Raw genomic sequence first — 57,671 nt, forward strand, 5'->3', positions numbered from 1 at the left:
ATTAGGCACGCCGCCAGCGTTCATCCTGAGCCAGGATCAAACTCTCCAATAAAGTTAGTTTGTCTAGCATCTAAAAATAAAAATTGACGTTTCACGTTGTTTGTTTCGTTTAGTTTTCAAAGTTCAACATCGCGTTTCAGCGACTTTCATAATATATCATAGTATATTATTTTCGTCAACAAGTTTTTTTCGATAACTTGTATCTCTCATTTGCTGACTTTTCCTATTATATACACTTTCCTATTGCTATGCAAGTATTATTATAAAAAAATAAGAGGGGGAGAAATCCCCACTCTTACTCTTCAGAAGAATCCTCTTCATTAGATTCTTCTTCTTCATCTTTTTGCGCTTTTGCTACTGTCGCTACCTCTTGCTCATCTTCTAATCGAATTAGACGAACACCTTGTGTATTACGTCCCATTTGAGAGATTTGATCAACCGGCATACGAATAATAACGCCTGCTGCTGTAATTAACATAATGTCTTCTTCGCCTGTTACAGACTTAACCGCTACTAACTTACCGTTTTTATCTGTAATATTACAAGTCTTCAGACCTTTACCACCACGACTTTGCAGGCGGTATTCATCAATCGGTGTACGCTTTCCATAACCATTTTTCGTTACAATTAGAACATTTACATCCTCTTCGACAATTTCCATACCTACAACTTGATCTTCATCACCTAATGTAATTGCTTTTACACCAGCCGCATTACGTCCCATTGAACGCACATCTTGCTCATTGAAACGAATTAACATACCGTTACTTGTCCCAACGATAATATCCTTATCACCAGATGTTAAGCGTACAGAGATTAATTCATCCTCTTCACGAAGAGAAATTGCAATTAAACCATTTGTACGTATATTGGCAAATGATGAAAGTGGTGTTCTCTTAGAGATACCTTGTTTCGTTGTAAAGAATAAGAACTGGTCGTCACCAAATTCACGAATTGGAATAATAGCGTTGATCCACTCACCCTTATCTACCCCTAATAGATTAATAATCGGTATACCTTTTGCTGTACGACTATACTCTGGAATTTCATATCCTTTTGTACGGTATACTTTACCCTTGTTTGTGAAGAATAAAATATGATCATGAGTAGACGTTGTTAATAAATGTTCAACAAAGTCATCATCATTCGTACCCATTCCTTGTACACCACGTCCCCCACGGTTCTGTGTTTTGTACGTAGAAGCCGGTAACCTCTTAATATAACCATTATGAGTAAGTGTAATTGCGATATTTTGTTCTGGGATTAAATCTTCATCCTCTATAGCTTCCATACCGCCAATTGTAATTTCTGTTCTTCTCTTATCATTAAAACGCTCTTTTACTTCAGCTAATTCCTCGCGAATAATTTCAAGAACTTTTTCTTCGTCTGCTAAAATTGCTTTTAACTCTGCAATTATCTTCATTAAATCTTGATATTCTTGTTCGATTTTTTCGCGTTCTAATCCAGTTAAACGTTGCAAACGCATATCTAAAATCGCTTGCGCTTGTTTCTCACTTAAGCCGAAACGTTCCATTAAACCTTGTTTTGCAATATCAGCTGTTTTTGAACTACGGATTAAAGTAATAACTTCATCAAGATGATCTAAAGCAATTCGTAAGCCTTCTAAAATATGAGCACGCGCTTCTGCTTTCTCTAATTCATAAGCAGTACGTCTACGAATCACTACCTTTTGATGCTCTAAATAATAATATAGATTTTGTTTTAAATTTAAGACTTGTGGCTCTCCATTTACAAGAGACAACATATTAATACCGAAGCTTGTTTGGAGTGCTGTATGTTTATATAGATTATTTAATAGTACATTGGCATTGGCATCACGACGTACTTCCATAACAATACGCATACCATTTCGATCTGATTCATCACGTAAATCTGTAATACCTTCAATTTTCTTATCACGAACTAGTTCTGCGATCTTTTCAATTAATCGCGCCTTATTAACTTGATAAGGTAGTTCTGTTACGATAATAGTTTGTTTACCATTTGCTTTCTCTTCAATTTCAACTTTAGCACGAAGTATAATAGAACCGCGACCTGTTTCGTAAGCTCTTCGAATTCCACTTCGCCCTAAGATTAAACCTGAAGTTGGGAAGTCTGGCCCAGGAATATATTCCATTAATTCCGCGATAGTGATATCAGGGTTATGACTTAATGCCAACACACCATCAATTACTTCTCCAAGTTGATGCGGTGGAATGTTTGTTGCCATACCAACCGCAATACCCGTCGTACCATTGACTAATAAGTTAGGGAAACGCGCTGGTAATACAACTGGCTCTCTTTCAGAACCATCGTAGTTATCTTGATAATCAATTGTATTCTTTGTAATATCGCGTATTAATTCCATAGAAATCTTGGACATTCTTGCTTCTGTATAACGCATTGCTGCCGCTGAATCTCCATCAACAGAACCGAAATTACCATGTCCATCAACAAGCATGTAACGTTGACTAAAATCTTGTGCCATACGTACCATTGTTTCATAAACAGCTGAATCACCGTGCGGGTGATACTTACCAATTACTTCGCCGACAATACGCGCCGACTTCTTATATGCTTTATCAGCTGTAATTCCTAAATCATTCATCGCATATAAAACCCTACGATGAACTGGTTTTAATCCATCACGAACATCTGGTAATGCACGAGACACGATAACACTCATTGCGTAATCTAAAAATGAGGTACGCATTTCATGACTAATATTAATTTCTCGAATTCGTGCTTGTTGTTGATTGTCTGACATCAACGAGCACCTCCTCTTACATTTCCGTTACACATACATTGATTTATATGTAGAAGACAGGAATACTTAGATTCCTGTCATTACTCACTTAAATATCAAGGTTTTTCACGTATTTTGCATTTTCTTGGATAAAGTTACGACGCGGCTCTACTTTATCACCCATCAAAATTTCAAATGTTTCATCCGCTTCAATTGCATCTTGAAGGGAAACTTGAAGTAACGAACGTACTTCTGGGTCCATTGTCGTCTCCCACAGCTGAGTTGGATTCATTTCCCCTAGACCTTTATAACGCTGAATCCCAGGCTTAGGTTGAGCTGGTAATTCAGCTAGTATTTTTTCAAGTTCTTTATTGTTATAAGCATATTGAATTTTTTTACCTTGTTGTACTTTAAACAACGGTGGCTGTGCGATATATATATATCCACACTCAATGATTTGACGCATATAACGATAGAAGAACGTTAATAATAGGGTACGAATATGTGCACCATCAACATCGGCATCTGTCATAATAATAACTTTATGATAGCGAGCTTTTTCAATAGCAAAATCCCCACCAATATTTGTACCAATTGCTGTAATAATTGTACGAACTTCATCATTTGATAAAATCTTATCTAAACGTGCCTTTTCAACGTTAATAATTTTACCCTTCAGTGGTAAAATCGCTTGAAAATGACGATCGCGTCCTTGTTTTGCAGATCCGCCCGCAGAGTCACCCTCCACGATATAAATTTCGCTAATTGCTGGATCTTTAGAAGAACAATCAGCTAGCTTCCCTGGTAAACTTGAAACTTCTAGAGCACTCTTTCGGCGCGTTAGTTCACGAGCCTTTTTAGCCGCTACACGTGCACGCGCTGCCATAGTCCCTTTATCTATAATTTTACGTGCAACATTGGGGTTTTCTAGTAAGAACTTTTCAAACGCCTCTGAGAATACAGACTCTGTAATCGTTCTCGCTTCACTATTTCCAAGTTTCGTCTTTGTTTGTCCTTCAAATTGTGGATTTGGATGCTTAATTGACACGATTGCTGTTAAGCCTTCACGAACATCTTCACCAGTTAAATTACTATCCGCATCTTTTAAAATATTATTTTTACGACCATAATCGTTAATTACACGCGTTAGAGCAGTCTTAAAACCTACCTCATGTGTACCGCCTTCATACGTATGAATATTATTTGTAAATGAATAAATATGATTTGTATAGCCTTCGTTATATTGAAGAGCAACCTCAACCTGAATCCCATCTTTTGAACCGTCAACATATACAGGTTCTTCATGAATCGGTTGTTTTGAACGATTTAAATGTTCAACATATGATTTAATTCCACCTTCATAATGGAATTCTTTCTTTTGCTTATGTTCACGCTTATCTTCAATTGTTAATTTAATATTACGATTTAAAAACGCCAACTCACGCATACGAGTCGCTAATGTATCAAATTCGTATTCTGTCGTCTCTGTAAAAATTTCTGAATCTGGCTTAAAGCGTGTGATCGTTCCTGTACGATCAGTTTCACCTATTACTTTTAAATCCGCAGCCGGGACCCCGCGTTCATATTTTTGATAGTGTATTTTTCCATCTCGATGTACAAATACCTCTAATTCTGTTGATAAAGCATTTACAACAGATGCACCTACACCATGCAAACCACCAGAAACTTTATAACCACCACCGCCAAATTTACCACCGGCATGTAGTACCGTCATAATAACTTCTACAGCAGGACGTCCCATTTTTTCTTGTATACCAACAGGGATACCACGACCATCATCTGTTACAACAATACTATTATCTTCTTCAATACTGACATTAATTTCATCACAATATCCTGCTAAAGCTTCATCAATACTGTTATCAACAATTTCCCACACGAGGTGATGAAGACCTTTTCCACTTGTAGAACCAATATACATACCAGGACGCTTTCGAACTGCCTCCAGTCCTTCTAACACCTGAATCTGACTTTCATCATATGCATTTTCCTGCATTTGCTTTTGTTCCATTGACACAAAGATCACCTACTTTTCCATTTAAACAGAAATTATTTTCTGTCTATTTCACAATCTACCGTGCCGTTCGTTACATGAATTGTTTTCGCTTCTTTCAATGTTTCGTGTTCAATTCCCTCGACACTCGTCGTTGTCACAAAGGTTTGTACTTTTCCTTGAATTGTATTTAGCAGATGCGATTGACGATAATCATCTAATTCTGATAACACATCATCTAGTAAAAGAATTGGATATTCCTTAACCTCTGAGTATATCAATTCAATTTCAGCCAATTTTAGGGATAGTGCGGTTGTTCGTTGTTGTCCTTGTGAACCAAAGACTTGAACATTTTTACTATTAACGAAGAATTGTAAATCATCACGATGAGGACCAAGTAAAGTTGTACCCCGAAAAATTTCACGTTGTTTCACAGATTGAAAACTTTCATAGTATACTTCTTTTATTTTCGACAAATCCATTGATTCTGATACATCTACACTTGGTTTATAAACGATTTCTAACTCCTCTAATCCCCTGCTAATTCCGCGATGAATTGGAGCAGCCCATTCTTGTAGTAAATGCAAAAACTCAAAACGTTTTCGCAAAATTTTTGCACCATGCTCAATAAGTTGAAGTGTAAATACATCCAACATCGTTTCCTCATTTTTACTATTCCCTTGCATCTTCTTAAGTAAATGATTTCGTTGCGTGAGTACCTTTTGATATTGACTTAATTCATACAAATAGACCGGAGCTATTTGTCCAAGTTCCATATCCAAAAAGCGTCTTCGTACTTGAGGGCTTCCTTTTACAAGATTTAAATCTTCTGGGGCAAACATAACAACATTCATTTCACCAATATACTGGCTCAATTTTTGTTGTTCTAACTGATTTAACTTTGCCTTTTTACCTTTTTTTGAAATATTTAATTCTAAGGATACTGAACTATTTCGCCTTTGTAATCTACCTTTTATATTACCATAATCCTCATCCCAACGAATGAGTTCACGATCGTTCGAAGTTCTATGAGATTTCGCCATCGCCAATACATAAATAGCTTCCATCAAATTCGTTTTCCCTTGCGCATTTTCACCAATAATTACATTGACTTTATCCTCAAAGGAAAGCTCTAAATGCTCATAATTGCGATAGTTTTTTAATTGTATTTCTGTAATAAACAAAGGGATCCCCCTTTATGCCTGAACTTGGAAAGTTCCGCTTCCCGGAATTTCAACAATATCATTTGCATATAACTTTCGGCCTCTTCTATTTTCAAGTTCTTGATTCACGTATACTTCATATTCTTGTAAGAACCATTTCACAGCGCCACCTGTATCAATTACATCAGCTAACTTTAAAAATTGTCCTAGTGTAATGTATTCTGTTGAAATCTTAATAAGTTTCATAAAATCGCTCACTTTCTGAAAGTGTTCATTCTTTCATTGTACTAAATAAACTAGCATTAGGAAAGTAATACCCCACAAATCAAATAAGGGTCACTAGTACCTTTACACTAGCAACCCTTAATCCTTACTTAGTAAGTACGGACTGGTAAAATTAATTGGATAATGGAATCATCATTTACTGTGCGAATTAAAAACGGTCTCATCGCTCCAGTAAAACTAACTTTAATTTCTGTACTATCTAAAGCCTTTAATGCGTCCATCATATATTTTGCACTAAAAGATATTTTTAATTCTTCTCCATCTACATTTTCACATTGAACCTCTTCTACTACTTTTCCGATTTCTGGTGCATTCGAAGAAATCTCTAACATCTGTTGTTCTAATGTCGATAATTTAACAACGTTGTTACGACCATCTCTTGCTAACAGCGACGCACGATCAATCGCTTGTAAAAATTCCTTTGTATTTACAAATATATCAGTTTTACTTTCAGCTGGAATTAAACGCGTTGTATCTGGATAATTTCCTTCTAATAATCTTGAGAAGAATAATAAATGTTTTGTACGGAATAATACTTGATACTCCGTAATAACGATATCTACCATTTCTTCAGATTCATCTAGAATTTTACTTAATTCACTTAAGCTCTTACCAGGAATAACGACATTCGCTTGAAATTCATCGGCAATATTATACCCTTCGATTTTTGCTTTACGAAGTGCTAGTCTGTGACTATCTGTTGCAATACAAGTTAGCTCGCTGTTATATACCTTCCAGTTTACACCTGTCAAGATCGGTCTTGTTTCAGAACTTGAAACTGCAAATACTGTTTGACGAATCATGTGCTTTAGTAAATCTGTTGGAATCTTAAATACATGATGTTCTTCGATTTGTGGTAATAACGGATATTCAGCAGCATCTAAACCATTTAAGTTGAACTCTGATTTTCCAGATTTTATTTTTGTCATAAAATGATTTTCCACAGAAATTTCGACAGTTTCTTTAGGTAATTTTTTTACGATCTCACTAAAATATTTTGCTTGTAAAATAATACTTCCTGATTGTTTAATTTCCACAATTTCTTTTCCAGCATCTTCGACTGGGATAAATGATTCGATAGAGATGTCTGCATCACTACCTGTTAAAGTAACTCCTTCTTCAGTTGCTACAACTTTAATCCCTGTAAGAATTGGAATTGTTGTACGAGAAGAAACTGCCTTCATTACATCTTGTACACTTCTTACAAGATAGTCTTTTTGTATTGTAAAACGCATAACGAAAAACCTCCGGTAAGTATAAGATTTTATTTATTTAATAAAGATAAAAAAGTAGTAGTAATAGTACTAGGGCTTGTGGATATGTGGATAACCCTGTTTAAAGATGTAAAAACAGTCTATCTACATGTGGATAGACTGTGCGTAAAATAAGCTAAGTTATTCACACTATTCAGCTACTACTATTTTAAAATATCCTTAACTTCTTCAACGTGTTTTTGTAATTGAGTATCCGTTTTTAATAGCTTCGAAATTTTTTCGTGAGCATGGATTACTGTTGTATGATCGCGGCCACCAAATTCTTCACCTATTTTTGGCAAAGATGAGTCCGTAAGTTCACGTGATAAATACATCGCAATTTGGCGAGGGAATGCAACGGATTTTGTCCGTTTTTTTGCTTTGAAATCTTCTAATTTTACTTGATAGACGCCCCCAACAGCCTTTTGAATATCAGAAATAGAAATAATTCTAGGTATAGAGTTTGGAATAATATTTTTAAGCGCTTCAGCCGCTAAATCAGCATTCATATCTTTATTAATTAAAGATGAATAAGCTACAACTCGAATAAGTGCACCCTCTAGTTCACGAATATTTGAATCGATTTGATTTGCGATATAAAGCATAACTTCATTTGGTATATCAAGACCTTCTGCTTTTGCTTTTTTACGTAAAATTGCGATTCTAGTTTCTAAATCTGGTGGCGTAATGTCCGTAATTAACCCCCATTCAAAGCGAGAACGAAGGCGATCTTCTAAAGTTGGGATTTCTTTTGGTGGTCTATCGCTTGAAATCACAATTTGTTTACTTTCTTCATGTAACGCATTAAATGTATGGAAAAACTCTTCCTGTGTTTGTTCTTTTCCCGCAAGAAATTGAATATCATCTATCAATAAGACATCTACATTACGATATTTATTACGAAAATCGACAGCTTTATTATCACGAATTGAATTAATAAATTCATTTGTAAATTTTTCAGATGATAAATATACAACTTTTGCATTTGGGTTGTGTTCAATTACATAATGCCCAATTGCGTGCATTAAATGTGTTTTTCCAAGTCCAACGCCCCCGTAAATAAAGAGCGGATTATAGGCTTTAGCTGGTGCTTCAGCTACAGCTAAAGAAGCAGCATGTGCAAAACGATTACCAGAGCCAATAACAAATGTATCAAATGTATATTTTGGGTTTAACATACTCTGTGGTAAGTGATTAGACTCATCATGTGCGTGTTTTTGCTTAACAGAAGGGAGATCTATATCCTCTTCTGCCTGACTTTGGGGAATGATAAAACGAATAGCTAGTTTTGCCCCTGTTAAATCATAAAGTGTTTCGGAGATTAGTTCCGAATAGTGAGATTCTAGCCAGTCACGAGCGAATTCATTTGGAGCTGTAATAGTTAATACATCTTTTTTTAAGTTATGAGCAGTCGTTGATTTTAACCATGTTTCATAACTTGGCTTGCTTACCTTTTTTTCTAATTCTTTTAAGGCACTATTCCATAAATCAGAGATATTTTCCAAAGGTGTCCCTCCTTTACAAAGATGGTAAAAGAATAAGGTTGCGCAACAATTGTACAACCTGTAAATATTTCTAATGCATATTTATACGAAACGTATTTTAAAATATAAAAACGTCGTTAGTATCCGAGATAGAGTTTTCGACAAAATAACAAATGTGGACAACTATTTACCCACATGTGATTTAAACTATCCACATGTTATACACAAATTGTGGATAAAATAAAGATGTGGAAAACTTATTCAAAGTGAAAACACAACTATAATATCAAAAAAAAGCAGCTATAGCAATGAATTTAAGAAAGTTATCCACAAAATCAATACCTTGTGGAATAAACTTGTCCACAACACGATATACTGTGTAAAAGCAAAAAAAGGGTTTGTGGATATAAAAAAGAGAAAAAATATTTATCCACAAGGAAATATAGGGACTGTGAAAAAGTATGTGAATAGGTTGAAAATGAATATTTGATGAAAATTTCGAGAACCATTGACATTTTCCTATTTGATTTACTATAATTTATTAGACTGTCTTTAACAGATATTCCTCAGGGAGGTGTCATATAATGAAAAGAACTTACCAACCAAATAAACGTAAGCGCAGCAAAGTACATGGTTTCCGCAGCCGTATGAGCACAGCAAACGGACGTAGAGTGCTTGCAGCTCGTCGTCGTAAAGGAAGAAAAGTATTATCTGCGTAGACCACTGAACGTTCAGTGGTCTTTTTTTCTAATAATAATGAGTTTCCGCTGATGAAATACAGGAGTGTCAAATGATATGAAGAAAAAAAATCGTATAAAAAAGAATGATGAATTCCAGGCTGTTTTCCAAAAAGGACAATCAAATGCCAATCGCCAGTTTGTTGTATACAAATTAGATAAAGAAAAACAGCCGCATTTTCGCATTGGTCTTTCTGTTAGTAAGAAAATAGGAAATGCAGTAGTGCGTAATCGAATTAAGCGTATGATTCGCCAATCGATTATAGAATTAAAAGATGAGATAGATTCTGGAAAAGATTTTGTTATAATAGCAAGGAAGCCTTGTGCAGAGATGACATATGAAGAGTTAAAGAAAAGCTTAATTCATGTCTTTAAACGCTCTGGTATGAAAAGAATAAAAAAGTAGCGTAAGGAAATGAATTACACTATATACATACCGAAACAAGGAGGAGCAGGCTTTGAAAAAGAAAATAGGTTTATTAGCCATGGTTATTATGTTAATGGCAATCGCTACCGGTTGTAGTGAAACAAATCAGCCGATTACACCGAAAAGCACTGGGATTTGGAATGAATATTTCGTATACCCGCTTTCTCAGTTAATCACGTATTTTGCAGAATTATTTGGTAGTAATTACGGTTTAGCAATCGTTGTTACAACTCTTATCATTCGTTTTGCATTATTACCATTAATGATTAAACAAACGAAGAGTACGAAAGCAATGCAGGCGTTACAACCAGAAATGGTGAAATTAAAAGAGAAATATAGTTCTAAAGATCAAGCAACACAGCAAAAACTACAACAAGAAATGATGCAGTTATATCAAAAGAATGGTGTAAACCCATTAGCAGGATGTTTACCAATATTTGTTCAGATGCCTATTTTATTCGCGTTTTATCATGCGATTATGAGAACAACAGCAATTAGTGAACATACATTTTTATGGTTCGATTTAGGACAGGCGGATCCGTTCTATATCCTTCCAATTGTTGCAGCTATTACGACGTTTATTCAGCAAAAGCTTGCAATGGCAGGAACGGCTGGACAAAATCCGCAAATGGCAATGATGATTTGGCTTATGCCAATTATGATTTTAGTCTTTGCAATTAACTTCCCAGCAGCACTATCATTGTACTGGGTAGTTGGTAATATCTTTGGTATCGCTCAAATGTATATGATCAAAGGGCCTGATATTAAGGCTAGTAAGGCAGGAGGATCAAGCAAGTGAGTATGATTACTGCTAAAGGACAAACAGTCGAGCTGGCAGTACAAGATGCTTTAAGACAATTAAATGCTTCGAAAGATCGAGTAGATATAAATATTATCGATGAGGGTAAGAGGGGGTTCCTAGGTTTATTTGGGAATCGCCCCGCTGTTGTAGAAGTTGTATTGAAAAAAGATCCAATCCAAGAATGTGAAGAATATTTAAAAAATGTTATTCAAAATATGGGTGTGGAAGTTGAGATTAGAAAAATTGTAAAAGGACGCGAAGTTGAATTTACAATTTCTGGTGAAAATATTGGTGTTTTAATTGGTAAAAGAGGGAATACATTGAATTCTTTACAGTATTTAACAAAACTTGTTGCGAACCGTAATACAAAGCAATATATTGGTATTACACTGGATGCTGAAAACTATCGTAGTAAAAGAAAAAATACGTTAGAATCTCTTTCCTATCGATTAGCAAAACAAGTAGTGAGTACGAAAAAAAGAGTTGTTCTAGAACCAATGCCTTCTTTCGAACGAAAAATTATTCACCAAGCATTATCTAATCATCAAAATATCATTACAACTTCTGAAGGAAAAGAACCACATCGGTATGTTGTAATATCTTCCAAGTGACCGGTTACTCAATTGAGTGCCGGTTTTTTTGAGGAGAAAATAAATGTGGATAACTAAAAAACACTAAACTTATCCACTGTGAATAAGTTTAGTGTTTTTTACATAAGGACATAATAAAATGAGTTATTATTCTTTTGTAGATAGGTTCGTTATGGTATCCTAATAATTTAGTGACGGAAAAAATTCATGTTGAAATAGAGATAAATAAGCAAGTGAGGTGAAAGGACATGGAATTTGATACAATTGCCGCAATTTCCACAGCACTTGGGGAAGGTGCAATTGCCATTGTTCGAGTAAGTGGGGATGATGCGATTGAGAAAGTCGATCGTATTTTTAAAGGGAAGGATTTAACACAGGTTTCTTCTCATACAATTCATTATGGTCATATTGTCGATTTAGATACAAATCAAGTTATTGAAGAAGTTATGGTGTCCATTATGCGTGCACCAAGGACTTTTACGCGTGAAAATATAGTAGAAATTAACTGTCATGGTGGACTTGTTTCGGTAAATAAAGTATTACAGCTTATTTTAGCGCAAGGAGTACGACTGGCAGAGCCTGGTGAATTTACAAAACGTGCTTTTTTAAATGGACGTATTGATTTGTCACAAGCAGAAGCTGTTATGGACTTAATCCGTGCGAAAACAGATCGTGCTATGAATGTAGCGATTAACCAAATGGAAGGACGATTATCTAAATTAATCGGCCACCTGCGTCAAGAAATATTAGAAACATTAGCTCATATTGAAGTGAATATAGATTACCCAGAATATGATGATGTAGAAGAGATGACGCATAATATTTTAATTGAGAAAGCTACACATGTCCGTGCTGAAATTGCAAAGATATTAGAAACATCGAAGCAAGGAAAGATTTTACGTGAAGGCATTTCTACCGCGATTATCGGTAGACCTAACGTTGGGAAATCATCGCTATTAAATAGTCTTGTTCAAGAGAAAAAGGCAATTGTAACTGATATTGCAGGAACAACTCGTGATGTTATTGAAGAGTACGTTAATGTGCGTGGTGTACCACTTAAACTTATAGATACAGCCGGAATTCGTGAAACGGAAGATATTGTTGAACGAATTGGTGTAGAGCGTTCGAAGGAAATGATGAGCCAAGCAGACTTAGTGTTAATTGTAGTGAACTATAGCGAGGCTTTAACAAATGAAGATGAGGATCTATTCCGTGCCGTACAAGGAAAAGATTTCATTGTCATTGTAAATAAGACAGATTTACCGCAAGGAATTGATATGGAACGTGTTACAGATTTAGCGGTAGGCAATCGTGTTATTACAACATCTTTAATTGAGGAGCAAGGAATAGATGAGCTTGAAAAGGCAATAGCTGATTTATTCTTTGAAGGAACAATTGATTCTGCGGATATGACATACGTGTCTAATGCGAGACATATCGGATTATTAACACAAGCAGGAAGAACAATTAACGATGCAATTGAAGCGATAGAAAATGGTGTTCCGATTGATATGGTTCAAATTGATTTAACAAGAGCTTGGGAAATACTTGGTGAAATTACTGGTGATACTGTCCATGAAAGTTTAATTGACCAATTGTTCTCTCAATTTTGTTTAGGAAAATAAAGTAAAACTTTAATCAGAGATGATTTAGTAAGATAGAGGTTATTAGGAGGAATAAACAATGGGATACAATGCCGGTTCATATGATGTCATAGTAATCGGTGCAGGTCATGCAGGATGTGAAGCTGGTCTTGCGGCAGCACGAATGGGCTCAAAAACATTAATGTTAACAATTAACTTAGATATGGTAGCGTTCATGCCATGTAACCCTTCTGTTGGTGGACCAGCAAAAGGGATTGTTGTTCGTGAAATTGATGCATTAGGCGGAGAAATGGGACGCAATATTGATAAAACACATATTCAAATGCGTATGTTAAATACGGGTAAAGGACCAGCTGTACGCGCGCTTCGTGCACAAGCTGATAAATTCTCTTACCAGCATGAATTAAAGAAAACAATTGAAGAAACACCAAACTTAACGTTGTTTCAAGGTCTGGTAGAGCGTTTAATTATTGAAGATGGTGTATGTAAAGGGGTAATTACGCAAGCTGGTGCTGAATATACAGCGAAAACAGTTGTAATTACAACGGGAACATTTTTACGCGGTGAGATTATTATGGGAGATTTAAAATATTCAAGTGGTCCGAATAATCAGCAACCATCTATTACATTATCTGAACACTTAGAGGAACTTGGTTTTGATCTTGTTAGATTTAAAACAGGTACACCTCCGCGTGTAAACAGTAATACGATTGATTATAGTAAAACAGAAATTCAACCAGGTGATGATAAGCCACGTGCTTTCTCTTTTGAAACGACAAAATTTATTATGGATCAAATTCCATGTTGGTTAACGTATACAAGTACAGAAACCCATCGTTTAATAGATGAAAACTTACATCGCTCAGCTATGTATTCTGGTATGATTAAAGGAACAGGGCCTAGATATTGCCCTTCAATTGAAGACAAGGTAGTAAGATTTAATGATAAACCACGTCATCAAATTTTCTTAGAGCCAGAAGGACGTAATACACAAGAAGTATATGTACAAGGCTTATCGACGAGCTTACCAGAAGATGTACAGCGTGCAATGCTTAGAACAATTCCTGGCCTGGAAAATGTTGAAATGATGCGTACGGGTTATGCAATTGAATATGATGCGATCGTACCAACTCAACTATGGCCAACACTTGAAACGAAAAAAATTAAAAATTTATATACAGCAGGACAAATTAACGGGACTTCTGGTTACGAAGAAGCAGCAGGACAAGGGCTTATGGCTGGGATTAATGCAGCGTGTCGTTCTTTAGGTAAAAAAGAAGTTATTTTAGGTCGTGCTGATGCTTATATTGGTGTCTTAATTGATGACCTTGTAACGAAAGGTACAAATGAACCATATCGTTTATTAACGTCTCGTGCAGAATATCGCCTATTATTACGCCATGATAATGCTGACCTTCGTTTAACTGAAGTTGGTCGTGAAATTGGCTTAATTAAAGAAGATCGCTATGAGCGATTTACAAATAAAAAGTTACAAATTGAACAGGAGAAGGAACGGTTAGAGAGTATTTTTATTAAACCGCGCCCTGAAGTTCAAGAATTAATTCGTAGTATTGGCGGAAGTGAATTGAAAGATGGAATACGTGCAAGTGACTTATTACGTCGTCCAGAGGTGACATATGAGCATATTCATCTTTTAGTACCAAGTGAAGTAGCATTAAGCGATGAAATTACGGAACAAGTTGAAATTCAGACCAAGTACGAAGGATACATTGAAAAATCTTTACAGCAAGTAGACCGTATGAAGAAAATGGAAAACAAAAAAATTCCTGTGGATATTGATTATGATGCGATTTCTAGCCTTGCCTCAGAAGCGAGACAGAAATTGAAAGATGTTCGTCCGCTTTCAATGGGGCAAGCTTCACGTATTTCTGGCGTAAATCCAGCTGATGTTTCCATTTTGCTTATTTACATTGAACAAGGAAAAATTGCACGAGTATCGAACCAATAACATAGTAAGGAGATATTGCTAGATGAACATAGAACAATTTCAATCTATGCTAGAAGAGAAGGGTATTTCCCTCTCTTCTAGACAGTTAGAGCAGTTCGGAATCTATTTTGAAACATTAGTAGAGTGGAATGAAAAAATGAACTTAACGGCTATTACGGAGAAAGAAGAAGTATACTTAAAACACTTTTTTGATTCTGTTACAGCGGCTTTTTATTATGATTTTTCGAAACCATTTTCTATTTGTGATGTTGGAGCAGGAGCTGGATTCCCAAGTATCCCTTTAAAAATCTGTTTCCCGCACTTAAAAGTAACAATTGTAGATTCATTACAAAAACGTATTAATTTTTTAAATCACTTAGCGCAAAAGTTAGAATTAAGTGATGTTGCATTTTGTCATGATCGTGCTGAAACATTTGGAAAAAAAGAAGGTGTACGTGAAGCATACGATATTGTAATGGCACGTGCAGTTGCACGTCTTTCTGTATTAAGTGAGCTATGTTTACCACTTGTAAAAGTAGGGGGAACATTCATTGCAATGAAAGGTGCAGCGGCTAACGAAGAAATCGAAAATGGCAAATATGCTTTAGAGGTACTTGGCGGAGAATTGAAAGAAATGTCTACGTTCCAATTACCGTTTGAAGAAAGTGAACGTAATATTTTATTAATCGAGAAAAAGCGCAAGACACCAAAGAAATATCCACGCAAACCGGGAACGCCCAATAAATTACCTATTGAAAAATAAATCTTATTAGACGTAAGATTAAATTATATAAATGAAAACGTAAATGTTTCATAGGAAACATTTTATGTAGAACAGTCAATAGGCCTAAAAGGTGGTGGAATATGTATGAAAAATACGTTTTCTCGTTTATTTGGCTTTGGAGATAAAGAGAGCGAATTCGAATTACAAGACGAAAGCCATGAAGAAATAGCTAAAAAGGTATATGAAGAAATACAGGAAATTCCGATAGTAAACATTACCCCTAACCGTTATCAACCACGAACAGTTTTTGACGATGCACGTATTGAGGAGCTAGCATTAACGATTCGTACACATGGGCTTATCCAGCCGATTGTTGTGAGACAGTATGAGGATGATAAGTACGAGATTATTGCCGGGGAAAGGCGTTTCCGCGCAGCAACAAAGTTAGGGTGGGAAAAAGTTCCTGCAATAATAAAGAATTTAAATGATACTGAGACAGCTTCTGTAGCGTTAATTGAAAATTTGCAGCGTGAGGAATTAACAGCAATTGAGGAAGCTGTGGCATATCAAAAGCTGATTGAGTTACATAATTTAACACAAGAAGCATTGGCACAACGACTTGGAAAAGGACAATCGACAGTCGCAAATAAATTGCGATTATTAAAATTGCCTGAAGAAATCAAAAGTGCATTATTAGAAAAAAGTATTACAGAACGGCATGCTCGCGCCCTTATTCCTTTGAAAAATGAGGAATTACAACTGAAGGTTTTACAAGAGATTGTGGAGAAGCAATTGAATGTAAAGCAAACAGAAGAACGAATTGCAAAGTTACTAGAAGAAGTAAAACCAAAGCGCAAAGCGAAGCAAAAAGCAGTAAGTCGAGATGCGAGAATTGCTATGAACACAATTAGACAATCATTACAAATGGTTGCTAATAGTGGTTTGAATGTTAATTCTGCGGAAGAAGAGTTTGATGAATACTATCAAATTACGATTAAAATTCCGAAGAAAAAATAATTACGTGCTAGAGACCTTATCCTATTGGAGAGGTCTCTTTTACTATATTTTCTTGTTAAAGCAAGAAGGAGTTTAGAAATAAATTTTGAAGTTTAATAAGGACGTAAAAGAAAAACTTTTATTTCATGTTACAATAAACGTAATTGTTTCTAGAATAAGAAAGAAAGGTTGAAAGTAGGTGACATCATGGGAAAAATCATTGCTATTGCTAATCAAAAAGGCGGTGTTGGAAAAACAACAACATCCGTTAATTTAGGGGCTGGATTGGCACAAGTAGGAAAAAAAGTCCTTCTCGTAGATATTGATGCTCAAGGAAATGCAACGACTGGTGTAGGGATTGAAAAGTCTGAATTAGATCAATGTATTTATAATGTTCTTGTAGAAGATGCAGATGTTCAAGGTGCCATACGGAAAACCGCAACTGAAAACTTAGATGTTCTACCCGCTACAATTCAATTGGCTGGTGCTGAAATTGAATTGGTACCAACCATTTCCCGGGAAGTACGCTTGCAAAGAGCGTTACAGCCGATTCGTGATGAATATGAGTATATTATTATTGACTGTCCCCCATCCTTAGGGTTATTAACGATTAATGCATTAACAGCAGCAGATTCTGTTATTATTCCTGTACAGTGTGAATATTACGCGCTGGAAGGGTTAAGTCAGCTATTAAATACAGTTCGACTTGTGCAAAAGCATTTAAATAAAAATTTAGCAATTCAAGGTGTATTGTTAACGATGTTGGATGCTCGCACAAATTTAGGAATTCAAGTTATAGATGAAGTGAAAAAATACTTTAGAGATAAAGTATATCGTTCGATTATTCCTCGTAATGTTCGTTTAAGTGAGGCACCAAGTCATGGAAAACCAATTATGCAGTATGACGCTAAATCAAGAGGAGCAGAAGTATATTTAGATTTAGCAGAGGAAGTGATTGCAGGTGGCTAAGGGATTAGGAAGAGGAATCAACGTGTTTTTTCCAGATTTAGATGTGAAAGAAGAAGAAACAATTCAGGAGATTATAGTAACTGAATTAAGGCCGAATCCATATCAACCACGTAAACATTTCAATAAAGAAGCGATTCAGGAATTAGCGGCTTCTATTAAAGAGCACGGTATCTTGCAACCGTTAATTGCTCGAAAGAGTATTAAAGGATATGAAATAGTTGCAGGTGAAAGAAGATATCGTGCTGCTAAAGAGGCCGGACTTGAGAAAGTGCCTGCTGTCGTAAGGCAATTAAATGAGCAGCAAATGATGGAATTTGCTTTGCTTGAAAACTTACAACGAGAAGATTTAAATCCTATGGAAGAGGCAATGGCATATCAGATGTTAATGAACGAGCTAAATGTAACACAAGAACAATTAGCAAAACGTCTTGGTAAAAGCAGGCCTTATATCGCAAATTATACTCGTTTGTTAAGCCTCCCTTCATTCGTTCAAGATATGATTGCAAACGGTCAACTTTCAATGGCTCATGGAAGAACCTTACTTACAATAAAAGATGAAGAACAGTTGAAATCTTTATTGAAGCGAATTGAAAAAGAAGGACTGAATGTTCGCCAATTGGAACAAATTGTCCAGGAAATTAATCAACGTGTTTCACGTGAAACACAACAAGTGAAAAAAGAAAGAAATATATTTTTTGTAGAGCGTGAAACGTTTTTAAGAGAAAAGTTTGGTACGGATGTAAAAATTAAAGAAACGAAAAAAGAAAAAGGTAAAATCGAAATTGAATTTTTTAATAAAGAAGATTTAAATCGAATTTTAGAATTATTATCAAAGGGAAATTAAAAAGCAAACCATCTTATTGTTTATAGATGGTTTGCTTTTTTTAATGCAGATAATTTTTGATCGGTTTCTTTTATACTTTGTGCAATTACATCGGCCATCTTCATAACTAAACTTAGTCTTGTATTTTGAAGTACGAAAAACTCCATGAAACCATTTAAATTTACGATGCCATGAATATGCAAATCACCAATTTCAGGTAATTTCTTATTCATTGCAGCTCCAGGTTTACTGGGACCCTTTCCGGTAGTTATAGAACCGATACTTTGAGATTTTCCTAAACATGCATCAACAGCAATAATAAATGAAGTAGGGTTTTCTTTCTGTATATTCTGAATTTTTTCCTCTAGATTTAGTGCATGTATTGGTTCGTCTAGTGTGCCGAATACTTGAAGGTTTTTGATTTCAATTTGTTCTAGTTTAGTACCAACTAATGGACCAAGTGCATCACCGGTGGAACGGTCTGTTCCGATACAAACGAGAATGAGTGGCATATTAGTCTTAATGGGAATATGGGAAAGTAAGAAATTACTGATTGTCTCAGAGGCTTCTAAGTCATGATGCATAACATTTTGAGTTTCTTTTTCAAAAAAAGGTAAGCGAAAACTTCTAATATTCATGAAGCACCCATCCTTTTAATAAATTTTCACAATATGTTATATGGTGTGTGAAATGGAAAATTATAAGTGCATACTTTCTACAAACTGTGAATGAAAATGGAAATAATAGTACTAGTATATATATATTCGTTTCATTTTATACCTGAATGGAAGTTAACAAATGGAATTAAAGTCATAAATTTTTTTCAGAAATCAGAGAGAGTTCTGATACAATAATAAGGATAACTAAAAAGAAATTTTAGCTAGAGAGGTAGAGGGACATGGATTTAGCGTTGAAATGGTTTGAGTCCATTGATTGGACGAATATAGGTGTGAAGTCACTAAAAATAATCGTTATTTTAATACTTGGTGCAATCGTTGTGCGAGTTGCAAGGGCAATTGTACGAAATGCGTTTCGTATGGGAAGCCGTTCGCCGATTCAAATTTCAGAACGTCGTACAGTTACGGTAGCGAAGTTGCTTGAAAATATTGTGGCATACGTTGTTATGTTCATTATGTTAATTGCGATTTTAGGTGTGTTTGATATTAATGCGTCAGGTCTATTAGCCGGTGCTGGGGTAATTGGTTTAGCAGTCGGTTTTGGTGCACAAAGTTTAGTTAAAGATGTTATTACAGGATTATTTATTTTGTTAGAGGATCAATTTTCAGTAGGTGATTATGTAAGAATAGGTCAATTTGAAGGAACTGTTTTGGAAATTGGACTACGTACAACGAAGATGAAAAGCTGGACAGGTGAAATTCATATAATACCAAATGGTAGTATTGTACAAGTAACGAACTTTTCCGTTAGTAATAGTGTAGCATTTGTTGATGTATCTATTTCTTATGAAAGTGATATAGTACGAGCGGAGCAAGTTATTGAAGATTTATTAGTGGAACTACCAGAAAAATATGAGAAAATGGTAACAACACCTCAATTGCTAGGTGTTCAAACATTGGCAGCGTCTGAAGTTGTATTACGTGTTATTGCTGAAGTTGAGCCGATGCAGCATGCAGTTATTGCGAGGGCTCTTCGCAAAGAGATTAAAAATCGTCTTGATTTACATGGTATTGAAATTCCATACCCACGTATGGTTTTATATAGTCGCGAAGAATTAGTTAGTGAAAAAGCAATTTAATAGTGGGAGGGATTTAGAGAATGGAGCAAAAGCAATATAACTTGTACGATGTTGTGGAAATGAAGAAAGCCCATCCATGTGGTGAAAATCGCTGGAAGATTATTCGTATGGGAATGGATATCCGCGTTAAGTGCGAGGGGTGTGACCATTCGGTAATGATTCCTCGAAGAGAGTTTGATCGCAAGGTGAAAAAAATACTTGTGAAGCACGAAGAATAGTGAAAAAGCAACAGCTGCAGTAGACAGCCGTTGCTTTTTTTCATTTGGTGGAAACTTGTCATTTTTTTCGTTACTATCTATAATGATGAAAGATTGAGACATAGGAGTGAAAAATATGGGATTAACGGCTGGGATTGTTGGATTACCTAACGTAGGTAAGTCCACTTTATTTAATGCAATTACACAAGCAGGAGCAGAATCTGCGAACTATCCATTCTGTACAATCGATCCAAACGTAGGGATTGTAGAAGTACCAGATGAGCGTCTAAATAAATTAACGGAATTAGTAGAACCGAAAAAAACTGTTCCGACTGTATTTGAATTTACTGATATTGCAGGTATCGTAAAAGGTGCGAGTAAAGGTGAAGGGTTAGGAAATAAATTCTTATCTCACATTCGTCAAGTAGATGCAATTTGCCAAGTTGTTCGTTGTTTTGAAGATGAAAATATTACGCACGTTTCAGGAAAAGTAGATCCAATTGATGACATTGAAACAATTAACTTAGAACTAATCTTAGCGGATTTGGAATCTGTTGATAAGCGTATCGAACGAGTTGCGAAGTTAGCAAGACAAAAAGATAAAGAAGCTGTATATGAGCATGAAATTTTAGTTCGTTTAAAAGAAGCTTTTGAAGAGGGAAAACCAGCTCGTACTGTTGAATTTACAGAAGAGCAAATGAAGATTGTTAAAGGCCTTCATTTACTTACAACGAAAGAAATGCTATATGTAGCAAACGTAAGTGAAGATGATATTATGGATCCTTCTGACAATAAATATGTACAAATGGTAAAAGAATTTGCAGCAAATGAAAATTCTCAAGTAATCGTTGTATGTGCAAAAATCGAAGAAGAAATCGCTGAGCTAGACGAGGAAGAGAAAAAAGTATTCCTTGAAGAACTAGGCATTGAAGAATCTGGTTTAGATCAATTAATTCGTGCTGCATATGATTTATTAGGACTTGCTACTTACTTCACAGCTGGTGTGCAAGAAGTACGTGCATGGACGTTTAAACAAGGTATGAAAGCACCACAATGTGCTGGTGTAATTCATACAGACTTTGAGCGTGGATTTATTCGTGCGGAAACAGTTTCTTATGATGATTTAATGACAAACGGTTCTATGACAGCTGCAAAAGAAGCTGGAAAAGTACGTTTAGAAGGAAAAGAGTATATCGTAAAAGATGGAGATGTTATGCACTTCCGCTTTAACGTTTAATTTAATATTTCCTAGGAAAAATAAAGATATGAACTTGGCAAATATATTATATGTTTGCCAAGTTTTTTACGTATTGGTGAGTTGATTCATATAACTTACTATGATATAATCTAAACTCGTGAGTAATTACTATAAATTAATTGCTCCTTGCCCATTATGGGCCGTTTAGACCAAAAGGAGGTGAAAGTGTAATGAGAAAGTACGAAATTATGTACATCATTCGTCCTGGCGTTGAAGAAGAAGCTCAAAAAGCTTTAGTTGAACGTTTTGCAGGTGTTTTAACAAACAATGGTGCAGAAATCATTAACACGAAAGAGTGGGGTAAGCGTCGTTTAGCTTACGAAATCAACGACTTACGTGAAGGTTTCTACATGATCTTAAACGTGAACTCTAACTCAGAGGCGATTAACGAATTCGACCGTTTAGCTAAGATCAACGAAGATATCCTTCGTCATATCGTTGTTAAAGAAGAAGAAAAATAATTGATATATAAGGGAGAGTGGTTCGATTGATGAATCGTGTTATCCTCGTTGGTCGTTTAACTAAGGACCCTGACTTACGTTACACGCCCAATGGTGTTGCAGTAGCTACTTTTACGTTAGCTGTGAATCGCGCATTTGCGAATCAACAAGGTGAGCGTGAAGCTGACTTTATTAATTGTGTAATATGGCGTAAACAAGCAGAAAACGTGGCAAATTATTTGAAAAAAGGTAGCTTAGCAGGCGTAGACGGACGTCTTCAAACTCGTAATTACGATGGACAAGATGGTAAACGTGTATATGTAACAGAAGTTCTTGCGGAGAGCGTACAATTTTTAGAGCCGCGTAATGGCGGTGGGGAGCAACGTGGTTCATTCAATCAGCAACCATCAGGAGCTGGTTTCGGTAACCAAAGCTCTAACCCATTTGGTCAATCTAGTAATTCAGGTAACCAAGGTAATCAAGGTAACTCTGGATTTACGAAGAATGACGATCCATTTTCGAATGTCGGTCAACCGATTGACATTTCGGACGACGATTTACCATTTTAATGGTGTGAATCGGCTATTTTTAACAAAGAATGGAGGGAATAGACATGGCAGGACGCAAAGGTGGACGTGCGAAGCGTCGTAAGGTGTGTTTCTTCACATCTAACGGCATCACTCGCATTGACTATAAAGATGTTGATTTATTAAAACGTTTCGTTTCTGAGCGCGGTAAAATTTTACCTCGTCGTGTAACAGGAACAAGCGCGAAATACCAACGCAAACTTACAGTTGCAATTAAACGTGCTCGTCAAATGGCACTTTTACCATATGTTGGTGAATAATAGCGTATGAAATGCACAGTAGAGTCGGACTCTACTGTGCATTTTGCTATGCTTTTCTTTTTGAAAGAGAGGTTAAAATGTGAAACAAGCAAGGTTTATTACCGAAGGCGCAGCGTTATTGGCTGTATATGCAATGTTATTGCTCATATCTATGTATGTTCCGATTTTGGGTACAGTTGTAACATTTGTATTGCCGTTACCATTTATATTGTTAACGATAAAATATGGCGTACCTAATGCCTTTGTGATTTTTACAGCAGCATTTTTCATTGCTGTTATTGTGGGTCAACCGATAGGTCTAGTAAAGACAATTATGTTTGGGTGTACGGGTATTGTTTTAGGATACATGTATAAAAAACAAAGAAAGCCGTTGGAAATTTTGATAGCAGGGACACTTGCATACTTAATCGGTATTATGCTCATTTATGTTGTGAGTATAAAATTTTTCAACATAGATTTAATACAGAAAATGCAAAATATGTTTAGTGAAAGTGTAGTACAAAGTGAAAAGATAGCAAATGCTGCTGGTATGCAGGTTAGTAAGAAACAAAAAGATTTATTCGCACAAATGAATGATATATTACAAACGATACTCCCGAGTATACTTGTAATGGTTTCTGTGTGTCTTTCTTGGATTACGGTTATGATATCAGGTAGTGTTTTGAGAAAGTTAAAGCACGACGTTACACCTTGGCCTAAATTTAAAGACATACAATTGCCAAAGAGTATTGTCTGGTATTACGTCATATTTATTTTGTTAGCAACTTTTATCAAGGTAGAACCAACATCATATTTACATATGGTATTTTCTAACCTATATGTAATCTTTGCTTTGCTGCTCGTATTGCAAGGATTAACGTTTATCACCTTTTTAGCACACAGAAAAGGTTTTACGAGAGGTGTTCCTATTATTAGTTTTATTGTCTGCATGTTTATTCCGATGATGTTTCCTCTTGTGACAATCTTAGGTATAATTGATTTAGGGATTTCATTGCGTTCTAAAATAGGGGAATAAAATAATATTCCTTACACTATTTTAATTTGTTTAACTAACTGGAAAGTGAGTTAGTTTTACTTTATAGGAGTTGTATACATGCCTGAATTTTATAAGAAACAGTGGTTTTTATATCCTGTTTACGTATTGGCATTTTTTGTGTTGGTGCTAATCTCGATTCTCTGTTATTTTCACTTAATTATGGGGATAGCTGCCTTTTTTATTTTTAGCATCGTTTTCTTTTTAGTTATACGATTTGAACTTAACTTTCAAAGGAATTTTGAAAAGTATACGACAGATATGATTACTAGGGTAAAAAAAGTGAGTAACGAAGCATTCAACCAGATGCCAATCGGTATATTGTTATACAATAAGGAGTATGGGATTGATTGGGCAAATCCTTACTTGTCTTCATGTTTGGGGCAACACGCATTAGCTGGGTGGCATCTGTACGATGTATCAGAAACATTACTCCTTTTTATTAAAGGAGAGACTTCTGACGATATAGTATCTTTAAATAGTCGAAAGTTCCGTGTGTTTGTAAGGAAAGAAGAAAAACTAATTTATTTTTTTGATGTAACTGAGCAAACAGAGATTGAAAAAATGTATGAGGATCAGCGCACGGTTTTAGCTGTTATTTATTTAGATAATTATGATGAAGTTACACAAGGGTTAGATGATCAATTACGCACGAATATAACAAGTCTTGTGACGTCACGTCTAAATGAATGGGCCGTTAAGTATGGTGCATATTTGAAACGTGCATCTTCAGAAAGATTCTTCGTTGTACTAAATGAAAGTATTTTAGCACAAATGGAGAAAGGGAAATTTAGTATTTTGGATCAAGTGCGTGAAGAAACATCAAAAAGGAATATACCACTTACGCTAAGTGTTGGTGTTGGCTCGGGTGATTTACCTTTATCGGAGCTTGGAGCGATGGCTCAATCTGGTTTAGACCTTGCATTAGGACGAGGAGGAGACCAAGTAGCTATAAAACAAGCGACGGGTAAAGTTAAGTTTTACGGTGGCAAGACGAATCCGGTCGAAAAGCGTACTCGTGTACGTGCTAGGGTTATTTCGCATGCATTAAAGGATTTAGTATTAGAAAGCAGTAATGTCATTATAATGGGGCATAGAGCTCCTGATATGGATGCGATTGGTGCAGCGATTGGTATTTTAAAGGTAGCTCAATTAAATGAGCGCAAAGGATATATTGTATTAGATGAAAATGATTCTGATAAAGGAATCAAACGTTTGATGGACAAAGTGAAACAAAATGAAGAGTTATGGTCACATTTTATTTCACCAGGGCAAGCGATGGAATTTGCAAACGATGATTCATTACTTGTTGTTGTTGACACGCATAAACCTTCAATGGTGATGGAGGAAAAACTGTTACACAAGATTGAAAATGTAGTAGTTATTGACCATCATCGCCGCGGGGAAGATTTCATTGAAGATCCATTACTTGTTTATATGGAGCCATACGCTTCTTCAACGGCAGAGCTTGTTACAGAATTACTTGAGTATCAACCGAAAAATTTAAAGATGACAATGTTAGAAGCAACGGCATTGTTAGCTGGTATTATTGTTGATACGAAAAGTTTTACATTCCGTACAGGCGCTCGTACATTTGATGCCGCTTCTTATTTACGCTCGCATGGCGCAGACACTGTACTTGTACAAGAACTTTTAAAAGAAGATATGGGTCAGTATTTACGAGTTGCAAAAGCCATTAAAAATGCGTACATTTATAAAAATGGAATTGCGATTGCTAAAGTTGATAGTGATGAATATTATGACCAAGTACTTATTGCACAATCAGCAGACACATTATTGACAATGACAGGTATCATTGCATCGTTTGTTATTGCAAAACGTGGAGAAAATTTCATTGGAATTAGTGGTAGATCTTTAGGTGAGTTGAATGTACAGCTAATTATGGAGAATTTAGGAGGTGGCGGGCACTTAACAAATGCAGCCACACAAATGAAAAATGTTACAGTAGATGAAGCGGAGGAGAAGCTTCGATTTGTTATTGATGACTATTTACAGGGAGGCACACAATCATGAAGGTAATTTTTCTAAAAGACGTAAAAGGTAAAGGTAAAAAAGGAGAAATAAAAAACGTACCAGACGGTTATGCAAATAATTTCTTACTAAAACAGGGGTTAGCTGCCGAAGCGACAAACAGCAGTATGAAAACTTTAGATGCTCAAAAGCGCAAAGAGGAAAAAGATGCAGCAGCAGAAGTTGAGAATGCAAAAGAGCTGAAAGAAACATTAGAGAAATTAACTGTAGAAGTAAAGGTGAAATCTGGAGAAGGTGGCCGCTTATTTGGTTCTATTACGAGTAAACAAATTGTAGATGTAATGCAAAAGTCACACAAGATTAAACTTGATAAACGTAAATTTGAAATGGATGATGCAATCCGTGCATTAGGTTATACAAACGTGACTGTGAAATTGCATCCGCAAGTAACAGCAACAGTAAAAGTTCATGTTAGTGAACAATAAAAATAAATTAAGCAAGGAGGATTGCGCATGAGTGATGTAATGGCTGATCGTACCCCTCCGCATAATATAGAAGCTGAGCAGGCAGTCTTAGGTGCCATATTAATTGATCAGGATGCGTTAACGTCAGCATCGGAACTATTGGTACCTGACTCATTTTATCGAACGAAACATCAAAAGATTTTTGAAGTCATGCTTGGGTTGTCTGATAAGGGAGAACCAATCGACTTAGTAATAATGACATCAGCGATGGCTGATCAAGGATTACTAGAAGAAGTTGGTGGGGTTTCTTATCTAGCAGAGTTAGCAGAAGTTGTTCCAACAGCTGCTAACGTAGAATATTATGCACGCATCATCGCTGAAAAGGCACTTTTACGTCGTTTAATTCGAACGGCGACTCATATTGTATCGGATGGATACGAGCGAGAAGATGATGTGGATGGCCTTTTAAATGAGGCTGAGAAAAAAATATTAGAAGTATCTCACCAAACAAATGCAAAAGCATTCCAAAACATTAAAGATGTTCTTGTAGATGCTTATGATAAAATTGAACTTTTGCATAATCAAAAGGGTGAAGTTACCGGGATACCAACTGGATTTACTGAATTAGATAAGATGACCGCAGGTTTTCAGCGAAATGATTTAATCATCGTGGCGGCGCGTCCATCGGTAGGGAAAACTGCATTTTCATTAAATATCGCACAAAACGTAGCGACGAAAACTGATGAAAATGTAGCGATTTTTAGCTTGGAGATGGGCTCTGATCAGCTTGTTATGCGTATGCTTTGCGCAGAAGGAAATATTGATGCGCAAAGACTTCGTACCGGTTCATTAACTTCTGATGATTGGGCGAAATTAACAATGGCGATGGGTAGCCTTTCTAATGCTGGTATATATATTGATGATACACCAGGGATTAAAGTAAATGAGATTCGAGCAAAATGTCGTAGATTAAAGCAAGAACAAGGTCTTGGGATGGTTTTGATTGACTATTTACAGCTTATTCAAGGAAGTGGGAAATCAGGAGAAAACCGTCAGCAGGAAGTATCTGAGATTTCTCGTACATTAAAAGGGATTGCACGTGAATTGCAAGTACCTGTTATCGCCTTGTCGCAGTTATCTCGTGGTGTAGAATCTCGTCAAGATAAACGTCCGATGATGTCTGACATTCGTGAATCAGGAAGTATCGAGCAGGATGCTGACATTGTAGCCTTCCTATATCGTGAAGATTACTATGATCGTGAAACAGAAAATAAAAATACAATTGAAATTATCATTGCAAAACAACGTAATGGTCCGGTAGGTTCAGTAGAGCTTGCGTTTGTTAAGGAATTTAATAAATTCGTCAACTTAGAACGCCGCTTTGAGGATGGACATGCACCGCACGCATAAAGGCAGTATAAAAAAGAAACGCATTTCTTATAATAAGATGTGTTTCTTTTTTTTTATATGAAAGATAGGGCTTTCATAAGGTGAATATGTAATTCTTACGAACGAAAACGTTTTTCCATAAAAAAATGTTCGCTTTTTGGTTGACTTCTCTTTCTGTTTTGGTACAATTATATTGTTTGAATAGATCGTTTGAAAATTGCGGAGGTGCTTTAATAATGTCTTCAGTAGTAGTTGTAGGAACACAATGGGGCGACGAAGGAAAAGGTAAAATCACTGATTTTCTTTCTGAGCATGCGGAAGTAGTTGCAAGATATCAAGGTGGAAATAACGCGGGACATACAATTGTTTTCGGCGGAGTTAAATATAAATTACACTTAATTCCATCTGGTATTTTCTATAAAGAGAAAATTTGTGTAATCGGAAACGGCTTAGTAGTAGATCCGAAAGCATTACTTGAAGAGTTAAAATACTTACACGATCGTGGTGTAAGTACTGATAATTTACGTGTAAGTAACCGTGCGCACGTTATTTTACCTTATCACTTAAAACAAGATGAGTTAGAAGAAGCGAGTAAAGGTGATAACAAGATCGGTACAACGAAAAAAGGTATCGGTCCTGCATATATGGATAAAGCTGCTCGTATTGGTATCCGTATGGCTGATCTTTTAGACCGTGAAGCATTTAAAGAGAAGCTTGAGCGCAATTTAGTGGAAAAAAATCGTTTATTTGAAAAAATGTACGATACAGAAGGTTTCAGCGTAGAAGAAATCTTTGAAGAGTACTTCGAATACGGACAACAAATCGCACAGTATGTATGCGATACATCTGTCGTATTAAATGATGCACTAGATAACAATCATCGTGTATTATTTGAAGGTGCACAAGGTGTTATGCTTGATATCGACCACGGTACGTATCCATTCGTTACATCTTCTAACCCAATTGCTGGTGGTGTAACAGTTGGAACTGGAGTTGGTCCTGCGAAAGTTACTCGCGTTGTAGGTGTATGTAAAGCATATACAAGCCGTGTAGGTGATGGTCCATTCCCTACGGAACTTAATGATGAAATCGGTCATCAAATTCGTGAAGTTGGTCGTGAATACGGAACAACAACTGGTCGTCCACGCCGTGTAGGTTGGTTCGATAGCGTTGTTGTAAGACATGCACGTCGTGTTAGTGGTTTAACAGACTTATCATTAAACTCTATCGATGTATTAACAGGTATCCCAACTCTTAAAATTTGTGTTGCTTACAAATACAATGGCGAAGTTATCGATGAAGTTCCAGCTAACTTAAACATTTTAGCGAAATGTGAGCCTGTATATGAAGAGCTTCCAGGTTGGACAGAAGATGTTACTGCTATGAAATCATTGGATGAACTTCCTGAAAATGCAAGAAAATACGTAGAGCGTGTTTCTGAATTAACAGGAATCCAATTATCTATGTTCTCGGTTGGACCAGATCGTAATCAAACAAATATCGTTCGTAATGTATACGAAGCTTAATTGATATAGAAAATTGATTTTTTTAAGAAAAAACTCATATTTTTATGAGTTTTTTCTTATTTTTTTATAAAAAATAAGAAAAGGTATTGCAAAAATGAAAGATAACATGTTATGATATGTCTTGTCGTCACGAAAATATGACGTTGGTGAGTATGAGCCATTAGCTCAGTTGGTAGAGCATCTGACTTTTAATCAGAGGGTCGAAGGTTCGAATCCTTCATGGCTCACCATTTTATTTTTCGTGGCCCGTTGGTCAAGTGGTTAAGACACCGCCCTTTCACGGCGGTAACACGGGTTCGAATCCCGTACGGGTCATGTTTTTTTATGTTCATTTTTGGTCCCGTGGTGTAGTGGTTAACATGCCTGCCTGTCACGCAGGAGATCGCCGGTTCGACCCCGGTCGGGACCGCCACTTTTGTTTATACCACCATTAGTGGTTTTATATATAGTTTTGGCTCGGTAGCTCAGTCGGTAGAGCAGAGGACTGAAAATCCTCGTGTCGGCGGTTCGATTCCGTCCCGAGCCACTCTCAGGATATTAAGTGGGCCCACTTAATATCCTTTTTATTTTGTCCAGTTTTACAAATGTGGGTAGTTATTTTACAATAGAATGAGGAGCCTCTAGCAGTTGAAGCTAGAGGTTTTTCTATAGATCGTATAGGATTCCGTGTAAAAGTGGATGATACATGAGTCTATGAGAATAGAGGAGAAATACTTAGACTAAGATTGTTGTCATATAGGAACATACTATAGAAACACCAATATGTTTGAGGATTATTGATCATATTTTTATAAGGAGGAAATAGACGATGATGGGAAAGAAAATTTTAGTAGTTGATGATGAAAAGCCAATTGCGGATATTTTGAAGTTCAACCTAGAAAAAGAAGGTTTTGAAATTGTAATGGCGCATGATGGTGATGAGGCAATTGAAAAAGCAAATGAAGAACAGCCAGATATGGTTTTATTAGATATTATGTTACCGGGAAAAGACGGTTTAGAGGTATGTCGTGAAATACGTAAAAGCTCAGAAATGCCAATTATTATGCTTACAGCAAAAGACTCTGAAATTGATAAAGTATTAGGGCTTGAGCTTGGGGCAGATGATTATGTAACGAAGCCATTTAGTACGAGGGAGTTACTTGCTCGTGTGAAAGCGAATTTACGTCGCCATCAGCAGGGTGGTGCTGCAGAGAAAGAAGAAAATACCGAAATGGTTATTGGACCAATCGTTATCAATTCGAACGCTTATAGTGTAACAAAGCGTGAAGAAAGCATTGAGCTTACACATCGTGAATTTGAATTACTACATTATTTAGCGAAGCATTTAGGTCAAGTTATGACTCGTGAACATTTATTACAAACAGTTTGGGGTTATGATTATTTTGGAGATGTACGTACAGTAGACGTAACAGTACGTCGTTTACGCGAAAAAATTGAAGATAATCCAAGTCATCCTACTTTAATTGTAACTAGACGTGGGGTAGGGTATTACTTGCGTGACCCAGAACAGGAATAGTATATGAAGAAAGTTGGTTTTTTTCAATCTATTCATTTAAAATTTGTGCTCATATATATGCTGTTAATATTAATAGCAATGCAAGTAATTGGTGTATATTTCGTCAGGGAATTAGAAAAAAGCCTTGTAAAAGGCTTTCAAGATTCCTTAACGCAGCAAACAAATCTACTTTCTTATAACCTGAAGCAAGAGTTTGTAAAAGAACGTCCTAAAACAGAATCAGTAGATAAAGCTATTAATGATTCGATTCAAAAATTCGCATCAGATCGTAAGAAAGATATTCAAGAAGTAAGTGTAATTGATTCTACTAAAAAATTAATGGCAATTTCAGACGGGTCTAAGCAAAATAAGGTAGGAAGAACGTCAGCAGATACAGCTGTACAACGTGTAATGGTACAAAAGAAACCAGAGTCAAAGATTGAGAAAGATGGAAATACAGGTCATCGAGTTCAAGTTATGATTACCCCTATTCTAAAAGAGCCAGGCGGAGAGGTACTTGGTGTCATTCATATCGTTGCATCTATGGAAGATGTGTATAAACAAATGAAGGACATCAACCAAATTTTCGCAACGGGGACAGTAATTGCTTTATTAGTAACAGCTGTACTTGGAATTTTATTGGCTCAAACAATTACGAGACCAATTTCAGATATGCGAAGACAAGCAATTGAAATGGCGAAAGGAAATTATTCGCGAAAAGTAAAGGTGCATAGTCACGATGAGATTGGACAATTAGCATTATCTTTTAACAATTTATCTAAAAAATTACAACAAGCTCGTTCCTCCACAGAAAGTGAAAGACGAAAATTATCATCCGTTTTATCACATATGACAGATGGAGTAATTGCTACTGATCGAAAAGGGGATATCATTTTATTAAATGATCCTGCGGAAAAGATGTTAAATGTTTCGCGCGAAACGGCGCTAGATCAATCAGTGTTAGAAGTGCTAGGAATACAAGAAGAATTTACACTGGATCATTTATATGAAGAGCCTGATTCAGTTTTATTAGATTTTAGTACGAGAAATGAACCATATATTTTACGTGCTAGTTTCTCTGTTATTCAAAAAGAAACAGGGAAGGCAAATGGTTTAATTGCTGTATTATATGATGTAACAGAGCAGGAGCGGATAGAACAAGAGCGCCGTGAGTTTGTTGCGAACGTATCTCATGAGTTAAGAACGCCGTTAACAACGATGCGCAGTTACTTAGAAGCACTTACTGATGGAGCGTGGCAAGATCCCAATATTGCACCACAATTTTTAACGGTTACACAAGAGGAAACGGAAAGAATGATCAGGCTTGTAAATGCATTGTTACAACTATCTAAACTAGATAGTACAGAACATCGCTTAATGAAGGAATGGGTCGACTTTACTGATTTCTTTAATAACGTTATCGATCGTTTTGAAATGTCTAAAGAGCAAAATGTAAGCTTCAAACGATCTTTCTCTAAAAAATCTCGATTTATTGATATGGATACAGACAAAATTACACAAGTTTTATATAACATTATTTCCAATGCACTAAAATATTCGCCAGAAGGTGGTACAATAACATATCGCCTACGTGACCGCGGGGAGTTATTAGAGATTAGTGTGAGTGATCAAGGAATGGGAATTCCGAAAGAAAATGTAGATAAAATATTTGAACGTTTTTATCGTGTAGATAAAGCGCGTTCGAGACAAATGGGTGGTACAGGTCTTGGGTTAGCCATTGCGAAAGAAATGATTGAGGCACATGGCGGCTCGGTTTGGGCGAAAAGTGAGGAAGGAAAAGGGACAACTATTTATTTCACATTGCCAATGGCGACAGATGAAGAGGACGATTGGGAATGAGTATGGAAAACTTTAAAACGATAGTTCTAATTAATTTGGTTGTCATTAGTCTATTTCTTACTTTTAACTTGTGGACATATGTTCCTGATTCTACTTCTATGCAAAATACAAAGTTCGTTCAAGGTAACGAAGAGATAAATACGATAAAGATTTCGGAGGTTGTTCGCCCATCCTCTGTAGTTATTCATAAAGAGAAAAATCATTATGTAAGCGAAAAGAAGGAAAATGTGGATTCGATCTATAAAATTCTTGAAAACGGAGAATTACATAATTTCGAGGAAATAACGGGGACAGTCCCTAAAGGTGATTTTCTGTCTTATGTACACGGAGAAGAAAAAATTGAATTTGTTTTTCCTACAAATATCCCGTTAGATACGATTAAAAATATGTTTAATATTAAAAATAAAAACATAGAGAGTAACAGAAGTTTTAATCGTATTATAATTGATCCTTCTAGAAGTAAGGACCAAGAAATTAAAGTTAGCTTTGTTTCCTATGATACTCCTCATAAAATATATCAAGCAACATTGAGTGGTGCTTATATAAAGGATATTATAAATGCTCAAAATCAACTTATAACAGTAGCAAGACCATATTTTGAGTATCAAATAAATGATACAAAAAAACTTTTTTTACCAGAGGGGATTACGGAATTAAGTAAGGCAGAGTATATTACAGCTAAACTAGAAGTGGATCCATTTAAAAATGCTTTATTTAGTGATCCACGTTATTTAAGTCCTATTTCTGAGAAAACAAAGCAAACATTTACAGATGGCATCCGCTCTATGGAAATTGATAAATCGGATGCAATGTTGAAATATAAAAATTCCGCTGTACATGGTGATAAATCTACGGATAATGCGGTAATTTTACAAAAAAGTTTTGACTTTGTAAGTGGGCATAGTGGATCCTTGAAGTCCTATCGTTTTGATTATATTAATGGGAGGAAAACTTCATTCCGTTTATATGAGGATGGTTTGCCTGTATTTAGTGCAAATGGAATAGCGGAATTAAAACAAGTATGGGGTTCAGGTGAAATTATGCAGTATGAAAGACCCTTTTTTGAGTTCAGTATTACTTTGCCTAGTAAACAACAAACAACTTCTCTCGCATCAGGTCGTACAGTGATGACATCACTAGAGAATAATCCAGAAATTGATAAAAAATCAATTCAGGATGTTGGTATTGGTTATAAAATGTCATTGGAACCGTCCATCAGTGATGTGAGAATCGCTGTCTTACAGCCGATATGGTATGTAAAATGTGAAGAAGATGGTAAGCAACAAATATATGAATGGAGTGAGGGGGGACTAAATGGATTGGGATCGAATTAAAACCATATTTATTGTGACCTTTTTTGTTTTAGACCTCTTTCTTATCTTTCAGTTCATTCAAAAGCAAGATAGTAATCAATTAGAACTTGTGACGGAAACGAAAATCGATCAACAATTAAAAGCTGAAAAAATTACTATGGGAAATTTTCCTAAAGAGCCGAAAAAAGAGTCATTTATAATGGCGAAAAATAAGGGTTTCAAAGAAGAAGATGTGCAATCTTTAAAAAATCAGACAGCGCATGTGCAAGACGAATATCAAATAGAGGGTAAATTAAAAGAGCCTTTTTTAAATACAAAATCATTGTCAAAAGATAAGTATAATGAGTTTTTGAAAAATTATGTGCTGGATGGACAAAAATATGAGTTTGGCGCAATAAAGGACTCAAAAATTTACTTCTTTCAAAAGTATAAAGATAAACCAATCTTCTACAATAATCGTGCGATGATTGTTGTAGATTTAAATGAAAAAAATGAGCTTATTTCGTATACACAAACAATGTTAACGGATTTGAAGGAAATGGGCGAAAGCGAAAAGACGAAAGAACAAGAAATTATTACTGCTCAAACAGCTTTAGAAAATATATATTTGAAAAATAAAATTGCAGAAAATACGCACGTGAAAGAGGCGCAGATTGGATATGCGACTCTTGCTGAGTCTTCTTCTAATATACAAGTGCTTGCTCCAACATGGAACTTAAAGACAGAACAAAAAAAGGATTTTTTTGTGAATGCAATTGAAGGACAAGTTATGGAATTAGGGGAAACTCAAGTGCCGGAAGAACATAATGGAGTGAGAAAGAATGAGCATGCATTTTAGTGTACTTGCAAGTGGAAGTACAGGGAATATGCTATATGTAGGAACAGATGAAAAAAAACTGCTTGTCGATGCAGGTTTAAGTGGTAAAGCTACAGAGGCGTTATTTAAACAGGCTGAACTGAATATAAATGACATATCAGGTATTCTTGTAACACATGAGCATAGTGATCACATTAAAGGATTAGGTGTATTGGCGCGTAAATATGATTTACCTGTTTATGCGAACGAGAAAACATGGAATGCAATGGAACATTTAGTAGGCAATATCCCAACTGATCAAAAATTCATTTTCTCAGTAGGAGACGTGAAAACATTTGGGGATATTGAAGTTGAATCATTTGGTGTTTCTCATGATGCGGCGGAACCGATGTTTTACGCTTTTCATAACAATAATAGAAAGTTAGCTCTTATTACAGATACGGGCTACGTAAGTGATCGTATGAAAGGTGTTATTAAGGGAGCAAATGCTTTCGTGTTTGAAAGCAATCATGATGTGGAAATGCTTCGTATGGGACGCTATCCATGGAGCATTAAGCGACGTATTTTAAGCGACGTTGGCCACGTTTGTAATGAGGACGCTGCATTAGCGATGGCTGATGTTATTACAGATGAGACAAAACACATTTATTTAGCGCATTTAAGCCTAGATAATAACATGAAAGAATTAGCGCGTATGTCTGTATCACAAGTATTAGAAGAAAAAGGTTTTGGGGTTGGAGAATCCTTTGAAATACATGATACGGATCAAAAAATGCCTACGAAAATTCAATACGTATAATTCTTCATTTTAGTAAACAATAAAGGTGAATATAGTTGTCTTCAGGAAGATAGGTGAACAAATATGTCCTTTATTGATGAAGAAAAATATCGTATTAAACGTGCAGGGAAAAAGAAACATAAAGGTATTGTCATTTCTAGCATAGCAGGGACAATTGTAGGGGCTTCATTATTTGCATTTGGAGCTCCTTTATTTTCAAATCATGCAGGTAAGCTTCCGCAAGCTGAAGCAAGTGAAAAAAATATGGCTGAAGCTCAAAGCGGAAATGTTCCTGTTAAACAGATTAGCTTTGTAGACGCTGTTGATCGTGCTTCAGAGGCTGTTGTTGGTGTTATTAATATTCAACGAGACGATTTTTCAGAGGCTGATTCGGAAGCTGGTACAGGATCTGGTGTGATTTATAAGAAAACAGATGGAAATGCGTATATTGTAACGAATAACCACGTTGTTGCTGGGGCGAATCGTATTGAAGTGAGCTTAAGTGACGGTAAGAAAATTCCAGGTAAAGTATTAGGAACCGATGTAGTCACTGATTTAGCGGTACTTGAAATAGATGCGAAGTATGTGAAGAAAGTGATTGAAATTGGCGACTCTAATACCGTTCGTAGAGGAGAACCAGTTATTGCGATTGGAAATCCACTTGGGCTACAATTTTCCGGAACTGTCACACAAGGTATTATTTCGGCTAATGAGCGTATTGTTCCTGTAGATTTAAATCAAGATGGACATTACGATTGGCAAGTAGAAGTATTGCAAACAGATGCGGCAATTAATCCAGGTAATAGTGGTGGAGCGCTTGTAAATGTAGCGGGACAATTAATAGGTATTAACTCAATGAAAATTGCAGCAAAAGAAGTAGAAGGAATTGGACTAGCTATTCCAGTTACGAGAGCTGTTCCTATTATGAATGAACTAGAAAAGTACGGTAAAGTAAAAAGACCTTATGTTGGGATTGAACTAAGGTCATTAAACGAGATTCCGAGTTACTATTGGTCAAAAACGTTACGATTACCAGATAACGTAAAAGAAGGAGTCTGCATTTTAGATGTGAAAAGTCCTTCGCCAGGTACGGATGCGGGTCTTAGAGAACATGATGTTATTGTGGCGGTAGATGGAAAAGCGGTGCACGATATTATTGGGTTCCGCACGGCCTTATATAATAAAAAAATTAATGATAAAATGACTCTTACGTTTTATCGTGGTACAAAACGAGCGACAACAACGGTGAAATTAGGCATTCAAAAGTATTAAAAACAGGAGGGCCTACCTCCTGTTTTCTATTGTAGAAAAGTGAGGTGAAGAATATGAATTTACCTTGTTGTTTAGAACATGTTGAATTAGCATTAGATATCATTGTGGATGAGTGTGAAGTCGCACCGGTTATTAACAATGTGGATAACTCTAAAGAAGAGAAAAAAACATGTGAATTTTGTCAAAATGAGGCGACATATGTTGTATCGAACACAGATTCTCACACAATATGTGGGTAACATTTGTGGATATGTGGATAAGTCCTGTGGATAACGTGTTTGTAAGGTGGGGAATAAATGTGAATATCTCGATTATTTCAATTGGGAAATTAAAAGAAAAGTACTTAAAACAAGGTATAGCAGAATACTTAAAACGATTATCTTCGTACGCAAAAGTAGAAGTAATTGAATTGCCAGATGAAAAGGCACCAGAAAATTTAAGTGCAGCAGAAATGTTAATTGTAAAAGAAAAAGAAGGCATACGTATACTGGATAAAATTTCTGATGATACGCACGTCATTGCGTTAGCGATAGAAGGAAAGCAAAAATCATCAGAAGAATTTGCGGTAAGTATAGATCGCCTTGCTACATATGGAAAGAGCAAGATCACATTTGTAATTGGCGGATCACTGGGGCTTAGTTCTGAAGTAATGAAGCGTTCAAACGAATCTCTTTCTTTCTCAAAGATGACATTACCACATCAATTAATGCGATTAGTATTGCTTGAGCAAGTGTATAGAGCGTTTCGGATTAATCGTGGTGAACCGTACCATAAGTAAATGAGGTTTTTTATTTATTAATCTGACTGGTAGGTACATTGGATGGTTTTAATTGACATAATTTTCTTATTCCAATAAAATTAGAACGTGAGTTCCGGAATTTATTGGAAATGAGGTCTTTTAATGTTTTATATCCAAGATGGTCGATTTAGTCAATCTTTAACAACACATGAAGCAATATTAACAGCAGCAACAAGTACACAAAATATAGGTTCTTATGGTGTGGGAGTGTTTGCTTTTGCTACTTCTGGTGGTGCTTCTTTAGTATTTGAGGATCAGGTCCTGAGTAACTTTTTATCAAATAATCGTTTTACTTTAATTGTAGGTGTGGATGATATTACTAATACAAACACACTGGATAAATTGCGAGAATTAAGAAATCTATATCAGCCCAATTTAGAGGTGAAAGTTTTCTTTCATAATGATTCAGGCTCATTATTTCATCCTAAATTTGTATGGTTTAAGATTGATGGGGAAATTAAATTAATAACAGGTTCTGGTAATTTAACTGAAAAAGGTTTAAGACGTAATAGAGAAGCATTTACAATAAGCAATCTTGCAAATAATGAGTTAAGAGATTTTGAAGAATATTGGAATTTATGGTTTAGCGAAAATAATGGTAACCTACGTGACTTAGATGACGAAGAGGTACTAAGAAAAGCAGCTCAAAATGCAACAAGATTTGTTAGATCCCGTAGATTAGAGATAGAACTAGAGGTAGAAGAAGAAAATATTTCTTCTGAAACAGCAAATAATCCTCTAATTACAGAAACAGTAAATGAAGAAGTAGCTCCACCCGAATTAGTGGATGGAAATTCTTCATTTGTTCCAGAAATTTTAGAGAATGAAGATTATGAAGCTTGGACAATAGAAGATAATCCTGAAGTGCTTGTTGCTGAAATTCCCAATAGCGGAGATAGATGGAAACAAGCTAATTTCAATCGTGCTGTATTTGAAGGATTCTTCGGAGGAGAAGCAGGAGTAAATGAAGAAAGGCGAATATTACTAAGACATGTAGGTACTACAGGAACACTAGAAGAATTAGAGGTTCGACCAACAGTATCGGTAAGGAGTCGAAACTATCGGGTTGAGTTAAATGCTGCAAGTGGTCTAGATTATCCTGCAGGCGATAATAGACCTATAGGGGTTTTCATAAAAGTAGCTACTCGTTCGTTTATTTATTTACTTGTGATGCCTGAAGATGTAAATTATAATGAAGTTCTAACCTACTTAAATAACTCTCAACTAAGGGTTGCAAATAGAATGAGACGGTATTTAACAGATGTGGAAGAACTTAGAGAAAACTGCCCAAGCTTGAGTTTTTGGTTAATTTAATAAATTGGAGAATGATAGAAAATGGTTATAAATTCAAATAAGCAGATGGCCTTTTTTAAAGAAGAAAAAAGTGCCTTTAGACCAATCCACTACTTAGGTAGTAAATTGAGAGTTCTTGAAACCATTTCAAATATCATTGATGAAATAGACCCTACTTTTGGTAGGGTCTATGATGTTTTTTCAGGATCAGGTACAGTTTCTTCCTATTTAGGGAGAAAAAGGCCTGTTACATCAGTTGATATTCAAGAATATTCAAGGATTTTAACTAGTGCTGTTTTGCAGCCCTTTTATGAAAAAGACTTGTTGGAAGTTAAAAATAGACTATCTGAATATAAGGTAACTGACTTGCAGAAATGTATCGAACCATTGATTAAATACGAGGAATGTGCTCTTGCGAAAGTATGTGAAAATAACATTTTTGATATTTGCGAGTTGGTGGAATATGGTTCTATTTTACCTTTTATAAATAATGAAAGAGAAAATATATCAGATGGATTGAAAAAAGCATTAACATCTACAGTTTACAAACTTCAAGATATGAAGTTGATCAACTCCGAAAATTCCATTACAAGCCGCTACTTTGGTGGGGCATATTTTTCCTTTAAACAAGCGAGTGAGTTAGATAATTTATTAAGTATGGCTAACTCATTTGACAGAAGAGTTAAAGACATTATAATTGCCGCTACTTTAAGTACTGCTAGTGAAATTGTTAATACTATAGGTAAACAATTTGCTCAACCATTAAAAGCTATTGATGGAAAAGGAACGCCTAAAAAGTCAATAGTTTCAAAAATTATTAAAGATAGAAGTATTGATGTATATCAGGTTTTTGAAGAACAAATTAATAAGTATTTTTCTTTAGAGAAGGGTAATTTTAATCATATATGTCTCTGTAGTAATTACTATGATGCATTGGATAATTTAAGTAGTGATACAAAAGTGGTGTATGCAGATCCTCCTTACACTCGGTATCACTATAGTAGGTATTATCATGTATTGGAGACCATGAGTTTAAGGGATAATCCTGAAATTACTATGGTAAAAACAAATGGAGAGATAAAAACGAGTAGAGGTTTATACAGAACTGAACGACATCAATCTCCTTTTTCAATCAAAACAAAAGCAAAAGAGGCTTTTAATAATTTATTTTGTAAGGTAAGTGAAAAAAACGTCAGTTTAATTCTATCGTATTCACCTTACGACGCTGAAAAGGAAAGTACTCCCCGAGTTCAAACTGTCAGTGAATTACTATATATTGCTAATAAATACTTTAATAAAGTAGAGTTACTTTCTATTGAAGGATTTACTCATTCTAAGTTAAATGCAGTGGATAAAAACTTTGAAATACCTACTGATGCAGAGATACTAATAATTTGTACAGAAGCAAATGGAGGCGAAAGAAATAAAAAATGAAATATCAGAAAATGTCTTATTATGGAACAGACAATATAGTGAATAAAATCTTTAAGGGTGATAACATAGAGGTTTTAACTCAAATTAGAGACAACTATAGAGGTAAAGTTGATTGTATATACATTGATCCGCCTTACAATAATGATGAAGATTATATACATTATAATGATTCTGATGGTTTTGATATATGGCTAGAAAAACTATGTAATATTCTACCGTTACTTTTTGATTTGTTAAGTGACAAGGGGAGCCTATGGATATCAATTGATGATGGAGAACTGCACTATTTAAAAGTTGCTGCTGATAAGATTTTTGGTAGGAAAAACTTTGTTCATACAATTGTATGGGAGCATAGAACAACAAGAGAGAACCGTATGTCATTTTCAAATAATCATGAATATATTTTGGTATATGCAAAAAAACCAGATGAGTTTAAGAAGAAAAGGAACTTATTAGAAGTTGATGAAAAGTTTTTAAAGAGGTTCAAAAATCCAGATAATGATTCTAGGGGGCCTTGGCAATCAATTTCTGTTTCTGTTCAAGCTGGACATGCAGTACCATCACAGTTTTATACTATTATTGCTCCAAATGGAAAAGAGCATAATCCACCAGCGGGAAGATGCTGGGCTTATAATGAACAACGAATGTTAGAGGAAATTAAGAATAATAATATTTGGTTTGGGAAAGATGGCAATGGTGTTCCACGAAGGAAAAAGTTCCTTAGTGAAAGTAAACTAGGATTAACACCAGAAACTATCTGGTTTGCTGAAGAGGTAGGAACTACGGATCATGCAAAAAAACATTTAAAATCAATGTTTAAAAATCAGGATGTATTTGATACGCCTAAACCAGAAGCGCTTATAAAAAGGATTATTGAAATTAGCACCAATGAAGGTGATTTGGTTTTAGATGCTTACTTAGGTTCGGGGACTACAGCGGTAGTTGCACAACAGTTGAATAGACGTTATATAGGTATAGAGCAAGGAGAGCATATTTTTGATATTGTGGTTCCAAGATTAAATAAAAGTATAGATGATTTACTTTCAGAAGATAGGGCAATAGATAACCTTGGATATTCACTATGGTCGGAAAAAGGTAATGAATAAATTAATAAGTATATATTATTTATTTGAAAAGCGTATTTAAGCCTTAACATCAATAATGGTGTTAAGGCTTTTTGTTATGTATTTTAAGTAGACTTTTTATGAAATCATCCAAACGAATAAAAATCGTATCATTAAAGGAATTAAGCCTGCTGTATAAAGAAGAGGTCTGTAAGTTCCCTAAAAGATGATTATAAACTAATGAGGTTGTTCTCTGGTGCCTGTGCGTAGTTTCAATTGATACTAAAAATCAGCTATAGTTGGTATCAATTAATGTTTGCCATATTGAAAATTTAAAGGCGATATCTTTCATCCTAAGGAGGTTATGAAGTCATCAACCTTAAGTAAATCAGTTTCAATAATAATTGGGCATAATCAGCTATCTAAACTGCCTGAACCAAGTGAGAAAGAGATTGAAGTTACGAGAAAATCATAGGTATGAACATTTTTGCTCAGATTATTTTAGGGGATAAATCATTTATTGAATCGGAATAAAATAGTTGCGTGTGAAGGGAGTAAACAGATAGTGAAAATAACAAAAAGTACAATAAAAACAGAAGTCACTTATGATGAGGAAATGAAAAACAAATATCTCATTAGGAAAGAGTGGGACAAGAACAGGAAAAAAGCACTTGTAATCATGAAAAATGCAGGTCAGGCAGATGAAATTGTGCAAGACCAAACGACAATGTATGTCATTAATAACCTTTCTAAATTGGACTACGGTGTTGTAGAGATTGCAAATTTATTTTCAACAATTGAAGGAGTTGAAATGAAAGAGTATGTTGTTGAAAATTTAAAATGTATCCAAGAAGCTATCAAAAAAGTGGATGATGTTATTATTGCGGTTGGGAAGGGAGTAGAGACAAACAAGAAGGCTGTTGAAAGGCTAAACATGATTTTATCCATATTGTTAGACAAGAAAGCAAACATTCTTCAAATAGAAGCAAATCTTGGTCGGAAAGGTTTCCATCCTCTTTATCCTGCTCTGAAAAATAAGTGGAAATTAGTACCATATGACGATACCATAATGTGAACCAATAATATCATTATTTGAAAGGAGCCACGCCATGTTTAATTTTGAACAATTAATAGATTTTATGGAAGAAAAATTTGGTGTAGCAGTTACATTAAATGCGGTAGGAAAGGAAACGGTGCTTCTATATCATGAGGAATTAGACGAGGAGCTCATTTCAGAGGATGTATTGGAAATATTACCGAATCCAGTTTTATTTCATACGTGCATATACAATGAAAAGTCAGAGTGGATTATTGGAATTGCCTTAGAGGCAGAAACTAATAATCCACTCTTTTTAGTTTGTTTGAAAGATGGGGTAAGAGTGTATAAAAAATATCTAAATAAAAAAAATGAAAATGATTAAACAGAAAAAGGTTAGGTATGTAACCGGGGCAATTAATGAAAAATTAAATTTGAAAATGCAAGTTTCTTTTTGGGAGCTGTTGGATTCAATTGCAATTAAAAGTGATAGTAACAGTGTAAAAATAATCAATTGGTAAGAGTATTCAGGTACTAAGGCAGAAATGATAATAGAACAGGATAGGGTATGTTATGTATAAAGGCTAATACCATTTGGATTATTGATGAATCCGATAAGCAGGCAATGTTGTTCCCTAGAGATTATTAGAATTTCAGATACCTGTTTCATGAATGTCATTTTTAAATTCCCTTACTTTTTTATAAAAGTAATCGAGAGAGAAGTCTGTTATAAGATCAGACTTCTCTTTTTTTTGCTTTTGGAAATACTCAAAGAGTTCTTTTGTGGATTGGGCATCTTCAGAATTTATTCTAATCAATTTTTCATTATTGATAACCAACTCTTTTATAAAGGATAGGGTTTCTTCATTTAATTTATAAGGTTTCCGTTTTCTTTGTATTTGGGGAGCAACAACAATATCCTCAATATTGTTCAATAAGTTGGCCTCTAATGGTAGGTTAAGTTCAACAATCCTTCGTTGACACTCCACGATAATCTTATCAACAGTTCCCCTACTGATGTTTAATTTTCTGCCAATTTGTCTTTTTTTATAACGTTTTATAAACCAATGGATAAAAACATCTCTCTTTTTATCTAAAGGAATCACATTATTTACCCCCTTATTAGTTTTGAATTTAATTATAAAGTGTTCATTTTAAAATTACAATTTGGTATTCGCATAATTATAAAAATTTATTCCGAACAATACATTGTAGCCATATAGTATAAGCAAACTTTGAAAACGTGATAGTTACTTCTTGCTAAGATTGCTTTTACAGGCTTTAGAAAGGGAGGAAAGAAAAATGAGTGATTTTTTGAGTATTGATGAGATGATGGTGGATTTGAGAAGTAGTACAAAGTGGGATTTAAAGTTTATTGAGGGTTATCAATCCTACAATAAGAAGGTGCATGGGTTTGAGTTTATTAATGCTACTTTTTCTTACCATCCTCTTTTATGTGAAAGAGCGACAAATGAGATTGATTGGGATACCTTTAAAAATTATATAGCTAGTGACTTCAATAATTTAAAGTATCCCCCATGCCACTTATATTTAGGGAGAAATGAAGTAACGGCTAACTGGTTTATCCCTGACGAATTACTTATTTATGGATTAGGGGCAGAAGAGATACAAGTTGTAATGAAGAATATGGAACATCAACTAAAGGAATTAAAGCTTTGTAAATTAGAGGGGCTTGTCATTGTGGAAGCAGACAGAGAAATCAATGAGGACTTATACCTAGAATATTATCGAAAAAGCCAATTTATTAAGGTGCTACTATCAAAAGAAACAAATAAATCCAATGTAATTTCTACAAAGGAGGAAGCATAATGGCTCTCAATAAAGGAGAAATGCAGCCTATCTTCCCTGAGAAAAAGATTAATTTACACAGAATCCTACCTAGTAATATACAAGTTCCTGAACTTCCGGAGGGGATAGTTATATTAACTATAACCAGTTGTTTAATAAAATCAATGTCACAAGGGTACAACTTGATAAGGGAAAGGATTGAAGTTGATTTTAAAGACGAGGGCAATCGTTCGTTTAAGCAAATTTTTTATCTTGATAATGGCATAGTAAACTTTGCAAAGTTTATAGATAATATTCTCGGGGAAGTATCAATTGAAGACTTTGCCCCTAGTACCCTTGTAGGAATTAAAATTAAAGCATGCATTTATCACAATTATTTAAGCAATGGAAAAGGATATGCAAACATAGCAACCTGTGAATTATACGAGCAGAATTAAACAGAAATTAATGAGACTAGGTAATCAATCTAGTCCTTTTTGATATCTAATTTTTTAGGAGGAATATTAATGGGAATAAAAAAGGTAAACCGACCAGTAGTGCTTGCAGGGGGATCAAAAAACTTGGCCATCTCTGGATCGGTTGATGAAAAGAAAAAAATATTAGTGAAAAAGCAATTCAGTCATAATATAGAGATTTTCCCATACAAGATAGAGGGGAATGACTTAATGGTTTGGAGCGCTAAGAAAGAGCGATATATATTTGTTTCTAAAGCAGTAAAAATAAATGCAATAAAAAGAAATATTGAGACAAAGGAAATTCAAATAGAACTTGTATTTTGGGCTTATGACAAATGGGAATCCATAACAATTAGCAGAGGTGAGTTGACTAAGAGGGAGTTGAAAAAGCTAGCATCGAAAGGATTAGATGTATTAGAAGATTTTCAATCGGCAGAAGTGTCTTCCTTTCTTAGTAAACAGGAAAAGATGTTAAAACCGACTAATGTTCATAATGGAATAGGCTGGGACATAGTAAATGGTGAGCTTGTATATAAACACTACAAAATAATAACTAAGCCCTCCGCTTTATCAATTGATTCAACATATTCGGGAGAATATATGCTAGAGCCTATTGGCAGTAAATATGATTTCTTTGAAGTATTAATAAAAGAAGTGAAGGGTAATACTGCACTTGAATTGATGGTATGTATAGGAATATCGGCACTTATTATTGGCATGTTAAATCGCTCAAAACTAGCGAGTTTTGATAGTTTACTGGTCCACATTGTGGGTTCATCAACTACAGGAAAAACGACTGCAGGTATGTTAGGGGTCTCTTTAGCTGGGAGTCCAAGTCCGAATGAAGGGTTATTACAAACCTACAATGGGACGAAAAATGCTATGGCTCGTAAGTTAGCCGGGAATCATGGTGTTCTCACGGTTTTGGATGAATCTACAATGAATCTTATGGATTCACAAAACTTTAGTTCATTTATTTATGAATTGGCACAGAATAGTGAAAAGTCGAGGCTAAATAAAGACTCTGAAATGAGGGAAACACAATCTTGGAGTACAACAATAGTATCTACAGGAGAAAGCTCTATCATTAGTAGGGCAAACAATAATGAAGGCTTACGTGTGAGACTATTTGAATTCACCATTGATAAATGGACAAAGAATGCGAAAAATGCAGAAAACCTAAAAAAAGGGTTGCTCCAAAATTATGGTCATGTGGTTCCTGAAATAGCTAGAAAAATGTTGGAACTTGGTGCAGACGAAGTTGCTAACATGGTAGAAGAAAATAAAGGGTATATCCAAAATAAGATGCCTGAAAGCAAGTTTCGTGACCGAATCTCTACTAAGTTCTCATTAATATTAACTGCTGGTGAGCTATTTGAATTGACATATAATATTGAGTTTTCAGGGGAGAAAATAGTGGATATGTTGATTGAGCAGGAGCAAAAATCAATGACTGAGAGAGAGATGGCACCTAAATTTTACAGCCAATTAAAGCAGCATCTTATTAGATATAAAAAGAACTTTAAACATGGTAATCAGGATGTGAGTGGTCACCAGGAGATATGGGGGAAAATTGAGACTACTTCATCTGAAACCCGTTGTTATATACTTCCAGTTATTTTTGAGAAAATCGTGAAGGAATTAGGTTTCTCGGATACAAGAGTTTTAATCGAAGAGTTAAAAAAAATGGGAGTCCTTATTCACGATAAAAATAAAAATCGAAAAAGAAAATTTATATTCTCAAAAACTGAAACGAGTCAACGTGAAGAAATACTAGGTAAATCTACCTTCCCAGAAAAAGGTGATTACACTTACTGTATTACCTACTATGGGAATATTTTTGAGGACATTAACTAAAAATACAATTCTCCCTCTTCCCCCATTATTAATACATGATTTTTCATTTTTAATTTTAATACTACTATATAAATTTTTTTATAAATCTTATAGGGAGTAAAGGGAGAATTGGGGGAATTAAATCAACTTGGAAATATATATTATTTTTTTGAGCATCTAGGAGGCATTCAATATGTTAAATCAATCAACTACTAATTACCAATACGATATTATTGTTGATATTTTGGCTGAAATGGTAACAAATTACTTAGTAAATAAGGAAGAAGAATCAAAAAACCAAAAGAAGGGGGATAGCAGAAATGCATACTAATACACAAGAATTTAGCTATTTTTCAAATCATAATTCAGATGTAATTGAAATAAAAAAGGTTGCAATATATGCCCGTGTTTCTACGACTGAACAAGCAGAAGAAGGGTATAGCATTGATGAGCAAACAAGACTTCTAACTGAATGGTGTAATCAACATGGTTATATAGTATATAAGGAATATGTGGATAGAGGGATTAGTGGTAAATCCATTGCGGTGAGACCTGCTCTTCAACAATTACTCATGGATGCCAAGAAAAAAGAATTTGATATTGTCGTTGTTTGGAAAATGAACCGACTTGCACGAAACATTCTAGATTTATTACAGATTGTAAATTTATTAGAGCAAAAAAACATAGCGTTCAGGTCTCTCTCTGAACACCATGAAACGGCAACTCCTACAGGGAAGTTACAGTTTCATATGATGGCTGCCATTGCGGAATTTGAAAGAGGGAACATTGCAGAGAATGTAAAAATGGGTATGCTTGCAAGGGCAAAGGAAGGTTTCTGGAACGGAGGCCAGGTTCTTGGCTATGACATTATTGAAATAAGCGGTGAAAATAAAAAGAGAAGGCAAACTAAACTTGTAATTAATGAAAATGAAGCTCAAACCGTTAGGGAAATTTTTGAGCTTTACACAAAAGGATTTGGTTACAAGTCAATTGCCAATAAAGTAAACAAAGGGGGACATCGTAGTAAAAGGGGGGGATTATTTGCGATTAATACTATTAGGACTATCTTATCTAATCCAATTTATATCGGTTTCATTCGATACAATGTCCGAAGAGATTGGAATTCCAAAAGAAGAAATAATATAAACCCGGATCCAGTATTAGTAAAGGGGCATCATGAACCAATTATTTCAAATGAAATTTGGGAAAGAACACAGTCCCTTTTAAAAAATCGTAGTAACAGACCAAACAGGATCCACAGTGGCGAGTTTCCTCTTACGGGTCTTATGAAGTGCCCAACTTGTGGGGCTGGGATGGTCTTAGGAAGAACAACAAATCGAAACAAAGATGGTTCTAAGCGTGTACTGGAGTATTATGTGTGTGGGGCATGGAAAAATAAAGGAACTTCTGCTTGCAACTCAAATGGAGTACGAACAGAGTATGCAGATGAATATGTAATTAACAGAATAGCTACCCTTGCAAATAATAAAACCTTAATAAAGGATGTTGTTGCTAGAACTAATGCAGGCATGAACAAAAAAGCTGCCCCGCTTCAAAAGGAATATGAATCGCTAATAAAGACCTTAAATTCTGTTCAAATTAAGAGGGAAAGGGTTTTTGGATTATATGAAGAAGGGCTTATCGAAAAGGCGGAACTGTCGGAAAGGCTTGAAAAGCTAAATGAAGAAAAGCAATTGTTGGAGACAAGAATAGCGTCCTTAGAACTGGAATTGGGAGAAGGTATCCAAAAAGAAATTACTTTCGACATAGTAAGCAAGGTTATGAAAAGCTTTGTAACAAGTTATAAAACCTCTATTACAACCGAACAGAAAAAACAACTTCTTAGTTTACTAATTAAGCAGATTACGATTGATGATCGTAGAAAAATTGAATCTATCCAGATACAGCTAAACAACGATGTTGTAAGTTACTTTACTAAAAAAGGAGAAGAGAAATTGTCAGGTGATGACGATTTCTCTTCTCTTTTTTCTATTTTTATCAACGTATAAAAAGGAGCGAACAGTATATGAGTATTATTGGACTATTTAGGGATTACATAGAGGAACACCATCCACATCTTTCAGGAAAGGATTGGAAGGTAGATGTTAGGGTGTTATCAGCAACAGAAATTCAAAATGAGGATGTTAGGGCTACTATCCCTAGTGAAATTACAGGAGAATTAAAATGTTGGGTATTTTACTATGATAGAGGTAAATCAAACGTTGTATATCTATTACAGGACAAGCGTGGCTCACAGGATATTGGAATAGGTTTACTAAAGGAAGGGGAACTGATTAAGTCTATTATACTGTCAACTGATAAAGCGTACTAATGAAGATGAAAATATGTTATCAAGGTTAGGGCTATAAAAAGTGTAGTCTGTCCAATGCTACTTTAAGGGAGGTGAGCAAATGAAAGGAATTGATTTATTCATTATAAGGAAATATTTGATTAGGTATTTGTATTTTAGTTGAATTGAATCTATTACATCTATAAGGATATTTTTTCTCCTTTGATAATAAAAAAATACATTAATGAAGGGAAATGTTATGAATTAGTTTTTTGTGTAGTAAAATTTTGTTTTAAAAATTAGCTTATTTTGTTAATGTTTTTATATATAATTATAAAAATACTAGGGAGGGGAAAAGGTGATACCTAATAATTTGTCAGAATTAAACAGAATTAAAGAAGAGTGTAAGTCTATGGTTAACAAAAGAGCTTCAGCTTCGGCAGCAGCGGCAGTTATACCAGTCCCTGGTGCTGACATAGGAGCAGATGTTGCAATAATGATGGAACTCTTACCTGCAATAAATAAAAAGTTTGGATTATCTCCTGAACAAATTGATCAATTGGACGCAGCGGTTAAGGGGAGGATTGCTGTTATCATTTCCTCAATTGGAAGTGAATTAGTTGGCAAGTACATTACAAAACAAACTGTTATCATGTTACTTAAAAAGGTAGGAGTCCGTGTTACTGCTAAACAGGTTACAAAGTTTATACCAATTTTAGGACAAGCAGTTTCAGCAGGAATTAGTTTTGGTGCTATGAAATATCTTGGAAACTCACATATAGATGAGTGTTATGAGATTTGTAAGCGAATAATAGAAACGAAAAAAAATGAATCCGCATAATAATCGTTTATAATAAATTATTGGGCTATTTTGCTAAAGAGTTTTTAAATAACAAAAACCTCATTTAGATACAACACGGTGAACCTTATCATAAATAGTAATAGTACATTCAAACGGCTACATATGTGGCCGTTTTCTATATTTCACAATATGTAATAGGCTGAACCGTATGAAGTCAAAACAACTATTAAGTTTATATATAGAAAATTTTTTAGTGGATGAATTACAAAAATTAGGTTTCCGTTATGCAAAGAGTGTACCTAAATTTTCTCGTACACAAGGTGATTTTGAGCTAACTTTTAGTTTTTCACTCAGTAAATGGAACTCTGAAGATTATTGCGAGTTTTGGACTATGTGGGGTGTTACGTCAAAAAAGTATTCAAAATGGTATAAGGAGCAATGGGGTGATAAACCAGTCAATGATGCAATAGCCGGAGATGCAGAGTGGAATATTCCAGGATGGAAAGGAAAGGCACAGCACTGGAACCTCACGAATTCGGAATGTGATAGTGCGGAATTTAGTGTGTTTATAGGGAATGTAATGAATATTGGGATCCCCTATTATTCGCAAATTGATGATTGGAATACTGCGGCAGAGTATGCTACAAGAAGTCCGATTATTTTTTATGAAAAAGTATGTGATTTTTATATGATGTCAGGGCAAGAAGAGAAAGCGAAAGAAATCCTTGAGAGAGGTATTCAAGAGATTAAAGATAGGAAACATGATAGTTATATGCAACTTCCAGAAATTGAAAAGAGATTGAAGAAGTATTTTATACAGTAAACTCCTATTTCCTAAAATAAGTATGTTTCTATTTCTAAAAAAATATGCTGTAATATGAAGAGGAAAAAGTATAAGTAGTCAGAGAAGTGAGGAATTAAAGGTGAAGAAGTTTAAGAAGTTTTACTTGGAGATTACAAGCGTATGTAATCTTGCGTGCAGCTTTTGTCCGCCGACGGAAAGGCAGAAGCAATTCATTTCTGTGGAGGATTTTGCTAAAAGATTAGACCAAATTAAACCTCACACAGACTACATCTATTTGCACGTGAAGGGTGAGCCGTTGCTCCATCCGAAAATAGATCAACTATTAGATTTAAGCCATGAAAAAGGGTTTAAAGTTAATATTACAACGAACGGAACGTTAATCAATAAGAGAAGGCATAGACTGTTAAATAAGCCAGCTCTAAGACAAATGAATTTTTCACTGCACAGTTTTGATGGACATCCAGGTTCGCAAGATAAAGAGGGCTATGTAAGAAGTATACTTTCTTTCATTAGAGAGGCAACAAGTCAATCGGACTTAATCGTTTCACTAAGATTATGGAATTTAACTCAGGATAATAAAACAAATGCTGAAATCCAAAAAAATAGGGATTTATTATCTATAATTGAAAATGAGTTTGATCTATCTTATCAAATTGAAGAGAAGCTTACACCGGGAAAAGGTATAAAAATTGCGGAACGTGTCTTTATTAATCAAGACTATGAATTCCAGTGGCCGGCATTGCATGAAGAAGAGGATGATGGAAAAGGATTCTGTCATGGTCTTCGAAATCAGGCTGGAATCTTAGCGAACGGAACGGTTATTCCTTGTTGTCTAGATGGTGAGGGAATTATTAATCTTGGAAATATTAATAATGATTCATTCTCTAATATTATTGAAGGCGAAAGAGCGAACAATATTGTAGATGGATTTTCAAAAAGGGTTGCAGTAGAAGAACTGTGTAGAAAGTGCGGATACCGCAAAAGATTTGGAAAGTAAATATAGAATAAGCCCTCATAAAACGAGGGCTTATTTTTATTCTTGATAAGAACGCTCTAATTCATCAATTAAGGAACCGACGTAAGATACAGCTTTACGGATTGCATCTGGTTTTGACATGTCTACTCCAGCGTGTTTCATTAATTCGAGTGGTTTCATTGTACCGCCTGCACGGAGTACATCAAGCCATCGATCAACAGCAGGTTGTCCTTCTTCTTTAATCATTTGAGCTACAGCGGTAGAAGCAGTTAGTCCTGCAGAATATGTGTAAGAATATAAGCCCATATAATAGTGAGGTTGACGCATCCATGTTAAACCGGCGCCTTCATCAATTTCTACGGAATCTCCCCAGAATGTCGAAAGGACCTTCGTTTTTATTTCAGTTAAAGTTGTAGCTGTGAGTGCTTGCCCTTCTTCTGCTAGAGCGTATACTCTTCTTTGATATTCTCCCTCAAGTAGATGGGTAACGAAGTTGTGGTAATATGTGCCGAGTAGTTGCAGAATAACCCATCTGCGCATTCTCTTATCTTCAGTAGTCGCAAGTAAATGCTGGGCTAATAGTAATTCATTCATCGTTGATGGAGCTTCAACGAAGTACATAGATGGACGCACATTCATAATACGCTGATTTTTATTTGCTAAATAAAAATGACCAGCATGTCCAAATTCATGAGCTAATGTGAAACACCCGCGCATCGTACCCTGCCATGTAATTAAAATATAAGGGTGAGAACCGTATGGGCTAGAGCAGAAGGCACCTGTTGATTTTCCTACGTTATCTGCAAGGTCTACCCATCTTTCTTTGAAGCCCTTTTCGATAATGGAACTATATTCATTTCCTAATACTTTTAAAGAATCTTGAATGAGTTTGCCAGCTTCTTCGTAAGTGATTGTTGGATTAAATTCAGGATCTAACGGTGCATGTAAGTCACAGAAAAGCATTTGATCAAGCCCTAATACATTCTTTTTTAAATCTGCAAAACGGCGCATATGAGGCGCTAATTCGTTATAAATAATATCTAGTTGGTTGTTATACATTTCAAGTGGAACTTTTTGAGGCTCTAAAAGCATATGGGTAACGGACTCGTACTTGCGCAAACGAGAAAGCGCCACTTGTTTTTTTACCTCAGTAGCATATGTTGTTGCAACTGTATTTTTATATCGTTTCAATGTGGAAACAAATGATGAATATGCTTTTTTACGTATATATGCGCTTGGAGAAAATTCATATTTGCTTTCGAATAATGCAAACGATACAGGCAAATCATTTCCCTGTTCATCTTGTATAGAAGGGAAATCCATATCGGCTAATTTAGTCATGCCGTAAATTTTGTAGGGTGAACTATGGACTTCGCCGAGTGCAGCAAGAGCTTCTTCTGTTTCAGGAGAGAGAGTGTGCTGCCTCTTTTTGAGTATCTCTAGTAATGATTTACGGAAAGGTTCAAGTTTTATTTCCTCAGTTAAATATTTTTCAATTATTCCCTCCTCAAATGAGAGAATTTCGTTATGAATAAAGGATAGTGCGGTATGTACATTCGTTCCTAGAGCGGAAATTTTGGAAGAGTTCGCTTGAATAACTGAATCTGTACGATCAGCGGATTCTTTTAAATTTGCATATGCGCCGAGTTTTGTTAACTTCATTAAAAGCTCTTCTTCTAAAAGTAGGCAATTTAATAAGGTAGCGGGGCTAGTGTGTAATTGTCCTTTAAATGCATCAAGTTTTTTTATATCGTCTGTTAATACACGTAATGCAGTTTCCCACTCTTTATCAGATTCGTATAAATCAGAAAGGTCCCATGTCAATTCAGTAGAGACTTCCGCGCGAATAAGGCGTTCCTCAATTACATTTTTCATTTGTTACATCCCCCTTATTATAAGTATCTAAAAACATAATACTAGAAAATTCAGTGAAATGAAAATATTTTACATTTTTATACATGAAAAAGAAGGACAAGCATAAAAAATGCTTGTCCTTCTAGTTGAATTTATAAATTAATATACTTTGTCCCCGTTGAAAATAGAGTTTTTCACGACTACATAATCTACAGTACGAATTGCGTCTAATTTTGTTCCACCAGCGTAAGAGATAGAAGATTGAAGATCTTGTTCCATTTCGATTAAAGTGTCTTCTAAAGAACCTTTATGCTCAACGAACATTTTCTTACCTTCAACGTTTTTCTTCTCACCTTTTTGGAATTCAGAAGCTGAACCGAAGTACTCTTTATAAAGTTTGCCATCTTTTTCGATTGTTTCCCCTGGAGACTCTTCATGACCTGCGAATAGAGAACCGACCATAACCATAGTTGCTCCAAATCGAATTGATTTAGCTACGTCGCCATGTGTACGAATACCACCGTCAGCGATAATTGGCTTACTTGCAGCTTTTGCACACCAGCGAAGTGCAGCTAGCTGCCAACCGCCAGTTCCAAAGCCTGTTTTAATTTTAGTAATACAAACTTTACCAGGTCCAATGCCAACTTTTGTTGCATCAGCACCAGCGTTTTCTAATTCTCTTACTGCTTCTGGAGTTCCAACGTTTCCAGCGATAACGAAGCTTTCTGGTAAATGTTTTTTAATATGTTGAATCATGTTGATCACAGCATTAGAGTGGCCATGTGCGATATCGATTGTAATGTATTCAGGTGAAAGTTGCTCAGCAGCTAATTGTTGTACGAATTCGTACTCGTCATCTTTAACACCAACGCTGATTGAAGCAATTAATCCACGTGATTGCATATCTCTAATGAATGAAATTCGTTTCTCTGGTTGGAAACGATGCATGATATAGAAGTAATTATTTTCAGCTAAATAAGTTGCGATTCTTTCATCAATAATCGTTTGCATATTTGCAGGTACGACAGGTAATTTAAATTTATGTTTTCCTAAAGTGACAGTTGTATCACATTCAGATCGGCTATTTACAATGCATTTTGCAGGAATTAATTGAATATCTTCATAGTCAAATACGTTTTCCATCATTTACACCCCTAAAATACGAATATTTTATTTTTATTGATTGAAAATGTTCGTCCATAGGATAATTTACATCATTTTCAGTAAGAAGTCAAAGATTTTCTTAACATTTTTTTAAAAAGAAGCCAATATATTTTAAAAATAACGTTAAAAACGAATTTAAATAGATTTCTTATGCATAATGTTCGTTTATAAAAAAGAAAGGAAAGTGGCGATAATTGCATAAGATTGTATGTATGCTTCTTATTTTGAGCGAGGGGGCTGGGGAAATACTATAAAAAAATTAATACTAATAATAGGAATAACTTTGTTGGTTACTGCCGGATGTAGCAATAATGATGCATTTGATAAGGCAGAGAAACAAGGAGATTTAGCATTGGAAAATAAAGAATACGAGAGAGCAGTCGCATCTTTTGAATTAGCATTAAAAGAAAGGAAGGATGATCGGGAAATAAGGCTGAAGGTGAATCAAACAAATAAAATGATTGAAGCATTACAGGAAAGTAATATAGACTGAGCAATTTCGTTATTGAGGGAAATTGAAAATGATTCTGCTAGTTCAGTTATATTAGCCAAACAAGCAAAAGAAAAACGAGAAGTTTTAGCTAATCAAAAAGATGAGGAAGAAAAATATAAGCAAATGCTAGTTAAAGTAGATGAGTTGAAAAACGAGCAGAAGTTTGCGGATGTAAAAGAGTAACTTAACGTAATTATTAGGGAAACGAAAGGGAAAGAACAGTTTAAAATATATTATCAAAATGCGAATGAACAAATTATACAGAGTGTGCCGAGGGCAGTAGATGTAGATAAAACAAAAGATGAGAACCGTAAGGAAGAAAAAGTAATAGAAGAGAAGCCGAAGAAAGAAAGTGTTATTACCGGTCAGAAGGCAGAATAATATGGAATAATATTTTTAACAAGTTTTTAAAATAGAAGATCCTTTTGTTTAGTCAGGCGAATCACGAATGATTCGCCTTTTTATGTGAGCTTTCAAGTATAATGAATAAGGTGATAATAAGGTATATGATGATTCATTGATAGAAAAAGCGAAAAAAGAAAATAATACAGAATAAAAAGAGGTTAACATATGAGTAAAAAAAGTTTTGCTGATTATGCATTAAGTAAAGAAATTGTAAGAGCACTTACTGGTTTAGGATATGAACATTCAACAGAAGTGCAAGGAGAGGTTATTCCAGTTGCCTTGCAAAAGAAAGACCTTGTCGTGAAATCACAGACTGGAAGTGGAAAAACCGCTTCATTTGGCATACCACTTTGTGAAATGGTGGAGTGGGAAGAGAATAAGCCACAAGCTCTAGTTTTAACACCGACGAGAGAGCTTGCGGTGCAAGTAAAAGAAGACATTACGAATATAGGTCGTTTCAAAAGAATTAAGGCCGCTGCAGTTTATGGTAAATCTCCATTTGCACGTCAAAAATTAGAGTTAAAGCAAAAAACACATATTGTAGTTGGGACTCCTGGCCGTGTGTTAGATCATATTGAAAAAGGTACCCTTTCTTTAGAGTGTTTGAAGTATTTAGTTATTGATGAAGCGGATGAAATGCTGAATATGGGTTTTATCGATCAAGTAGAGGCAATTATTGACGAATTACCTAAAAAACGAATGACAATGCTATTTTCAGCAACACTTCCAAAAGATGTTGAAAAGTTATCTCGTACGTATATGGATTCGCCAACGCATATTGAAATTAAGGCTACCGGGATTACAACAGATAAGATTGAACATACACTTTTTGAGATGAGAGAAGAGGAGAAGCTTTCACTTCTTAAAGATGTAACAACGATTGAGAATCCAGATAGTTGTATTATTTTTTGCCGTACGCAAGAAAATGTAGATCACGTATTTCAACAGTTAAAGCGGGTTAACTATCCTTGTGACAAAATACATGGTGGTATGGTACAAGAAGATCGTTTTGAAGTTATGGACGATTTTAGAAAAGGGAAGTTCCGTTATTTAGTAGCGACAGACGTAGCTGCTAGAGGAATTGATATTGATAATATTACACATGTTATTAACTATGATATTCCATTAGAAAAAGAAAGTTATGTACATCGTACGGGAAGAACGGGACGAGCTGGTAATAACGGGAAAGCTATTACATTCATGACGCCGTATGAAAATAGATTTTTGGAAGAGATTGAGGAGTACATTGGCTTTGAAATTCCAAAGGCACTTGCACCTTCAAAAGAAGAAGTTATGAAAGGTAAAGCAGTATTTGAGGAAAAGATACATGCTAAACCAATTATAAAGAAAGATAAAAATGCGAACCTAAACAAAGGAATTATGAAATTGTACTTTAATGGCGGGAAGAAAAAGAAAATCAGGGCGGTAGATTTCGTCGGTACAATTGCTAAAATTAAAGGTGTTACAGCAGAAGATATAGGCATTATTACAATACAAGACAATGTTTCTTACGTTGAAATATTAAATGGAAAAGGACCACTTGTTTTAAAAATCATGAAAAACACAACGATTAAAGGGAAACAATTAAAGGTTCATGAAGCAATTAAATAAACAAAAAAACTATCCACTTTAATAGGTGGATAGTTTTTTGTTTTGCTCGAAAGAAGTGGGTATATAAATAAAGTAACAAGTATAAGGATGGTGGAGTATTTTAGGGAGACTGGATAGCTATATTTGCTTCAATGATGAACAGTTGACCTTGCACGTGAAATTTAAAGATGGAAGAGGTTGTCCGAAAAACTTTTTCACATGACTTATCATAAGTTCATTTTGAAATGTTAATAAGGGAACTAGGAGTTTGAAGAAAATCTAAAAAGGAAAAGGGATAAACAGGAAAATGAAGAAAGTTTATATATATATTAGTCCGAATTTTCGAACATAAAATGTAATGGAGGAAGAAAGATGATTCAATTTCCAAAAGCAGATGCTGAGCAATTTTTTAGATCGTATCGTATTAGTAAGTTTACAGTGAGTGGAGATGAAAAAAGATTAATTTTTAGTACAAACTTAAATGGTCATGCTAATTTATGGGCGATGGATTTACCAAACTTATCTCCCTATCCGTTAACATATTGTAATCAATCAAGCAATTTT

The 57,671-nt window shown here is 35.2% G+C and carries 58 protein-coding genes and 4 tRNA genes (1 of these 62 running past the window's edge); 52 read left to right on the plus strand and 10 right to left on the minus strand.

The features are described from left to right. Positions 1–295 precede the first annotated feature (295 nt). The 6 genes from gyrA to dnaA form a co-directional block, all read right to left on the minus strand. On the minus strand, positions 296–2,767 hold the full coding sequence (gyrA, locus tag MR155_RS17310; RefSeq protein WP_002016488.1) for a DNA gyrase subunit A: 2,472 nt from the start codon (positions 2,765–2,767) through the stop codon (positions 296–298). 88 nt (positions 2,768–2,855) lie between these two features. After that, positions 2,856–4,778: a DNA topoisomerase (ATP-hydrolyzing) subunit B gene (gene gyrB / locus MR155_RS17315; protein WP_002034986.1), complete on the minus strand. Its 1,923-nt coding sequence runs from the start codon at positions 4,776–4,778 to the stop codon at positions 2,856–2,858. A gap of 38 nt (positions 4,779–4,816) precedes the next feature. Beyond that, positions 4,817–5,944, minus strand: coding sequence for a DNA replication/repair protein RecF (gene recF / locus MR155_RS17320; protein WP_002016486.1), 1,128 nt, complete (start codon positions 5,942–5,944; stop codon positions 4,817–4,819). A 12-nt stretch (positions 5,945–5,956) separates the two neighbouring features. Further along, positions 5,957–6,169, minus strand: a complete 213-nt coding sequence (yaaA, locus tag MR155_RS17325; RefSeq protein ID WP_002016484.1) for a S4 domain-containing protein YaaA — start codon at positions 6,167–6,169, stop codon at positions 5,957–5,959. A 128-nt stretch (positions 6,170–6,297) separates the two neighbouring features. Further along, positions 6,298–7,443: a DNA polymerase III subunit beta gene (gene dnaN / locus MR155_RS17330; protein WP_002016482.1), complete on the minus strand. Its 1,146-nt coding sequence runs from the start codon at positions 7,441–7,443 to the stop codon at positions 6,298–6,300. A 182-nt stretch (positions 7,444–7,625) separates the two neighbouring features. Then, positions 7,626–8,966 carry a chromosomal replication initiator protein DnaA gene (gene dnaA / locus MR155_RS17335; RefSeq protein ID WP_002016481.1) on the minus strand — a complete coding sequence of 447 codons (1,341 nt, stop codon included), beginning with the start codon at positions 8,964–8,966 and terminating at the stop codon, positions 7,626–7,628. Between the two features lie 563 nt (positions 8,967–9,529). Here dnaA and rpmH point away from each other — a divergent pair. The 10 genes from rpmH (at position 9,530) to spo0J (ending at position 18,586) form a co-directional block, all read left to right on the plus strand. Beyond that, positions 9,530–9,664 (plus strand): 50S ribosomal protein L34, encoded by a 135-nt coding sequence (gene rpmH, locus MR155_RS17340; RefSeq protein ID WP_002068706.1) that lies wholly within the window; start codon positions 9,530–9,532, stop codon positions 9,662–9,664. Positions 9,665–9,740: 76 nt separating this feature from the next. Further along, complete coding sequence (gene rnpA, locus MR155_RS17345) at positions 9,741–10,088, plus strand: ribonuclease P protein component (RefSeq protein ID WP_002089963.1); 348 nt, start codon at positions 9,741–9,743, stop codon at positions 10,086–10,088. Between the two features lie 52 nt (positions 10,089–10,140). After that, positions 10,141–10,908, plus strand: a complete 768-nt coding sequence (gene spoIIIJ / locus MR155_RS17350) for a YidC family membrane integrase SpoIIIJ (RefSeq protein ID WP_002016477.1) — start codon at positions 10,141–10,143, stop codon at positions 10,906–10,908. Then, positions 10,905–11,522 carry an RNA-binding cell elongation regulator Jag/EloR gene (jag, locus tag MR155_RS17355; RefSeq protein WP_002166368.1) on the plus strand — a complete coding sequence of 206 codons (618 nt, stop codon included), beginning with the start codon at positions 10,905–10,907 and terminating at the stop codon, positions 11,520–11,522. The genes spoIIIJ and jag overlap by 4 nt, the downstream gene beginning before the upstream one ends. 227 nt (positions 11,523–11,749) lie before the next feature. Next, positions 11,750–13,126 carry a tRNA uridine-5-carboxymethylaminomethyl(34) synthesis GTPase MnmE gene (gene mnmE, locus MR155_RS17360; protein ID WP_002130195.1) on the plus strand — a complete coding sequence of 459 codons (1,377 nt, stop codon included), beginning with the start codon at positions 11,750–11,752 and terminating at the stop codon, positions 13,124–13,126. 58 nt (positions 13,127–13,184) lie between these two features. Continuing rightward, positions 13,185–15,074: a tRNA uridine-5-carboxymethylaminomethyl(34) synthesis enzyme MnmG gene (mnmG, locus tag MR155_RS17365; RefSeq protein WP_113936108.1), complete on the plus strand. Its 1,890-nt coding sequence runs from the start codon at positions 13,185–13,187 to the stop codon at positions 15,072–15,074. A 22-nt stretch (positions 15,075–15,096) separates the two neighbouring features. After that, positions 15,097–15,816, plus strand: coding sequence for a 16S rRNA (guanine(527)-N(7))-methyltransferase RsmG (gene rsmG / locus MR155_RS17370; protein ID WP_002016472.1), 720 nt, complete (start codon positions 15,097–15,099; stop codon positions 15,814–15,816). 105 nt (positions 15,817–15,921) lie between these two features. Continuing rightward, positions 15,922–16,794 carry a nucleoid occlusion protein gene (noc, locus tag MR155_RS17375; protein WP_002016471.1) on the plus strand — a complete coding sequence of 291 codons (873 nt, stop codon included), beginning with the start codon at positions 15,922–15,924 and terminating at the stop codon, positions 16,792–16,794. Positions 16,795–16,980: 186 nt separating this feature from the next. Next, the gene (gene soj / locus MR155_RS17380) at positions 16,981–17,742 is read left to right on the plus strand and encodes a sporulation initiation inhibitor protein Soj (RefSeq protein ID WP_002016469.1); all 762 of its coding nucleotides are present in this window, start codon (positions 16,981–16,983) and stop codon (positions 17,740–17,742) included. Then, positions 17,735–18,586: a stage 0 sporulation protein Spo0J gene (gene spo0J / locus MR155_RS17385; protein ID WP_171902578.1), complete on the plus strand. Its 852-nt coding sequence runs from the start codon at positions 17,735–17,737 to the stop codon at positions 18,584–18,586. The genes soj and spo0J overlap by 8 nt, the downstream gene beginning before the upstream one ends. A 20-nt stretch (positions 18,587–18,606) precedes the next feature. Here spo0J and yyaC read toward each other — a convergent pair whose 3' ends face one another. Further along, a complete protein-coding gene (yyaC, locus tag MR155_RS17390; RefSeq protein WP_002089953.1) occupies positions 18,607–19,203 on the minus strand; it encodes a spore protease YyaC in 597 nt (198 codons plus the stop codon). Between the two features lie 260 nt (positions 19,204–19,463). On the opposite strand from yyaC, the gene MR155_RS17395 reads away from it, so the two are divergent. From MR155_RS17395 to MR155_RS17535, 29 genes are all read left to right on the plus strand, one after another. After that, entirely contained in the window at positions 19,464–20,321 is an 858-nt protein-coding gene (locus MR155_RS17395; protein WP_002089952.1) for a mechanosensitive ion channel family protein, read from the plus strand. Positions 20,322–20,341: 20 nt separating this feature from the next. Next, entirely contained in the window at positions 20,342–20,539 is a 198-nt protein-coding gene (locus MR155_RS17400; protein WP_000436054.1) for a DUF951 domain-containing protein, read from the plus strand. A gap of 115 nt (positions 20,540–20,654) precedes the next feature. Further along, positions 20,655–21,755: a redox-regulated ATPase YchF gene (gene ychF / locus MR155_RS17405; protein ID WP_002089951.1), complete on the plus strand. Its 1,101-nt coding sequence runs from the start codon at positions 20,655–20,657 to the stop codon at positions 21,753–21,755. 191 nt (positions 21,756–21,946) lie between these two features. Next, positions 21,947–22,237: a 30S ribosomal protein S6 gene (gene rpsF / locus MR155_RS17410; RefSeq protein WP_001233782.1), complete on the plus strand. Its 291-nt coding sequence runs from the start codon at positions 21,947–21,949 to the stop codon at positions 22,235–22,237. 26 nt (positions 22,238–22,263) lie between these two features. After that, complete coding sequence (gene ssb / locus MR155_RS17415; protein WP_000981963.1) at positions 22,264–22,785, plus strand: single-stranded DNA-binding protein; 522 nt, start codon at positions 22,264–22,266, stop codon at positions 22,783–22,785. A gap of 44 nt (positions 22,786–22,829) precedes the next feature. Further along, positions 22,830–23,063, plus strand: a complete 234-nt coding sequence (gene rpsR / locus MR155_RS17420; RefSeq protein ID WP_000918874.1) for a 30S ribosomal protein S18 — start codon at positions 22,830–22,832, stop codon at positions 23,061–23,063. A 79-nt stretch (positions 23,064–23,142) separates the two neighbouring features. Further along, positions 23,143–24,078, plus strand: a complete 936-nt coding sequence (locus tag MR155_RS17425) for a YybS family protein (RefSeq protein WP_242310682.1) — start codon at positions 23,143–23,145, stop codon at positions 24,076–24,078. A 78-nt stretch (positions 24,079–24,156) separates the two neighbouring features. Next, a complete protein-coding gene (locus tag MR155_RS17430) occupies positions 24,157–26,130 on the plus strand; it encodes a DHH family phosphoesterase (RefSeq protein ID WP_242310684.1) in 1,974 nt (657 codons plus the stop codon). Beyond that, positions 26,127–26,573 (plus strand): 50S ribosomal protein L9, encoded by a 447-nt coding sequence (gene rplI / locus MR155_RS17435; RefSeq protein ID WP_044438332.1) that lies wholly within the window; start codon positions 26,127–26,129, stop codon positions 26,571–26,573. The genes MR155_RS17430 and rplI overlap by 4 nt, the downstream gene beginning before the upstream one ends. Positions 26,574–26,600: 27 nt before the next feature. Further along, positions 26,601–27,962 carry a replicative DNA helicase gene (dnaB, locus tag MR155_RS17440; protein WP_002016457.1) on the plus strand — a complete coding sequence of 454 codons (1,362 nt, stop codon included), beginning with the start codon at positions 26,601–26,603 and terminating at the stop codon, positions 27,960–27,962. A gap of 215 nt (positions 27,963–28,177) precedes the next feature. Then, complete coding sequence (locus MR155_RS17445) at positions 28,178–29,467, plus strand: adenylosuccinate synthase (protein ID WP_002138921.1); 1,290 nt, start codon at positions 28,178–28,180, stop codon at positions 29,465–29,467. Between the two features lie 154 nt (positions 29,468–29,621). Beyond that, positions 29,622–29,697, plus strand: a tRNA-Lys gene (locus MR155_RS17450). A 13-nt stretch (positions 29,698–29,710) separates the two neighbouring features. Next, a tRNA-Glu gene (locus tag MR155_RS17455) sits at positions 29,711–29,782 on the plus strand. Positions 29,783–29,803: 21 nt separating this feature from the next. Continuing rightward, positions 29,804–29,879 (plus strand) — tRNA-Asp (locus MR155_RS17460). Positions 29,880–29,920: 41 nt separating this feature from the next. Further along, positions 29,921–29,993: transfer RNA gene (locus tag MR155_RS17465), tRNA-Phe, on the plus strand. Positions 29,994–30,275: 282 nt separating this feature from the next. Further along, positions 30,276–30,983, plus strand: coding sequence for a cell wall metabolism DNA-binding response regulator WalR (walR, locus tag MR155_RS17470; RefSeq protein ID WP_000971867.1), 708 nt, complete (start codon positions 30,276–30,278; stop codon positions 30,981–30,983). Positions 30,984–30,986: 3 nt separating this feature from the next. Next, positions 30,987–32,822, plus strand: coding sequence for a cell wall metabolism sensor histidine kinase WalK (gene walK / locus MR155_RS17475; RefSeq protein WP_242310685.1), 1,836 nt, complete (start codon positions 30,987–30,989; stop codon positions 32,820–32,822). Beyond that, the gene (locus MR155_RS17480) at positions 32,819–34,156 is read left to right on the plus strand and encodes a YycH family regulatory protein (RefSeq protein ID WP_219300721.1); all 1,338 of its coding nucleotides are present in this window, start codon (positions 32,819–32,821) and stop codon (positions 34,154–34,156) included. The genes walK and MR155_RS17480 overlap by 4 nt, the downstream gene beginning before the upstream one ends. After that, a complete protein-coding gene (locus tag MR155_RS17485) occupies positions 34,137–34,973 on the plus strand; it encodes a two-component system regulatory protein YycI (protein ID WP_002166372.1) in 837 nt (278 codons plus the stop codon). The genes MR155_RS17480 and MR155_RS17485 overlap by 20 nt, the downstream gene beginning before the upstream one ends. Next, on the plus strand, positions 34,957–35,751 hold the full coding sequence (locus MR155_RS17490) for an MBL fold metallo-hydrolase (protein ID WP_113936112.1): 795 nt from the start codon (positions 34,957–34,959) through the stop codon (positions 35,749–35,751). The genes MR155_RS17485 and MR155_RS17490 overlap by 17 nt, the downstream gene beginning before the upstream one ends. Positions 35,752–35,814: 63 nt before the next feature. Then, positions 35,815–37,002, plus strand: a complete 1,188-nt coding sequence (locus tag MR155_RS17495; RefSeq protein ID WP_113936113.1) for a S1C family serine protease — start codon at positions 35,815–35,817, stop codon at positions 37,000–37,002. Positions 37,003–37,055: 53 nt separating this feature from the next. Further along, complete coding sequence (locus tag MR155_RS17500) at positions 37,056–37,241, plus strand: CxxH/CxxC protein (RefSeq protein ID WP_002035001.1); 186 nt, start codon at positions 37,056–37,058, stop codon at positions 37,239–37,241. Positions 37,242–37,300: 59 nt separating this feature from the next. Further along, the gene (gene rlmH / locus MR155_RS17505; protein ID WP_002130178.1) at positions 37,301–37,780 is read left to right on the plus strand and encodes a 23S rRNA (pseudouridine(1915)-N(3))-methyltransferase RlmH; all 480 of its coding nucleotides are present in this window, start codon (positions 37,301–37,303) and stop codon (positions 37,778–37,780) included. Positions 37,781–37,903: 123 nt separating this feature from the next. Further along, positions 37,904–39,115, plus strand: coding sequence for a phospholipase D family protein (locus MR155_RS17510; RefSeq protein WP_242310687.1), 1,212 nt, complete (start codon positions 37,904–37,906; stop codon positions 39,113–39,115). A gap of 21 nt (positions 39,116–39,136) precedes the next feature. Then, the gene (locus MR155_RS17515; RefSeq protein ID WP_242310689.1) at positions 39,137–40,528 is read left to right on the plus strand and encodes a DNA adenine methylase; all 1,392 of its coding nucleotides are present in this window, start codon (positions 39,137–39,139) and stop codon (positions 40,526–40,528) included. Continuing rightward, positions 40,525–41,634: a site-specific DNA-methyltransferase gene (locus tag MR155_RS17520; RefSeq protein WP_242310691.1), complete on the plus strand. Its 1,110-nt coding sequence runs from the start codon at positions 40,525–40,527 to the stop codon at positions 41,632–41,634. Before MR155_RS17515 ends, MR155_RS17520 begins: the two co-directional genes overlap by 4 nt. A gap of 301 nt (positions 41,635–41,935) precedes the next feature. Then, complete coding sequence (locus tag MR155_RS17525; protein WP_396027171.1) at positions 41,936–42,067, plus strand: JAB domain-containing protein; 132 nt, start codon at positions 41,936–41,938, stop codon at positions 42,065–42,067. A gap of 90 nt (positions 42,068–42,157) precedes the next feature. After that, positions 42,158–42,667 carry a DUF1643 domain-containing protein gene (locus MR155_RS17530; protein ID WP_242310695.1) on the plus strand — a complete coding sequence of 170 codons (510 nt, stop codon included), beginning with the start codon at positions 42,158–42,160 and terminating at the stop codon, positions 42,665–42,667. 34 nt (positions 42,668–42,701) lie between these two features. Continuing rightward, the gene (locus MR155_RS17535) at positions 42,702–43,013 is read left to right on the plus strand and encodes a hypothetical protein (protein ID WP_242310697.1); all 312 of its coding nucleotides are present in this window, start codon (positions 42,702–42,704) and stop codon (positions 43,011–43,013) included. Between the two features lie 268 nt (positions 43,014–43,281). Here the strand turns inward: MR155_RS17535 and MR155_RS17540 are convergent, their stop codons facing one another. After that, complete coding sequence (locus MR155_RS17540) at positions 43,282–43,734, minus strand: hypothetical protein (RefSeq protein WP_242310699.1); 453 nt, start codon at positions 43,732–43,734, stop codon at positions 43,282–43,284. A gap of 196 nt (positions 43,735–43,930) precedes the next feature. Here MR155_RS17540 and MR155_RS17545 point away from each other — a divergent pair, with 196 nt between their 5' ends. The 9 genes from MR155_RS17545 to MR155_RS17585 all read left to right on the plus strand — a co-directional run bounded on the left by MR155_RS17545 (position 43,931) and on the right by MR155_RS17585 (position 51,622). Next, on the plus strand, positions 43,931–44,458 hold the full coding sequence (locus MR155_RS17545) for a hypothetical protein (RefSeq protein WP_242310701.1): 528 nt from the start codon (positions 43,931–43,933) through the stop codon (positions 44,456–44,458). Further along, positions 44,458–44,874 carry a hypothetical protein gene (locus MR155_RS17550; RefSeq protein WP_242310703.1) on the plus strand — a complete coding sequence of 139 codons (417 nt, stop codon included), beginning with the start codon at positions 44,458–44,460 and terminating at the stop codon, positions 44,872–44,874. The genes MR155_RS17545 and MR155_RS17550 overlap by 1 nt, the downstream gene beginning before the upstream one ends. 69 nt (positions 44,875–44,943) lie before the next feature. Next, positions 44,944–46,749 carry a DUF927 domain-containing protein gene (locus MR155_RS17555; protein ID WP_242310705.1) on the plus strand — a complete coding sequence of 602 codons (1,806 nt, stop codon included), beginning with the start codon at positions 44,944–44,946 and terminating at the stop codon, positions 46,747–46,749. A gap of 172 nt (positions 46,750–46,921) precedes the next feature. Beyond that, the gene (locus MR155_RS17560) at positions 46,922–47,059 is read left to right on the plus strand and encodes a hypothetical protein (protein WP_242310707.1); all 138 of its coding nucleotides are present in this window, start codon (positions 46,922–46,924) and stop codon (positions 47,057–47,059) included. Beyond that, positions 47,049–48,737, plus strand: coding sequence for a recombinase family protein (locus MR155_RS17565; RefSeq protein ID WP_242310709.1), 1,689 nt, complete (start codon positions 47,049–47,051; stop codon positions 48,735–48,737). The genes MR155_RS17560 and MR155_RS17565 overlap by 11 nt, the downstream gene beginning before the upstream one ends. Positions 48,738–48,754: 17 nt before the next feature. Further along, complete coding sequence (locus MR155_RS17570; protein ID WP_242310711.1) at positions 48,755–49,060, plus strand: hypothetical protein; 306 nt, start codon at positions 48,755–48,757, stop codon at positions 49,058–49,060. 316 nt (positions 49,061–49,376) lie between these two features. Then, on the plus strand, positions 49,377–49,859 hold the full coding sequence (locus MR155_RS17575; protein ID WP_242310713.1) for a hypothetical protein: 483 nt from the start codon (positions 49,377–49,379) through the stop codon (positions 49,857–49,859). A 169-nt stretch (positions 49,860–50,028) separates the two neighbouring features. Further along, complete coding sequence (locus tag MR155_RS17580) at positions 50,029–50,643, plus strand: DUF4304 domain-containing protein (protein WP_219300723.1); 615 nt, start codon at positions 50,029–50,031, stop codon at positions 50,641–50,643. Positions 50,644–50,743: 100 nt separating this feature from the next. Further along, positions 50,744–51,622, plus strand: coding sequence for a radical SAM/SPASM domain-containing protein (locus MR155_RS17585; RefSeq protein WP_002016446.1), 879 nt, complete (start codon positions 50,744–50,746; stop codon positions 51,620–51,622). A 36-nt stretch (positions 51,623–51,658) separates the two neighbouring features. Here the strand turns inward: MR155_RS17585 and pepF are convergent, their stop codons facing one another. Both pepF and guaC read right to left on the minus strand, forming a co-directional pair. Further along, positions 51,659–53,476 (minus strand): oligoendopeptidase F, encoded by a 1,818-nt coding sequence (gene pepF, locus MR155_RS17590; protein WP_113936114.1) that lies wholly within the window; start codon positions 53,474–53,476, stop codon positions 51,659–51,661. A 138-nt stretch (positions 53,477–53,614) separates the two neighbouring features. Next, on the minus strand, positions 53,615–54,598 hold the full coding sequence (gene guaC / locus MR155_RS17595; protein WP_242310715.1) for a GMP reductase: 984 nt from the start codon (positions 54,596–54,598) through the stop codon (positions 53,615–53,617). A 229-nt stretch (positions 54,599–54,827) separates the two neighbouring features. Between guaC and MR155_RS17600 the strand changes: the two genes are divergently transcribed. The 4 genes from MR155_RS17600 to MR155_RS17615 form a co-directional block, all read left to right on the plus strand. After that, a complete protein-coding gene (locus tag MR155_RS17600) occupies positions 54,828–55,112 on the plus strand; it encodes a hypothetical protein (RefSeq protein ID WP_242310717.1) in 285 nt (94 codons plus the stop codon). Between the two features lie 12 nt (positions 55,113–55,124). After that, on the plus strand, positions 55,125–55,295 hold the full coding sequence (locus MR155_RS17605) for a hypothetical protein (RefSeq protein WP_242310719.1): 171 nt from the start codon (positions 55,125–55,127) through the stop codon (positions 55,293–55,295). A gap of 387 nt (positions 55,296–55,682) precedes the next feature. Then, positions 55,683–57,128, plus strand: coding sequence for a DEAD/DEAH box helicase (locus tag MR155_RS17610; protein WP_242310721.1), 1,446 nt, complete (start codon positions 55,683–55,685; stop codon positions 57,126–57,128). A 351-nt stretch (positions 57,129–57,479) separates the two neighbouring features. Next, on the plus strand, positions 57,480–57,671 hold the 5' end (the start) of the coding sequence (locus tag MR155_RS17615; protein WP_242310723.1) for a S9 family peptidase. Its footprint extends 1,599 nt past the window's final position; the window shows 192 of its 1,791 coding nt (coding positions 1–192); the start codon lies at positions 57,480–57,482; the stop codon falls past the right edge of the window.

It is taken from the genome of Bacillus cereus group sp. BfR-BA-01331 (assembly GCF_022663915.1).
Classification (GTDB): domain Bacteria; phylum Bacillota; class Bacilli; order Bacillales; family Bacillaceae_G; genus Bacillus_A; species Bacillus_A mycoides.

What these genes read in the sequence shown, in the direction of transcription:
- gyrA (WP_002016488.1), bottom strand. Translation starts at nt 2,767, where the DNA reads ATGTCAGACAATCAACAACAAGCACGAATTCGAGAAATTAATATTAGT.
- gyrB (WP_002034986.1), bottom strand. Translation starts at nt 4,778, where the DNA reads ATGGAACAAAAGCAAATGCAGGAAAATGCATATGATGAAAGTCAGATT.
- yaaA (WP_002016484.1), bottom strand. Translation starts at nt 6,169, where the DNA reads ATGAAACTTATTAAGATTTCAACAGAATACATTACACTAGGACAATTT.
- dnaN (WP_002016482.1), bottom strand. Translation starts at nt 7,443, where the DNA reads ATGCGTTTTACAATACAAAAAGACTATCTTGTAAGAAGTGTACAAGAT.
- rpmH (WP_002068706.1), top strand. Translation starts at nt 9,530, where the DNA reads ATGAAAAGAACTTACCAACCAAATAAACGTAAGCGCAGCAAAGTACAT.
- rnpA (WP_002089963.1), top strand. Translation starts at nt 9,741, where the DNA reads ATGAAGAAAAAAAATCGTATAAAAAAGAATGATGAATTCCAGGCTGTT.
- mnmE (WP_002130195.1), top strand. Translation starts at nt 11,750, where the DNA reads ATGGAATTTGATACAATTGCCGCAATTTCCACAGCACTTGGGGAAGGT.
- mnmG (WP_113936108.1), top strand. Translation starts at nt 13,185, where the DNA reads ATGGGATACAATGCCGGTTCATATGATGTCATAGTAATCGGTGCAGGT.
- rsmG (WP_002016472.1), top strand. Translation starts at nt 15,097, where the DNA reads ATGAACATAGAACAATTTCAATCTATGCTAGAAGAGAAGGGTATTTCC.
- noc (WP_002016471.1), top strand. Translation starts at nt 15,922, where the DNA reads ATGAAAAATACGTTTTCTCGTTTATTTGGCTTTGGAGATAAAGAGAGC.
- soj (WP_002016469.1), top strand. Translation starts at nt 16,981, where the DNA reads ATGGGAAAAATCATTGCTATTGCTAATCAAAAAGGCGGTGTTGGAAAA.
- yyaC (WP_002089953.1), bottom strand. Translation starts at nt 19,203, where the DNA reads ATGAATATTAGAAGTTTTCGCTTACCTTTTTTTGAAAAAGAAACTCAA.
- MR155_RS17395 (WP_002089952.1), top strand. Translation starts at nt 19,464, where the DNA reads ATGGATTTAGCGTTGAAATGGTTTGAGTCCATTGATTGGACGAATATA.
- MR155_RS17400 (WP_000436054.1), top strand. Translation starts at nt 20,342, where the DNA reads ATGGAGCAAAAGCAATATAACTTGTACGATGTTGTGGAAATGAAGAAA.
- ychF (WP_002089951.1), top strand. Translation starts at nt 20,655, where the DNA reads ATGGGATTAACGGCTGGGATTGTTGGATTACCTAACGTAGGTAAGTCC.
- rpsF (WP_001233782.1), top strand. Translation starts at nt 21,947, where the DNA reads ATGAGAAAGTACGAAATTATGTACATCATTCGTCCTGGCGTTGAAGAA.
- rpsR (WP_000918874.1), top strand. Translation starts at nt 22,830, where the DNA reads ATGGCAGGACGCAAAGGTGGACGTGCGAAGCGTCGTAAGGTGTGTTTC.
- MR155_RS17430 (WP_242310684.1), top strand. Translation starts at nt 24,157, where the DNA reads ATGCCTGAATTTTATAAGAAACAGTGGTTTTTATATCCTGTTTACGTA.
- rplI (WP_044438332.1), top strand. Translation starts at nt 26,127, where the DNA reads ATGAAGGTAATTTTTCTAAAAGACGTAAAAGGTAAAGGTAAAAAAGGA.
- dnaB (WP_002016457.1), top strand. Translation starts at nt 26,601, where the DNA reads ATGAGTGATGTAATGGCTGATCGTACCCCTCCGCATAATATAGAAGCT.
- MR155_RS17445 (WP_002138921.1), top strand. Translation starts at nt 28,178, where the DNA reads ATGTCTTCAGTAGTAGTTGTAGGAACACAATGGGGCGACGAAGGAAAA.
- walR (WP_000971867.1), top strand. Translation starts at nt 30,276, where the DNA reads ATGATGGGAAAGAAAATTTTAGTAGTTGATGATGAAAAGCCAATTGCG.
- walK (WP_242310685.1), top strand. Translation starts at nt 30,987, where the DNA reads ATGAAGAAAGTTGGTTTTTTTCAATCTATTCATTTAAAATTTGTGCTC.
- MR155_RS17480 (WP_219300721.1), top strand. Translation starts at nt 32,819, where the DNA reads ATGAGTATGGAAAACTTTAAAACGATAGTTCTAATTAATTTGGTTGTC.
- MR155_RS17485 (WP_002166372.1), top strand. Translation starts at nt 34,137, where the DNA reads ATGGATTGGGATCGAATTAAAACCATATTTATTGTGACCTTTTTTGTT.
- MR155_RS17490 (WP_113936112.1), top strand. Translation starts at nt 34,957, where the DNA reads ATGAGCATGCATTTTAGTGTACTTGCAAGTGGAAGTACAGGGAATATG.
- MR155_RS17495 (WP_113936113.1), top strand. Translation starts at nt 35,815, where the DNA reads ATGTCCTTTATTGATGAAGAAAAATATCGTATTAAACGTGCAGGGAAA.
- MR155_RS17500 (WP_002035001.1), top strand. Translation starts at nt 37,056, where the DNA reads ATGAATTTACCTTGTTGTTTAGAACATGTTGAATTAGCATTAGATATC.
- MR155_RS17510 (WP_242310687.1), top strand. Translation starts at nt 37,904, where the DNA reads ATGTTTTATATCCAAGATGGTCGATTTAGTCAATCTTTAACAACACAT.
- MR155_RS17515 (WP_242310689.1), top strand. Translation starts at nt 39,137, where the DNA reads ATGGTTATAAATTCAAATAAGCAGATGGCCTTTTTTAAAGAAGAAAAA.
- MR155_RS17520 (WP_242310691.1), top strand. Translation starts at nt 40,525, where the DNA reads ATGAAATATCAGAAAATGTCTTATTATGGAACAGACAATATAGTGAAT.
- MR155_RS17535 (WP_242310697.1), top strand. Translation starts at nt 42,702, where the DNA reads ATGTTTAATTTTGAACAATTAATAGATTTTATGGAAGAAAAATTTGGT.
- MR155_RS17545 (WP_242310701.1), top strand. Translation starts at nt 43,931, where the DNA reads ATGAGTGATTTTTTGAGTATTGATGAGATGATGGTGGATTTGAGAAGT.
- MR155_RS17550 (WP_242310703.1), top strand. Translation starts at nt 44,458, where the DNA reads ATGGCTCTCAATAAAGGAGAAATGCAGCCTATCTTCCCTGAGAAAAAG.
- MR155_RS17555 (WP_242310705.1), top strand. Translation starts at nt 44,944, where the DNA reads ATGGGAATAAAAAAGGTAAACCGACCAGTAGTGCTTGCAGGGGGATCA.
- MR155_RS17560 (WP_242310707.1), top strand. Translation starts at nt 46,922, where the DNA reads ATGTTAAATCAATCAACTACTAATTACCAATACGATATTATTGTTGAT.
- MR155_RS17565 (WP_242310709.1), top strand. Translation starts at nt 47,049, where the DNA reads ATGCATACTAATACACAAGAATTTAGCTATTTTTCAAATCATAATTCA.
- MR155_RS17570 (WP_242310711.1), top strand. Translation starts at nt 48,755, where the DNA reads ATGAGTATTATTGGACTATTTAGGGATTACATAGAGGAACACCATCCA.
- MR155_RS17580 (WP_219300723.1), top strand. Translation starts at nt 50,029, where the DNA reads ATGAAGTCAAAACAACTATTAAGTTTATATATAGAAAATTTTTTAGTG.
- pepF (WP_113936114.1), bottom strand. Translation starts at nt 53,476, where the DNA reads ATGAAAAATGTAATTGAGGAACGCCTTATTCGCGCGGAAGTCTCTACT.
- guaC (WP_242310715.1), bottom strand. Translation starts at nt 54,598, where the DNA reads ATGGAAAACGTATTTGACTATGAAGATATTCAATTAATTCCTGCAAAA.
- MR155_RS17600 (WP_242310717.1), top strand. Translation starts at nt 54,828, where the DNA reads ATGTATGCTTCTTATTTTGAGCGAGGGGGCTGGGGAAATACTATAAAA.
- MR155_RS17610 (WP_242310721.1), top strand. Translation starts at nt 55,683, where the DNA reads ATGAGTAAAAAAAGTTTTGCTGATTATGCATTAAGTAAAGAAATTGTA.